The following is a 57,671-nucleotide window of genomic DNA, read 5'->3' on the forward strand; positions in this document are numbered from 1 at the left end:
CTGCCTTAATTTTGTTATATATTATGCTTTGATAAAACGTATTCCAATAAGGTTTTTCAGAACCATCAGGAAAAGGAACTTTTAATATTGGAAGTCCTGATTTTCTCATAAACAATTTATTGAGAAATTCTTCTTTTGGCACAATGATATCATCATCATTATACTTACCATTACCTTTCCAAAATTCGTTCCAGTTGATAAAAAAATCTTTAAATTTTGATTTCTCTCCGTTTTTTAAAAGATCTTTAAATTGAGGAGAAGCTACAGAAAGATGATTTAAAACAATGTCAAATTTTAAATCAATTTTCAATTCTTTTAATGCTTTTAAATCGTCTTTAGAGACTAACTCTTCGTTTATGTTATAATCAATAATAGAAAAACCTCTATCTAAATCGCTATTAAAGAAAGTAGGTAACACATAAAACAAAGAAAACACATCTTTAAAATCTTTTTTTTGAAGCATTTTAATAGTATCACTTAAATTTGTTCCAATACTATCTGGATATGCATTTAGCATAACACCATTAGAGATAGTAGTATTTTTTTCTGATGACATAAAAAAGGTGTTTTTAAGTAAAACTTATAAAAGTTTTGATAAAATATTGATATTGTTAGGTAATCTACCTACGTTTTGTAGTTTTAAAGCAGCTAATTTTAAAGCAATTTGCAAACACTCTTCAATAGATTTTTCTTTTATGTAGGCAAATAAAAAGCCAGACCAAAAAGCATCTCCAGCGCCTGTTGTATCCATTACCTTTTCTATTTTTATAGCGGGTAATTGAATAATGTCTTTCCCTTTTTGAGAAAGTTTTACCCCTTCACTTCCTAGTGTTAAGCAAACAGTTTCTACGCCTAAATTGTGAAAGAACTCAAAAATTTCTTTATGTGGAAGTTGTTTTTCGAAAAGACGCAACATATCATCTTCACTAATTTTTATTAATGGATTGAATTGACAATAATTTTTAATTACTTGTAAAGCTTGTTCTTTAGTTTCCCAGAGTTCTTTAGCGTAATTAACATCGATACTTAATTTGCATCCTTTTTTGTGAGCTTCTTCAGCTTTTTTAAGAATAGTTGTTTGTGCAGGATTTTTACTTAGCGCAAAACAAGTTGTATGAAAAATTTTTGTTTGAGATAACATTTCAGTAGTAATTTGATCTTCTGAAATGTGATAATCTGCATTTCTGTAAGGCATAAAATCTGGTGTGCCATTAGAACGAGATACAAAAATAACGCTCGTAGAATTATTTTCAGATTTCTTTAAGTGCTTTGTGTTTACTTTTACTTCATTTAGTCTTTTAAAAATGTATTCTCCAAAGCCGTCATTACCAACAGTGGAAACTAAAGTAGAGGATAAGCCCAATCTTTTGCAGTTCATAGCTACGTTTGCAGGCGAACCACCTAAATATCTGTGGTAGTCTCTAGTTTCGTTTATTAGCACATTGTTTTGGTGGCCTATAAAGTCTACTAAAACTTCTCCCACACATAAAATATCTATGTTTTTATTACTGTTTTTCAAAATTAATATCTTTATCTTTTTATCTATATTTTCTATAAATAGAATCTTAAGTTTATTCTGTAATTGATTTTGTTTCTTTAAGCCTTAGTGCTAAAAATGCGGCAATTATAAAAAAGACTCCTCCTAATAAAATAGCGTTTACTGCGCTGTTGTTTAAAAGGTTTTTTACAATCGGTCCAAAAGTTAATGTTTGAATTCCCATTGGAATTACAATCATCATATTTAAAATACCCATATACACACCACGTCTTTCTTGAGGTACAATTTTAGATACCATAGAATATGGAATACCCATCATTGCTGCCCAACCAATACCAAATAAAATCATTGGTAAAATAACCAAAGTTGGGTCTTGTATGTTTGGAATACTAAGCATAGCAATACCTGTTAAAAATAAACTAAGTACATATACTTTTTTTCCTCCCCATTTTAATGCAAAAGGAACTAGTGCCAGTGCAAAAACAATAGTAGAAACATTGTAGGTTGTATTCATTTTTGCAGCTTGACTTAATGCTTCTGACTTGTTAAAGCCCATACTCTCCTCAAACATTGGCGAAATAAATTGCCAATAAATAAATAGTGCATACCATTGAAAAAGATAGACTCCTGCTAACTTCCACATAAATTTTGGCATGTCTTTTATTGCACTTACAATTTCTTTAAAAGGAGTTTTTACTCTATCTTTAAAAGATAGTTTGTTGTGTTGTTCTATTTCTTTTAACTCTTCTTCTGATGGAGGTATTTCTGGAGTTTTTAAAACCGACCAAAGTATGGTTGCAACAGATAAAATTGCTCCTATAAAAAAGGAGTAATACAACCATTTTGGAATTGCCTTTACAGTTTCATCTACATTCTCTACACCACCAAATTGATCTTGAAAAATAAAAATAGATGCGTTTGCCAGTACAATACCAGCACCAACAAATAAACTTTGCATTTGATAGCCAAAACTTAATTGTTTGTTTGGTAATTTATCACCCACAAAAGCACGATAAGGCTCCATAGCCATATTGTTACCAACATCTAAAATCCAAAGTAAACCTACTGCAAACCATAAAGATGGACTGTAAGGAAAAGCGAATAAACACAAACTACCTATTAAAGCACCAATTAAAAAAATGGTTTTCTTCTTCCCCAACGTGGAGACCATGTTTTGTCTGAAATTGCTCCGATTATAGGTTGAATAATTAAACCTGTAACTGGACCAGCAAGATTTAATAAAGGTAAATCTTCATGACTTGCACCTAAAAAAGAGAAGATTGGGTTTACAGCTGTTTGTTGTAAGCCAAAACTGAATTGGATTCCTAAGAATCCTACATTCATATTAAATATTTGCCAGAAACTTAGCGTAGGTTTTTTAATTTTCATCTTTTTCTATTTTTTTAGCTAATACTTTTAGAAACTCTTGCAAGTTACCTTTGTTTAAAAAAACATCTCCTTTATTATCTACTACTGGTAAGCTTAAAGTATGAATAGAAATATTGTTTTTTTGAAGTTTTAATAACATTTCTTGTTCCTTTGCTTTATTTATATCAATATCGTAATACGTGAATTTAACCTTTTTTTCTTTCAAAAAAGCTTTTGTATCTAAACAACTATGGCAACTATCGCTACCATATACAATCATTTTTTGTTTTTTTGATTCTTTAATTTGATGAAATACTTCTTGTGCATTGCTTTGAAGTGATGTAAATAAAAGAACAATAATTATGAAATGTTTCATTTTAAAATAATTTTAGAATTTGATGATGATTGTTTTGTTTTTTAAAAGTAGAGCCAATAAATTTCTCATTGGCTCCACTTCTAATTCAAATCAAATAATAACAAACTACTCTTAAAAACTATATTGTAAAGTCATTGTTGTTGAACGTCCAGAAATTGTTCTTGCTGCAGCTAAACCACCTGCTAAATTTCCATTTCCTTCTACTTCTGTAACACCAATCGTATCGAATAAATTATTAGCATTAACACTTAAAGATAATCCTTTAGTTAAGCTAACTCTTGCCATTGCGTTTACATAAGCATAACCTGGCATTACAAGGTCATTGTCATCTTGTGCAAAAGATTTAGATGTACCTAATACTGTGATTCCGAAAAGATGTTGTTTTTCTGCTCCAAAAGAATATGTTGGTGCAAAATTGTAGACAAAGTCTGCTTGTCTTCTTGGTTTGTTTCCTTTGTTTGCTCCACCATCAATTTCTGCTTTTGTATAGGTAACAGAACCATTAATGCTAAAATCTCCAAATCTATACGCAGATTCTACTTCTAAACCTAAAGCTTTAAAAGGATTTCCTACAGTTCTGTTTAACTCGTTACTAATACCTTCATCTGTATTACTTATAAAACCTGTAACATTTAAAACACCATCAGTAAGTCTCTTTTTTAAACCGACTTCAAATTGAGAAATCTCATCAAACTGTACATCTCCAAGACCATCTGCACCATAGGTATTTCTATCTGCAGCTCTACCAGAAGCTCCTTTACTATATCTACCAAAAACAGCAGCTCCATCATTAATTTTATAGTTTAAACCAGCAGAATAAGAAACAAAATTATAATCGTCACTAATAGCTTGACCAGGATTACCAGCAATAGTTGGTATTGTAGCTTCAAAAGGACTAATTACACCATCGCTATTATAATCAAAACCAATTAAATCTCCATTTGCATCTAAATTACTTAATTGACCTGAGTTTATGGTTCCGTTAACATTTACGTTTTCAAAACGAATACTACCATCAAAATTTAATTTTTCAGAAATTTCTGCATCTACACCTACATAAGGAGAATTTACATTATGTACGGTGTTATATTTTCTTTGACAACAGTTACCCCAAACTGGCTGACCAAAAGAGTAAGCTCCTCCTTGAGAAAATCCATCAAAAATACCTAATCTAGCTTTTCCATCACCTGCAACTTCAGAAATTGCAGAACTCCATTGCCATCCTATTTTAGTGTTTTGTGTTGCAGAGAACATCCCAACAGTAAGCCCTATATTGTCATTAAGTGATTTTGTAACTTTTATATCACTAAAAAAGTTGCTTAAATCTTCAATAGTTACATCAAAATATCTAATATCTTGTGCTAATCCGTTAGCTGGGTTAAAAGGTGTACCATCTTGAAAAGTTAAAGCACCTGTTGCTCCAGAAGCTCCTCTAACTAAAGCTTCGATATCTGCTACAGTACCAACATTTGCAGTAAATGGAGCGTTCCATTGACCAGAATTGTTAGAGTATCTTGCTTTACCATTTACTTTCCAATCATCACCTAAGTCAAATGAAAACTCTGCACCAACTGAAGCACTTACAGGATTGTTACCACTTCTCATATCGTTTTGGGTAGGATTACCATCATAAACACTATATGTATTTTGGATATTTACAGAATGAGGAGTATCTGATGTAATATCAAAACCTGGTAAGTTGCCAAAGGTAGGATTTGAATTTGAACCAGTTAAACTTACTGGCATTGGCATATACATTACTGAATTGTCATTTAAATATTTAAAATAAGTACGTACATACCCATTTTTAAATTCTTTGGTAAGGTTTGCTTTTAACTGCCCTCCTTTATTACCTTGGTAACCTATTTTTCTTGGACCTTCGCCAACACGCATAAAACCACCAATGTGATAATATAATCCTTCACCAATTGGTGATCCATATTCAAAATCTAATCTACTAGTTTGAAAATCTAAACCATAAGTTGCTCCTATTGTACCACCTTCTGTTCTTCCTGTTTTACTAATCATATTAATAATACCTGCAGGACCATTAGATGTTTGCGTAGATGCAGAACCTCCTCTGATAGCTTCAACTCTTCCAATATTAGAATCTATACGTAAAAAGTTATCAGCGTTACCAAAAGAAGTATCTCCAAACAACATAATAGGTAAACCATCTTCTTGTAATTGTAAATATCTAGAACCACCAGAAGAGACAGGTACACCACGAACATTAAAGTTTGCATTACCTTCACCACCTGAAGATTCTGCACGGATACCTGGAATGCTCCTAAAAAGCTCACCTGAAGATCTTGGAGATGCTTGTTTTATTTGTTTGATACCTACAGTAGAAACAGATATACTAGATTCTATTTTAGATTTTGGATTTACAACCCCAGTTACTATAATTTCATCTAACGATTGAGCGTTTTCTTTAATGGTAATATCTAATTTTAGATTACCATTCACTGTTATTTCTTTCGTAAAATTATCATAACCAATATAAGAAGCTACTATTGTGTAGGTTCCATTAGTAACATTTGTAATTTCGTAATTTCCATCAAAATCTGAGTTAGTTCCGCTAGTAGTTCCTTTTAAAAGGATGTTTACACCAGGTACTAAATTACCACTGTTATCTTTAACAGTTCCAGAAATTGTTGACTGTGCAACAAAAGCTGTCGATGATAGCATAAGTACCATCAAAAGCAAATTTTTAAAGTTTAATTGTTTTTTCATTTTAATATGAATTTAATAAAAAAGTTAATTATTTTTTGTCAAATGTATTTTTATTGGTTTTTAAATTATTAAATAAATAAATCGAAAACGTTTTCGATTTTCCGAAAACGTTTTCGATTAAGATAATTTACTATATTTACAGGATAAAATAGCAAAGTTTAATTCTATAAAAGTATGATATTTTGGTTACACTAAAACAAATAGCAGAAGAATTGGGTATTTCTATAACTACAGTATCTAAAGCACTTAAAGAATACCCTGATGTTAGTAAAAAAACCAGAAAGTTGGTTAGGGAAACTGCAGCTATGTTAAATTATAAACCTAATTCTTTTGCTGTGAATTTAAGAACTAAAGAATCTAAAACTATTGGTTTAATAATACCTGAAATTGTACACCATTTTTTTTCAAGTGTTATTAAAGGTATTATTTCTCAAGCAGAAAAAAAAGGATATTTGGTAATTACACTACAATCTAATGAATCTTATGAGTTAGAAAAAAAGCAGATAGATTTATTAATAAGTAAAAGAGTTGATGGCATTTTAATTTCTTTAGCAAATGGTACTGCAGATTATAAACATATATCTGAAGTGTTAAATCAAGAAACACCTTTAGTGATGTTTGATAAAATTGCGAAAGCTATAAAATGTTCTAAAGTAACCATAGACGATAGAAAGGCAGCTTATAAAGCCACACAATATTTAATTGACATTGGATGTAAAAGAATTGCGCATTTTAGAGGGCCATTATTGCCTCAAAATTCAATTGATCGATTTTTAGGTTACAAGCAGGCTTTAACTGATAACAATATAATTTATGACCCAACTTTGGTATATCTCTTAAATAAAATGAGTTTTGATGAAGGAAAGTTTTATGCCAATCAACTTTTAAAAGATCATAATGATGTTGATGGAATATTTATTAATACAGATTTAGTGGCTATTGGTGCCATATCAGAATTTAATAATCAAGGGATAAAAGTACCAGAGCAAATAAATGTAATTGGTTTTAGTAACTGGTTTATGGCTTCAGTAATTTCTCCATCTTTAACTACTATAAATCAACCTGGATTTGAAATAGGTAAAAAAGCGTTTAAATTACTCTATAAAGAAATAAAAGACAGAAAAAAGAAGAAAATTATTAATTACAAAAATATTGTACTTGAGACAGATTTAATAGTTAGAGAATCTACTGTTTAATCTATTTTTTGAATTGGGTGATTATTTAGTTGAGTTTTATAAAGTTTTTCTTTCAGTGAAGCCATATCTTCACTAACTTTTCTATCGATTATTTTTGCATAATGCTGTGTTGTTTTCAAAGATTTATGCCCGAGCATTTTACTTACAGATTCAATAGGTACACCATTAGTTAAAGTTACTGTTGTTGCGAAAGTATGACGAGCTAAATGAAAGGTAAGATTTTTATTTATTTCGCATAAATCAGCAATTTCTTTCAAATAAGCATTCATTTTTTGATTACTTAAAATTGGTAATAAATTGTTTGAATTTAAGACATCAGAATCCTCTTCATATTTTTTTAAAATTATTTCTGCAGAAGCCAATAATGGAATATTACTTTTGGTTTTAGTCTTTTTTCTTGTTGTTTTTATCCAACGACCACCATCAATACCAATCACGATATTATCTTTATTTAAAGCTTTTACATCTGCATAAGCTAAACCAGTAAAGCAGCTAAACACAAAAATATCTTTCACTAAATTTAAACGATGTATAGAGAATTCTTTTTCAATTAATCTTTGTATTTCTTCTTCATCCAAAAATTCTCTTTCTACTGTCTTTAAAATTCCTTTCCAGTTAAAAAATGGATCCTTAACTATCCAATCATTGGCGTATGCAATTCTAACAATTTTCTTAAAATTAGTGATGTATTTTATTGTTGTATTGTGTGCACAATTTTTTTCTGTTTTCAAATAATATTCAAACCCTGTAATAAATTTATTGTCAATCTCGGTTACTGGTATATCTTCTATTTTATATTCGTGATTGATATAATTTTTTAAATGTTTTTTTGCTGTTTTATATCTTTCTGAAGTGCCTAAAGCGTAATCTTTACCAACTAACTTTTCCATTTCAATATTATGATTTTCAAATATTTCCAAAGTCATTTTTCTAACCTCATTTTTACCTTGGAAAATGTTTCTAATATTAATAGCAGTAATTAATTTATTTTCTTCTACTAATCTTTGGTGTATTTTATAAATTCGATTAGCAATACTATCAATATACTTATTAAGTTGTTGAGCCTCTCCAGAAGAACCTTTCATCTTACTAGCAGAGGAACTCCACTTTTGAACATCAACCTTTCTTGAAATACTTAATTCGGCTCTTTTACCATTTACAGTAATCCTTAAATAAATATTAGCTTTTCCATTTTTGTCTGCTTTACTACGTTTGATGTAGAAAATGAATGAGAATAAATGTTGCATAGGTGTCAGTTAACTATTATAGCATAAATATACGAAAATTAAATTAAAACAAATCACAACTAATTAAATATCAGTATGTTTAGTTTAATTCGGTGTCAGTTAAAAATTTAAAAAATAGACTCCTAATTAGCATCTTACACAACAATTTTTAATGATTTTAGTTGATGGATAATAAGCATAAAAAACCCTATAAACATAGTGTTTATAGGGTTTTGGTGTTATTTAGTATTTCTCTTGCAGAGAGGAAGGGATTCGAACCCTCGATACCGTTGCCAGTATACTACCTTTCCAGGGTAGCTCTTTCGACCACTCAGACACCTTTCTAAATATACAAAGCGATTAAACCTTCTGGCGCTTCAACTTGTATTATTTTATTTTCTCTATCTACTTTCTTTATAAAATCATCTACCATTGGAATGTAGATTTCTGTTCCATCTCTATCAATTTCAAAAAGCGGTTGTGCAGCTTTATCGTTTATGTAAACAATTGTACCTACGTCTCCAAAATTTACATCAACTACAGTAAAACCTATAACTTCATGATAATAAAATTTATCTCCTGTTAATTTAGGCAACATTGTATTAGGCAAATAAACACCACTTTTTAAAATAGAATCTGCTTCTTCCTCAGAATACACATCTTCAAATTGAACTCGTAATTGATTTCCTTTATGAAGAGAGCTTTTATCAATAAAAAATGGAACCAAATTAGTGCCGAATTCGACATAAACTGATTCCATTTCTGTGTACAACTCAGGTTCATCTGTATCTAATTTGATAACAACTTCCCCTTTAAAACTAAATTTTGTAACGATTTTGCCTAAATAAAAACAATCTTCTTTACGCATTTTCGTATAAATTTATAATTTATTCTGCTGCTTTTTCTGCTGCTTCATCAATAGTTTCAGTAGCTGCTTCTTCTGTAGCTTCAACCTCAGCAACTTCTTCAACAACTGGTTTAGCTGCTTCAATTCTTGCTTCGTTTACTGCTTTTTCTGCTGCAAATGCTGCTGCTTTAGCATCAGATTGAGCTTTAGATAATCCAGCTTCTTTGTCAGAAATTTTAGCCGCTTTAGCTTCTAACCAAGCTGCAAATTTTGCGTCTGCTTGTTCTTGAGTTAAAGCACCTTTTCTTACACCACCAGCTAAATGATTCTTTAACATTGCACCTTTATAAGATAAAATGTTTTTTGCAGTATCTGTTGGTTGAGCTCCATTTTGTAACCATTCTACAGCTTTATCAACATTTAAATCAATAATTGCAGGGTTAACGTTAGGATTGTAAGTACCAATTTTTTCTAGGTATCTACCATCTCTTTTTGCACGAGCATCAGCGGCAACGATCCAATAGAATGGTTTCCCTTTTTTACCGTGTCTTTGTAATCTAATCTTTACAGACATAATTTGTTAATTTTTTGAGGTTCTCGACCTCGATTATTAAAAATCTTACTATCTCGTAGTAAGTGGGCGCAAAAGTACAAAACCTTTTTAAACTAAAATGCTAATTATCAATATTTTTTACACCACTCATTCTAGTTTTTATTGCTCTTTTTTATGCTAAATTTATTTCAGTATTATATATCAGTTATAAAATCTAGAATACTTTACATAACTAAATATTAGGAATAAAATTCTAAAAAGTAATAAAGTCGTTTTAAAATCTATTCTTCTACCGCTTAAACTAACTAAAATCAATCCTAATTTCTAGCTACAAAATCCATCAAAAAAATGTAAATTTACAGTCCGTTTTAAACGAAAAAACTCATCCTTAAAAAAGCCAATTATGTACTTAATTTTTGATACAGAGACTACAGGTTTACCAAAAAATTGGAATGCTCCAATTACAGATACTGACAACTGGCCAAGATGTATACAAATTGCATGGCAACTACATGATGAGATGGGTAATGTGTTAGAGCATAACGATTTTCTAATACAACCTGAAGGTTTTAACATACCCTATGATGCAGAAAGAATTCACGGAATTTCTACCGAACTAGCAGAAGAGCAAGGTATTAATCTAAATAAAGGCTTAGAACTTTTTAATGAAGCTTTAGGCAAAACAAAATTTATTGTAGGACAAAATGTTGGGTTTGATATTAATATTATGGGATGTGAATTTCATAGACTTGGTATCGAAAATAATTTAACTACACTCCCTCTTTTAGATACTTGTACAGAGAAAACAGCTACAATGTGTCAAATTTCTGGAGGTCGTGGTGGAAAATTTAAACTACCAACATTAACAGAATTACACAATCATTTATTTGGTGTAGGTTTTGGTGAAGCACATAATGCAACTGCCGATGTTGAAGCTACAACGCGTTGTTTTTTAGAATTAATTCGTCTAAGAGAGTTTACCAAAGAGCAATTAGATGTTGATGTTGATTATTTTAAAAACTTCTCTGAAACAAATCCTAAACCTATTCAAGTAATTGGTTTAAAACACATCAATTTAAAAAAGGAGAGCGATAAAATTCGTAAACGTCTAGAACAATTAAAAGACGTTAAAGAAACTAAATCTACTTCTGAAGGTTTAGCTGAATTAAAAGATGTACAATTTGCACACTTACATAATCATACTCAGTTTTCTGTTTTACAATCTACCATGCAAATTGGAAATATTGTAAAAGCGGCAGCGAAAGACAACATGCCAGCAGTTGCAATGACAGATACCGCAAACATGATGGCTTCATTTCATTTTGTAAGCGCAGTTTTAAACCATAACAAGAAAGCAGAAACTCCAATGAAACCAATTATAGGTTGTGAGTTTAATGTATGTGAAGATCATAAAAATAAGTCTCAAAAAGACAATGGATATCAAGTTGTTTTGTTGGCAAAAAACAAGAATGGCTATCATAATTTAGCTAAGATGTCGTCTATAGCTTTTGTAGATGGTTTCTATTATGTACCAAGAATAGACAGAGAAATCATTAAACAATACAAAGAAGATGTAATTGTTTTAACTGGTAATTTATATGGCGAAGTACCTAGTAAAATTCTAAACCTTGGAGAAAAGCAAGCAGAAGAAGCATTGCTCTGGTGGAAAGAAGAGTTTAAAGATGATTTTTATATTGAATTGATGCGTCATAATCAACAGGATGAAACAATTGTAAATGAAACCTTATTAAAATTTTCTAAAAACCATAACATTAAAATTGTTGCTACCAACAATACATTCTATTTAGAGAAAAAAGATGCAAATGCACATGATATTTTATTGTGTGTAAAAGATGGTGAAAAACAAGCTACACCAAAAGGAAAAGGACGTGGTTACAGATATGGTTTACCTAACGATGAGTATTATTTCAAATCTTCTGATGAAATGAAAGTACTCTTTGCAGATTTACCCGAAGCAATTATCAACATTCAAGAAATTGTAGATAAAATTGAAATTTTTACACTAGCTCGAGATGTTTTATTACCTGCTTTTGACATTCCTGAAGAATTTAAAGATAAAAAAGACGAAGAAGATGCAGGCAAAAGAGGTGAAAATAATTTCTTAAAACACTTAACCTTTGAAGGAGCTAAAATTCGTTATGGAGAAATTACAGAATCTATAAAAGAGCGCTTAGATTTTGAATTAGAAGTAATTGAGAAAACGGGATATCCTGGATATTTCTTAATTGTTGAAGATTTTATTCGGGAAGCTAGGAAAATGGATGTTTCTGTTGGTCCGGGTCGTGGTTCTGCAGCTGGTTCTGTTGTTGCATATTGCTTATGGATTACTAATATAGATCCTATAAAATACGATTTACTTTTTGAGCGTTTCTTAAATCCAGAACGTGTATCGATGCCCGATATTGATATTGATTTTGATGATGAAGGTCGTGGTCGTGTTATGGATTATGTAATTGATAAATATGGTGCAAACCAAGTAGCACAAATTATTACATACGGAACAATGGCTGCAAAATCTTCTATTAGAGATACTGCCAGAGTTTTAGATTTACCTCTTTTTGAAGCCGATAGAATTGCAAAATTAATTCCTGGAATTAAATTAAAAAATATTTTTGGTGAAGACGCAAAAAGTAAAGGTAAAGTTGATGGTTTGCGCGCCGAAGAAAAACAATTAGTAGAAGAATTAAAAAACATGTCTTTTGGAACTGATTTAGTTTCAGAAACTATAAACAAAGCAACAATTTTAGAAGGTTCTGTTAGAAACACAGGAATTCATGCCTGCGGAGTAATTATTACACCAGGTGATATTACAAACTACGTTCCTGTAGCTCTAGCAAAAGATTCCGACATGTATGTTACTCAATTTGACAACTCGGTAGTAGAAAATGCTGGTTTGTTAAAAATGGATTTTTTAGGTTTAAAAACACTGACTTTAATTAAAGACACAGTTAAAATTGTTAAAGCTAAACATAATGTAGATTTAGATCCAGAGAATTTCCCTTTGGATGATATAAAAACATATGAGCTTTTTCAAAGAGGTGAAACTGTAGGTGTTTTTCAATACGAATCTCCAGGAATGCAAAAACACATGCGTTCTTTAAAACCAACTGTTTTTGCAGATTTAATTGCTATGAATGCATTGTATCGTCCAGGTCCAATGGAATACATTCCGTCTTTTATTAACAGAAAACACGGAACTGAAGATATTGAGTATGATTTACCTGCTATGGAAGAATATTTGGCAGAAACTTATGGAATTACGGTATATCAAGAGCAGGTAATGTTACTCTCTCAAAAACTTGCCGATTTCACCAAAGGTGAAGCCGATGTTTTACGTAAAGCCATGGGTAAAAAACAGATTGCAGTGCTAGATAAAATGAAGCCAAAATTTATTGAGCAAGCTGCAAAAAATGGGCATGATCCAGAAAAATTAGAAAAAATTTGGAAAGATTGGGAGGCTTTTGCAAGTTATGCCTTTAATAAATCTCACTCTACATGCTATGCATGGATAGCTTATCAAACAGCTTATTTAAAAGCACATTATCCTGCAGAATACATGGCTTCTGTTCTTTCTAATAATATGAATGATATTAAATCTGTATCATTTTTTATGGAAGAATGCAAGCGTATGGAATTACAAGTTTTTGGGCCTGACTTAAATGAATCTTATTTAAAATTTTCTGTAAATGATGAAGGAGCAGTTCGTTTTGGAATGGCTGCTGTAAAAGGTGTTGGCGCAGGAGCTGTAAGAGCAATTATTAAAGAAAGAAAAGAAAACGGGAATTATACATCTATTTTTGACTTGGCTAAACGCGTAGATTTAAGAGCGGCAAATAAAAAATCTTTTGATAGTTTAATTAAAGCTGGAGCTTTCGATTCTTTTACAGATACACACAGAGCACAATATTTTGCTACTGATGAAAAAGGTTTAACGTTCTTAGAACGTGCTATGAAATTTGGTAGTAAATTTCAAGAAAATGAAAATTCAGCACAAGTTTCTATGTTTGGCGAAGCTTCTACAGTGCAATTTCCAGAGCCAGATATTCCAGAATGTGAAACCTGGGGAACCATGGAGCTTTTATCACAAGAAAAAGAGGTTATCGGAATTTATATTTCTGCACATCCGCTTGATGATTTTAAGAACGAAATGAAATTCTGCAACGCTTCTTTAAAATACTTTAAAGCTGATCTAGCAAAATTTGTAAACATGAATTTAGCTTTTGCAGCAATTATAACAGATGTACAACATAGAGTTTCTAAAGCAGGAAAAGGTTGGGCAATGTTTACTATGGAAGATTATGGTGATAGTAATGAATTTAGGATTTTTGGAGAAGACTATTTAAGAATGAAACACTTTTTAGTCCCTAATTCTTTCTTATTTGTTCGTGCTACAATTCAACCAGGCTGGACAAATAAAGAAACGGGAATTGCTGGAGAACCAAGATTAAAGTTTACAGAAATGAAACTTTTGCACGACATTATGGATGAATTGTGCAAGAAAGTTACCATTCAAATACCATTAGAAGAAATTACAGCAAAAACAATTTTAAATTTAGAATCTATCTTAAAAAATAATCCAGGAAAGCAATCTTTAAACTTTACAATTTGGGATAAAAAAGAGAAATTAGAGGTGAGTTTACCGAGTAGAAATACAAAGGTTCATATTTCGAATGAGTTGTTGAGCTCTTTAGAGAGCCAGCAAATTAAATACAAATTAAATTAATTTTAACGTTGATTTATAAAAGGTAAATGAATAAAAACAAAAATGGTGTTTGGACAAGTTGGAATGACAATATTAGTTCCAATTACGAATCACTTTATAAAATTACATCAGAACAAGAATTACAAGAAATTGTAAAAAAATCTGAAAAAATTCGTGTTTTTGGAAACAAGCAATCTTCTGCAGATATTGCTTCTGGTGTGGCTACTTTGGTTGATATGAGAACTTACAATCAAGTTATTCATTTTAACGAATCTGCGAAAACCATTACAGTTCAATCTGGTATTATTTTAGGCGATTTATTAGAAATTATAGAGAGCAAAGACTGGTGCATTCCTTGTTTACCAGATATTAATACCATAACTATTGGTGGGGCTTTGGCAACAGGAACACATGGCACAAGTGGAAAATTATTATCAGAATATGTTATTAATTTTAGAATGGTTTTAGCTGATGGTGCTATAAAAACCATAACAGAAAAAGACAATTTGATAAATGCTGTAAGAGTTTCTTTAGGGGCTTTAGGGGTTTTGTCAGAAATCACTTTTCAATGCGAACCTCTTTATACTTTGCATATAAAAGAAGGCCCAGAAGATGATACTCTTTGGTTACCCAAAATTAAAGAAAGACTTCAGAATCACGATTTTTTAAGAATTCTATGGTTGCCTCACACAGATAAAGGGTATGTAATTATTGGTGATAAAATTGACTCAAATACAGCAATAAAAGAAGATTTAGGTCCATCTTATTTAAAACACAGAAGAACTGCCTCAAAAATATTATACAAATATTCGCACGTTTTCCCATGGATAACTGCAATTGCTAACAAACTTTTATACAAAGGTTTTTTTAGTACTATCAAAGAACACAAAGGTTCTTTATACCAATCCACTGTAACAAAATCTAGAGGTTCTACTTTAGAATTGGCAGAATGGACAATAGGTTTAGATTTATTTCCACAAGTTTTTGAAGAATTAAAAACAGAAATTAATAAATGGTCTAACAAATCATTTATTCATATTCCTATGGATATTCGTTTTGTATATAAAGACAAATCTTGGTTAAGTTATGCTTATCAAAAAGATATAGTTACAATGGGTTGTGTCTCAAGAAATGCAGCAACAGCAGATACTTACGAGGCTTTTAAAAGTATCGAAAAAATATTTTTAAAACACGGAGGAAAACCTCATTGGGCAAAACGTTTTAAGGCTAAAGACAAACAGCTTTCTTTAGTTTACGCCAAATGGGAAGACTTTAAACTTTTAAGAACTAAATTTGATCCAACAAATAAGTTTATGAACCCATATTTGGAAAAATTATTCAATATAAAAAGATAAAAAAATGTTGCCTAAAGGATTTTTATTTGATTTTGATGGAGTTGTTGTAGATAGTAAAGAAAGTCATTATTCGGCTTGGGCTTCTGCTTTTAGAGAGTTATTTAATACTGAAATAGCACCATTTCCTAAAGCTCATGCAGGAAAATCGCCAATGATAATTGCAGAATACTTCTGCAGTGTTATTGGTGAAGAAAAACGTGCTGAAGAACTATTTTTTTTAAAAGATTCTCATCTAGATAAGTATTTTAAAATACCCAAATTACTACCTGGAGTTAGAGAGTTTACAACCCTTTTATCCGAAGAAAAAATACCTTATGGAATTGCCAGTAATGCAACAAAACAGTTTTTAGAAAACAGTGTTCATCATTTAAACTTAAATTTTAAAACAGTTTTTGGTGTACAAGATTATATAAAACCAAAACCGGCTCCTGAAGCTTATATTTTATTAGCAGAAACTTTAGGTTTTACCACAGACGATTTTAAAGATATTTGGGTTTTTGAAGATAGTTTAACAGGTACAAAAGCTGCAAAATTAGCAGGAATGATTCCTATTGGTATTTTAACTGAGCATAATGAAAAAGAACTAAAGGGAGCAGGAAGTGTTTTAGTTTTTCCAACATTATTGGAAGCTTACGAGCATTTAACAAAGTAATTTAAAGCTACTTTAAATCAAGAAGTTAACTCCCTAAACAGCGTTTCTAAATTTTTATTTTGAGTATTTAAACCAAGAATTTTAAGTCCGTTTTCTTGTGCAAAATCAAAAATTTTGGGGCGCATATCTTCTTTAGATTCAAAGGTAATATGCCAAGTATAATCGTAATTGTTTTTATAAGAAACTATATTTGGTAATCTTTTTATAAACTGTTCTTCTATCTTATAATCGAAAGTAACTTCTATTACTTGTTCATTATCTACCTTAAGGTCAGATAGTTGTTTATCAACCAAAACCTCTCCTTTTTTAATGATGATTACTCGATCGCAAACTGCTTCTACTTCTTGCATAATATGTGTAGAAAAAAGAACTGTTTTATCTTTTCCTAACTCCTTAATTAATGCTCTAATTTCAACTAACTGATTAGGATCTAAACCAGTAGTTGGTTCATCTAAAATTAACACTTTCGGATTGTGTAAAATTGCAGCTGCTAATCCTACTCTTTGCTGATATCCTTTAGATAATTGATGTATTTTTTTATGGGCTTCTTCTGTTAAACCTACTTTTTTAATACAAAGTTCTATTTCGCTTTTATCAACATTAAAAATAGTTGCCCGAAATTGCAAATATTCACGCACGTACATATCTGTATATAAAGGATTGTGCTCTGGTAAATAGCCAATATTTTTCTGTGCTTCTATCTGGTTTTGTAAAACGTCTATTTCATCAACTAAAACAATACCTTCATTTGGTTTAATAAAACCTGTTAAGATTTTCATCATCGTAGATTTCCCTGCTCCATTTGGACCTAAAAAACCTATTATCTGGCCTCTATCCGCAGAAAAAGAAACATCATTTAATACTTTCTGGTTTTTATAAATTTTTGAAACTGATGTTACTTGTATCGACATTTTTACAACGATAGTTTTATTTTATTAAACAACTAAATTATCTCTTTTTTAGTTTATAATATTTGAAGTTTTCAATTTAATTTTTCGAATATTTTTCATCCTATACCAAGTTAATTTATGTCTTTGTTTATATACCCATAGACAACCTAAATCTAATAGAAAATAAAAGAGACTTATTCCACTTGGTGGATTATGACTTGGTAAAAAAGAAAATGTATTAAAAGCTAATTCTGGCCATTTCCAGCACAAAAAACTTGTGCCAACAATTTCTAAATAAGCTACAGAAACATACATTGTTAGATAAAAAAGACGTTCTCGTGGTTTATTTCTTAAAATAAACAGTGTTGCTATTGTCATTACAAAACCAAATACATCTCCTCTAAAAACTAAAAAAACGGAAGCATATATAAAAATAAAAACACTTAAAAAGCTTTCAATTATTTTTCTCTTTTTAAGTATAGCACTAGCTTTAGAAAAATATAAAACACCCGCATAAACTAAAGCATGCCCAAATGGGATATAATGAGGTACGTTTTCTAATCTATACGTATACATGCCTAAAACTACAGAAAATAAATATTCGCCAAAAAAACCAATTAAAACACCAGCAATTAAATGCTCTTTAGTTCTTTTATTCACTTTCCAATATACTATTGGAAACACAAATAACATACTTAAATTTGCATATAGTTGTGCATTATCTATTATATTATAAATGTAAAAACCATCTAAAAATAAACCGTAAGCGATAAATAACCAAAGTAAACCTAAACTTTTAAAAGCTGCATAAAAAGATGATTTTGATGCCAATAAACTCATGTTGTAAAAGTAGGAAAGTAATTTTGTAATTTCTATTTTGATTTAAAAAAAATGACTCAAATTTCTTTGAGTCATTTAATTATTTTTTAATTGTTTTTACAATTGATAAATAATTCTAAAAGTTAAGAATCTCGGCTGTATATAATAATCTACCGTATTTACAGAAAAACTACCTGCATTAGCACTACTTTGAGATCTTGTATCTAATAAGTTTGTTGCCTTTACTTGATATTCCCACTTACTATCATTATTGGCTCTGTAAATTAAAGAAGCATCCCAAAAATCGAAACTATTTAAGGTAGATGTTTCATCTGATAGCGCAGAATAACTATACTTGGTTCTAAAAGTTAACTTCTCCCAAATATAAGCATCAAACTCTATTGATGGAGCATTGGTTGTTCTCTTAGTGCTTCTATCTCCTTGGTCATTATCTTGTAATGTATATCCATAATTTAGAGTTACATTTGGAGCTTTTCTAAAATTTGTACCAAAACTAGCTACATATCTTTGTGTAAAACTTTCATTATTAGAAACTCTATCATTTATCTCTTGAGCATATTTACTGTAAGACAAACTTGTGTTAAGAGATGCTCTGTATTTTCTAAATGTTTTTTGAAAACGACCGCTAAAACTTAAACTTTCATTTGCAAATTCAGAATTTTCTGGACTTCTAACACTTACTACACTTCCTGGGTCAAATTGTGCATTTGAAGTAACTTGATCTATTCTTTTGTTATAATTTAATGATGCAAAAATATTTGTATAATTAAACATATTAAAACTAAAATATCTTAAACTAGCATTATGTGATAAAGCATTTTCTAAAATAGGATTTCCTGAAAAAATTGAGTTATAATTATTTAAAACTAGACCTCTTGCAAATTGATTAACATCTGTAAACTGAGTTTGCATTCTATAATTTAAAGAAATATTTTCGCTTTGTTTTAAGCTAATTCTCATATTAAAGTCTGGTAAAATTCTCACAAAATTATCTTTATAATTTGTTGAAAACTGATTATTTTCAACGTTATATAAATGCGCAGTAAAACCTGGTGTAATTGTAAATTTACCTGTTTTAAATTGATAATGAATACCAAAATAAACATCTGTAAAAGTATAGTCTATATTATTGGTATCTAAACCATTATTAATAGTAGATGTTCCATCAAACTCAGTACCATTATCTAGTCTTTGAAAAATATCTGAATCAAATTTTTGATTGCTATAAATAGTCCCAAAGGTTAGATTAATATTACTTTTAGTATTTAAAACATTCCAATAATCTAACTTTGCATCTATTTGATTTGTTTTAACCCTTTTTTCTTGGTTAATATCATATCCTGCTTGCATGTCATCTAATCCTAAAGCATCACCTGTATTTGAATATGAAGCTTTATCTTCTAGAATAGCGTTGTATAAAGGGTCTTCATCTTGAATTAAAGATTGTGCAGATAACGCAAAAATATTTCTCTCATTAGCTGTATAATAATAATTAAAATTTTGATTTATACTAAATGGAGTTGCTTTTTCTATTTGATCTAAATTACCTAAGTTAGAAGAATAGAAATCTTGATTTTGAGATTCTTTAGACATTCTTCCATAAATATCATAATCCAATTGATTATTAGTATTTGGCTTGTAATTTAAACTAAATTTTAATAAACCAGAATTGGTATCTTGTAAAGTATTACTTTCTGTAGATTCGTCTGGAATACCTAAACTAGGATCTGTATAAAGAATAGAAGTGTTCTGTACAGTTTGCACTTTACTATTGCTAAAAATTGCAAAACCACTTACATCTAAAGTAGACTTTGGTGAATAGCTAAAATTAGCTGCGGCTAATTTAGATTCTATAGAATTTGCTCTATTATTTTGTAAAGTTAATAATCCTATATTATTGCTTCCTAAGCTTATACTGGTTCCGCTATTATTACTAGGCGCTCTAAAACCGCCCCCAAAGTTTCTTGCGTCTTTACCACTAAAAGCTACTTCACCAATGTTATTTAAATCTCCAATAAAGTTTATACTATACTTTGGGTTGTAGTAAAATAATTTAGGTTGTACTACATATAAAGAGTTGTCTTCTGCTGTTCCTCCTCCTGCTGTAACGTCTCCAAACCAAAAGTTCTTTTTCCCTTCTTTTAATTTAATATTAATAGCAATATTGTCTTCATTATTTTGCACACCTCTTAACTGACTTACCTCACCAAAGTTTTTTAAAACCTCTACTTTATCAACAGCATTTGCAGGTATGTTTTTTGTTGCTAGTTTAGTATCTCCATCAAAGAAATCTTTACCATCTACCATTACTTTACCAACTTTCTTACCTTCAATTTCTATTTCGCCTTCATCATTTACCTCCATACCAGGTATTTTCTTTAAAACATCTTCTAATTTTCTTTCGGAACCGTTTTTAAATGAATCGGCATTATATACAATTGTATCACCCTTTATAGTTACAGGCATTTTAGACACTATATTTATACCCTCTAAAGAATCATCATAGTCTAAAATAATATTTTTTTCTATATCTGCAGACTTAGTTTCTACTGTAAAATCTACAGATTTCATACCCACATAACTAATCTTAATATTAAAAGTTCCGTTACGGTCTAAATCTAATTTATATTTTCCTTTAGCATCTGTAAAACCATAAGAAGCCATTTTTTTGGTAACCTTATTTATAGCAAGAACATTTGCCATTTCTAATGGATCTCCAATACTGTCTTTTACAATACCAGTAAGTTTAACTTGGGCATTAGTAAACAATGTAACCATGAAAATGGCTAGTAGTAGTAATTTTTTCATTTGTGTAATTTGATTTTTTTAATGTAGATTAAAAACGACCTTTTCCTCCTCCATTTCTTCCTCTTCTTTGAAACATCTCTCTCATTTCCTCCATCTTCTTTGTAACTGTTTCTGTATACTTTTTTCTAGTAATTTTCTTTCCTTTATCTGGAGCTTCAATTGCTTCTTTTTCTGAAGGATTCATTACTATTTCTGTACATAAAATTGTAGTTCTCCCAGAATTAATTTCTAAAATTAAACCAGGTAAACCCCAGAATTCTCCAGGCCCATTACTAACAGGTATTTGAGGTGTGTACCAAGCTGTAATTAATGTTTGTTTTGGCATTTCTATATCGTCAGAAATTTTTACAGTGTTAGTAGAATCTTTTTTAGAAGTATCCTCCTTTTTTTATCATCTTTTTTTCTACGTCTCATTTTAGACCAATCTAAAGGATTTACATCTTGAAGCAAGGTAGCTTTAAAACATGTATAATTACCAATTTGTTTTGTTTCTGAACCTAATTCCCATTTTGGTTGTTCCATTTCGTCTGAAATTAAGAACTTTTTACCAAAAAACTCAGTAGATTCTAATGCAACTTTATCTTTTGTATTTTTATATTTAATACCATTACCTCCCATCATACCTCCAAAACGAGATCTTCCACCTGCTGTAGGCGCTGCTAATTTTGCATCTTCTTTATAAAGAGACGAACTTTTATCGAAAGTTAGAATAAACGTTTTTTCTAACATAGACTTCATTCTTTCTGCAATTTGTTTTTTTCTTGCTTCAGACATTTGTCCGTTTCTAGACCATCTACTCATATCCATTGTAGTTTTAGACATGTAGGTTGCTTTTCCTTGAAAATCTTTTTGAGCAAACGTAGTTATAGTAACAAAAGCAAAAAAGAAAGTAAATAATGATTTCATAATATCTTGTTTAATTTTATGTGCATGGTCTTATTAACCACCTCTTAGACTAAAAAAACACAAAGGTTTAAAACTAGTTTAAAAAAAATTAACCTCCAATTTTAATTTCAATACTATTACCTTTTCCTCTTCTGTTTCTAAACCGCTCCATCATTTCTTTTGATTTTTCTTTCGTAATTTTTTCAAATTTCTTATTATTTACTACTTTTCCTTTTTTTGGTTCTTCAATTTTAACTTCATCTTTAGGATTTAAAATAATCTCAGTACATACTATTGTTGTTTTACCATCATTAATTTCTAAAATTAAACCTGGTAATCCATAATAATCTCCAGGTCCGTTACTAACTGGTACTTGTAGGGTATACCAAGCTGTAGTGGTAATTGTCTTTTTATTAGCTTCTTCTTTAGGTTTCCCATCTTCTAATGTTAATTTCATTTCTTCTACTTCTCTAGAAAAAGTTGCCTTATAGCATGTATAATTTCCTATGTTTTTAGTTTCAGATGATAATTGCCAATCAAATTCTTGCAAATTATCTTTAACCAAAAAAGCCTTACCCATTATTTCTGTTTTATTAGAAAAACGTTTTTCTTTTAAATTTTTATAGTAAATATCTGAACCTCCAGAACCAAAAGACATTACTTTAATTCCACCTCCTAATTGTTGAGAAGGAGCACTTAAAGCTACATCTTCTTTATAAATAGATGAGAATTTATCGAATTGTAAAATAAAAGTTTTTTGATTCATTTTCTTAAGTCGAGCCTCTAAATCTTTTTTCATTTTATCAGAAATATTAGCATTGTTTTTACCGCCAATTTTAAAACTAGATTTTCTACTAGTTTTATAAATAGCTTTACCAGAAAATTCTTGTGCTTGAAAAGAAAGCATAAAAAATAAGACAATAGTTGTTGTTATTAATTTCATATAGATACATTTTATTTGAACATTACAAAGATGCATATCATTTATATGCATTTGCGTTAACAAGTGTTAACGAGTGTTAACCTAAGCTTTTTATCGTTATTACTAACTATCTTTGAAATATGAATACCAAAAAACATCAATGGATTTTTTACTTAATCACAGCAACAATTATTACTACAATTGGTGTTCAGCTTTATTGGAACTACAAAAATTATGAAGAAAATAAAATTAGAATTGCTAATGAAATTCAGTTAAGCTTAGACAATGCTGTAGAAGAATATTATGCAACTCTTGCAAAAAAAGAAATAACAACTATTATTAATTACAATAGCGAAAAATCTGATACAAATTTTTTTCGAAGCATAAAATTTGATTCTATTTTTAAACAATCTAATAAATTACAAAAACTAAAATCGTTAACTAAAAAAGACTCTTTATCTAAACCTCAGTTTGAAATTACAAGTATTTCTATTTCTACAGATGGTAAAAATAACGAAGAAAAAACAGATTCAATATTTAACAATATTGCTAAAGAAATTACACTTAGGCAGAAAAACATAAATAAAGAATTAAAACATAAAAATCTTACAGAGATTAAATATTTTTCTGGAGATAAAATTGCAGATAGTTTAAAGCTAATTAAAAATTTAAAGCCAATTTTTTTATCTGTCACCTCTAATTACATAAATTATAATCAATTAGATTCATTAATAAAAAATCAATTAAAAAGTAAAAAATTAGAAATAGATTTTAAATTTAATCACTTAAAAAAAGATACTATTTTTCACTCTTCAAATGATACATTAATCTCAAAAAAGTTAATGTATCATGTTTCATCTAAATCTACCTATTTAAAAAAAGATGAAGAATTTAAACTACATTATAACAACCCAAGTTTAGAAGCATTAAAAAGGAGCACATTAGGTATTATTCTATCTTTACTTTTATCTCTTTTAATAATTTCATGCTTGTTTTATTTGCTAAAAATTATCAATCAACAAAAAGAATTGGCCACCATAAAAAACGATTTAATTAGCAATATTACTCACGAATTTAAAACACCAATTGCAACAGTTTCTACAGCTATTGAAGCATTAGAAAACTTTAATGTTTTAGATGATAAAGAAAGGACACAAAAATATTTAAAAATGTCTTCTATTCAACTAAAAAAATTGCATCAAATGGTTGAAAAACTACTAGAAACAGCCACTTTAGATAGCGAGCAACTTTTATTAAAAAAAGAAACTATAAATATTGTAGATTTAGTTGATAAATTGGTTAATAAACACAAACTACTTACCAAAACTAAAGAGTTAAATTTCTCTACAAATACACAACCAATTTATTTAAATATTGATGTTTTTCATTTTGAAAATGTAATTTCTAATTTAATTGATAACGCTATAAAATACGGTGGAAATACGATTGAAATTAATATAAATTCCATATTAAAATCAACAGAAATAACAGTTGCTGATGATGGAAATGGTATTGAAAAAAATCAACAAGAAAAGATTTTTGATAAATTTTATAGAGTTCCTAAAGGAAATACACACGATGTAAAAGGGTTTGGAATTGGTTTATATTACAGTAAAAAAATCATAGAAAAACATCAGGGAAACATTTTAATTCTATCAGATAAAAATAGAACTATATTTAAAATTACAATGCCTAATGAATAAAGTAAAAGTACTTTTAGCAGAAGATGAAGCAAGTTTAGGTATGATTGTAAAAGAGAGTTTAGAATCTAGAAATTTTATGGTTTCTCATGCATTAAATGGAGAAGAAGCATTAGATATTTATCAAACAGAAAAACCAAATATTTTGGTTTTAGATGTTATGATGCCTAAAAAAGATGGGTTTACTTTAGCTAAAGAAATTCGCTCAGAAAATAAAAATATTCCTATTATTTTTCTCACAGCAAAATCGCAAACTTCAGATGTTTTAGAAGGTTTTAATCATGGTGGAAATGATTATTTAAAAAAACCTTTTTCTATGGAAGAATTAATTGTGAGAATAAAATCGCTCTTAAACAGGATTGAACTTAAAACCAATGTTGATACTATAAAAATAGGAAGCTACATTTTTAATTATACAAAACAAACTTTAGAATACTTTAAAACCACAGAAACACTAACCCATAGAGAAGCTCAATTACTTTTTTATCTTTTTGAAAATAAAAACGAAGTATTAGACAGAACCTTTATTTTAAATAAATTATGGGGAAATGACGATTTTTTTAACGCAAGAAGTATGGACGTTTTTATAAGTAAACTTAGAAAAAAATTAAAAAAAGATCCAAATATTCAAATTTTAAATGTTCGAGGTTTTGGATATAAATTAATTTGTTAGCCTTTTACTAACTATAATTTTTACTACCTTTATGGTTACTTTTTAATTTTTAGAATTTTTAAAATATGCACGTTGCAATTGCAGGAAATATTGGTGCTGGTAAAACCACACTTACAAAACTTTTAGCCAAACATTACAAATGGAAACCTCACTTTGAATCTGTAGATGAAAATCCTTATTTAGATGATTTTTATGCAGAAATGGAACGTTGGTCTTTTAACTTACAAGTTTACTTTTTAAACAGTCGTTTTCGTCAAATATTAGAATTAAGAGAATCTGGAAAAAACATCATTCAAGATAGAACTATTTATGAAGATGCTCATATTTTCGCTCCTAATTTACATGCTATGGGTTTAATGACAAACAGAGATTACAGTAATTATAGTTCTCTTTTTGAATTAATGGAAAACCTAGTATCTCCTCCAGATTTATTAATTTACTTACGAGCAGATATATCTACTTTAGTAGGACAAATTCATAAAAGAGGTAGAGACTATGAAAACTCTATTAGTATTGATTATTTAAGCAGATTAAATGAACGTTATGAAGCTTGGATATCTACTTATAAAAAAGGAAAACTATTAGTTATAGATGTAGACAATTTAGACTTTGTATCAAACCAAGAAGATTTAGGCTATATCATTGACCGAATTGATTCGCAAATTAATGGTTTATTTTAAAGCATAAACAAAATACTATAAAAAGTAAAGAGACCGTTAAAAACGGTCTCTTTTTTTGTGATAAATCACTCATGATAGATAGTCCCCCAACTTTCTATCAGATCTTTATTGAGAATTAACTCAACACTTCTATTTTATTATCTACAATTTCCTTAATAGGAATTATAATTTTTTTATTTTCTGATACTAATACTACAGAAATATCATCTATAGATTCTATAACACCTTCAAAGCTATCTGTTTTAATCTTATTACCTACTTGTAGGTTTTTTCTAGAATAATAACCAAATAGTAACCTTTTAATTACATCTCTTGAACCTAATCCAAAAGCAATTGTAAACGCTGCTAATATTGATGCGAATATAATAGATAAATTGTTAGTAATCAAATCTGTATTTACACCTGCTTGGTTAAGCGCTGTAACGCTTACTATGATTGCGATTAGATAGAATATTATATTACCTACAAGGTTGCCTCCAGTCAATTCTAAAGACGAAAACATGGTCGAAATCGCTTTCTTTGCCATATTTGCAACATAAATTCCAACGGCAAAAATAACTAATGCACTTATTAATTTAGGTAAATATGCTATTAAATTACTCAATTGCTCAGATACCATTCTTAAGCCTAATAATTCTGAAGCTACAATAATAAAAATGAAAATTAAGATCCATTTTATAGAAGTAATTATAATTTTTGTTGGTTGTATTTTAATTGAAGTATTTCCAAAAATTTCATCAACATTTAATTTTTCTGGTAAACTGTCTATATTTGTAAGTCCTAGTGCTTTTTTTATGATGTAAAGTACTAGTTTGATAAAAAGCCATCCAACTATTAAAAAAGCTAATCCTTTTAATAATTGAGGTAAAAAAGCAACAATGCTATTCCAAAGACTTTGTAAAAAACTAAAATCGAAATCTGTTTTTAAAGGTAATAGTAGCGCGTTCATTTTATATAGTAGATTTGGTTATTTTTTTCTTTGACGTTTTACTATCTCCAGAAAAAAAGTCCCAATAGTATTTGGGTATTTTACTAGAAATAAATCTGCAACATCAATTGTAAGTTTTATCATATTTACATCATTAAGCACCTTCTTTTTTAAAACTTCTGGTACTTCATAATGATGTAATATTTTTTTAAAGGGATTGTTCATAATTATAATTCTTCGTAAGCAATTACAACTTTTTGTTTTGCTCTTTTAATACGCATCTTTACTGCGCTTTCGCCAATATCTAATACTTCAGAAATCTCTTTAATACTCATATCATCTTGATACTTCATTAAAAGAATCATTTTTTCTTTAATATCTATTAAAGACAATGCCTTAACCAATTTTTCAGACTTCAATTCAAATAATTGTGCGTCTTCAATGTCTTGAGAGTCATCGTCTTCTTTAATTTGATCTGTAACTACTGTAACTTTCTCCTTTTTTTATGTGTATTTCTTTGCACATAATTTACACAAAAATTATACGTAAAAGAATACAACCAAGTAGAAAACTTAGAGTTACCTTTAAATGTTTTTAATTTTACAAACAAACGAATAAAAACATCATGTGTTAAATCTTCTGCTTCTTCTTTATTCTTAGAAAAACCATAACACTTATTATAAACAACTTTAGAGAATCTATCATATAAAATAGCAAACAATTGCGAGTTGTTTGTTTCTACTATTTTAAAGACCAATTCTTCGTCTGTTAAGCTATTTACACTACTAATTTTCAATATCTGTTAGTTTTATGACACAAAAGAAAGTAATAAGTCACAACTATTTTTAAAAAAAGTTAGAGTGTAATATTAAATCGATCGAACGTATTCAATGTTCTTTTAAGAAAATTTAAAAAAATAAAAATTTTGTAACATTTTTACAAAGCCTTACGTATAAATAGGTGTAACATGAATATGAATCCTTAAAAAAGTCATAGAAAATTAGATGAGACAACTTAAAATTACCAAGCAGGTTACTAATAGAGAAACCGCTTCCTTAGATAAATATTTACAAGAAATTGGAAAAGTAGACTTAATTACTGCTGATGAAGAAGTTGAATTAGCACAGTTAATTAAAGCTGGTGACCAACGTGCATTAGAGAAATTAACAAAAGCTAATTTACGTTTTGTTGTATCTGTTGCAAAACAATATCAAAATCAAGGATTAACTTTACCAGATTTAATTAATGAAGGTAACTTAGGTTTAATTAAAGCAGCTAAACGTTTTGATGAAACTCGTGGTTTTAAATTTATATCTTATGCTGTTTGGTGGATTCGTCAATCTATCTTACAAGCATTAGCAGAACAATCTCGTATTGTGCGTTTACCGTTAAATAAAATTGGTTCTATCAATAAAATTAACAAAATGTATGCTTTCTTAGAGCAAGAAAACGAAAGACCTCCGAGTCCAGAAGAAATTGCTAAGAAATTAGACATGACAGTTAATGACGTAAAAGAATCTATGAAAAATTCTGGGCGTCACGTATCTATGGATGCTCCATTAATTGAAGGTGAAGATTCTAACTTATATGATGTTTTAAATTCTGGCGAATCTCCAAATCCTGATCGTGTTTTATTACATGAATCTTTAAGAATTGAGATTAATAGAGCTTTAGAAACTTTAACTCCTAGAGAAGCAGATGTTGTAAAATTATACTTCGGTTTAGGCGAGCACCAACCAATGACTTTAGAAGAAATTGGAGAAACTTTCGATTTAACTCGTGAGCGTGTACGTCAAATTAAAGAAAAAGCAATTAGAAGATTAAAACATACTTCTAGATCTAAAATATTAATGACATACTTAGGCTAGCAATCGCAGATTACATTAAGTAGCACTCATACTTCTAAAAAGTGTAAAACATATTTTAAAAAACTCTCAAATATATTTTTGGGAGTTTTTTTTGAAGCAATTTCCTGCTTTCCGCTATATCTTTTTATGCTGTCATTGCGAAGTTTACTTTTTTGTAAACTGTGGCAATCTCATAATTAAAAAGAAGATTGCTTCGTTCCTAACAATGGTGCTTATTAATTTTTAGCATAAAAAGGATGCCGCTTCAATCAGGGCTAAGCATATTTATTAATTTTATTACTTCCCTTACATTCTTCCTATACTAATTAATTATCTTTGCAACATAAAATAACAACACAACAATAAACTAATGAGTAATTTAATTGCACCATCAATTTTAGCAGCAGATTTTGCTAATTTACAAAGAGACATCGAAATGGTAAACAATAGTGAAGCAGATTGGTTTCACATTGATATTATGGATGGCGTTTTTGTACCTAACATTTCTTTTGGAATGCCAGTTCTAAAGGCAATTGCAAAACATGCTACAAAAACAATTGATGTACATTTAATGATCGTAAATCCAGATCAGTACATACAAACTTTTGCAGATTTAGGTGCAAATGTTTTAACGGTACATTATGAAGCTTGCACACATTTACATAGAACAATACAAGCCATAAAAGCTACAGGTATGAAAGCAGGAGTTGCTTTAAATCCGCACACACCAATAGCCGTTTTAGAGGATGTTATTGCAGATTTAGACATGGTTTGTATTATGAGTGTTAACCCAGGTTTTGGCGGACAGTCATTTATAGAAAACACCTATAAGAAAGTAGCCCAACTAAAACATTTAATAGAATTTACAGAATCTTCTTGTCAAATAGAAATTGATGGCGGAGTTACAAACTTAAACGCTAACAAATTAATTGAAGCTGGAGCAAATATTTTAGTTGCTGGTAGTTATGTTTTTGGAGCAGAAAATCCTACAGAAACTATTTCAGATTTAAAAAACATTATTGCATAATTGCTTTACACAGTAGTAGACATAGAAACAACAGGAAATGGGTATAAAGGTTCTAAAATAACCGAAATATCCATTTTTGTTTTTAATGGAACAACTATAATTGATGAATTTACATCACTAGTAAATCCTGAGCAAAATATACCTCCATTTATTACTAATCTTACCGGTATTACCAATGCGATGGTTAGAAACGCACCTAAATTTTTCGAAATTGCTAAAAAGGTGTCAGAAATAACTAAAGGCACTATTTTTGTAGCGCATAATGTAAACTTCGATTATAACATAATTCAGGAAGAATTTAAAAGTTTAGGATTCGATTTTAAACGAAAAAAATTGTGTACTGTTCGATTGTCAAGAAAAATAATTCCGGGGTTAAGTTCATACAGTTTAGGTAATATTTGCACACATGAAAACATTTCTATTAATGGAAGGCATAGAGCAAAAGGAGATGCAGAAGCAACAACAGAATTGTTTAGAAGATTAATAGAAAGAGATCATAATTTTACAATCAATTCTTTTTTAAATCCAAAATCTAGACAAGCAACTTTACCACCACTCTTAGATAAAAAAGTTGTAGATAATTTGCCCGAAACTTTTGGAGTTTACTATTTTAAAAACTTAGCAAAAGAAGTAATTTATGTTGGTAAAGCTAATAATATAAAACAACGCGTTATTAGTCATTTTTATGACAAAAAGAAGAAAGAGCAAACCATGTGTATGGAAACTGCTGATATTTCTTTTGTAAAAACCGGCAGCGAATTATTAGCATTATTATACGAATCTGCAGAAATAAAACATATTTATCCTAAATTTAATAGAGCACAAAAAAGAGCTTCTGAAGCCATTGGTTTATTTTCTTATGAAGATCAAAAAGGAATAATACATTTGGCTTACAATCGCTTAAAAATAGCTCCAAACCCTATAAATAAATATTATTCTGTAACAGAATGTAGAAAACATTTAGAACTTTTATGCAAGGAATTTGAATTATGCCCAAAATATTGCCATCTACAAACAAACGTCTCTAGCTGTTTTCATTTTCAACTAAAAGAATGCAAAGGTATATGTTGTAATAAAGAAAGTGTAGAAGATTACAATATACGAGTAAGAAAAGCTATAAAATCCGTTGGAATTAGCGCAGAAAATTTAGTTATTAAAGAAACTGGTAGATCAGAAAATGAAATTGGTTTTGCATTAATTTTAGATGGAATTTACCAAGGATTTGGATACATAGACACTCATCAATCTCAACAATTAAAAAACCCAGAAGATTATCAGTTTTTTGTTCAGCCAAAAAAAGATAATAGAGATGTTCAAAGAATCATTTCGGCATATTTAAAAAAGTAATAGGTCTATGTTAAAACTTATAATTTAATCCTAATTGTAATACCCTATTAAAATTGTTGTGTTTGTATTCACCATCATTAAATTCTCTATTTAAAACATCAGACAAACCAAAAAGGTACTTTAATTCAATATTTATTTTTTTGCAATCTTATATTCAACCATACTTAGTACGCCTAAATCTAAATCATATTCAGCAAGATTATTTCCATATAAACTCCCTTTAACTTCAAGAATGTAACCTGCATACCCTCCAATACCAAAATATAAATTATTAAAAACTTCGTGCTTTAAAGTTATTGGTAAATTTAATTGATTCAATTCTATAACATCTGTTTCATAAGTACCTTCAAAAGTATATCCTTGTTGAGAATATACTAATTCGAAGCTTAAAATTAAATCTAATTTATTAAGAGTAATAGGTAATTGAACATTACCACCCAAGTAAAAAGAAATTCTATTATCGTAATAATCTCTATTAGAAATTTCACCATTATGATTTACAGTAATATCAGAATTCGATATATTTAAGCCTCCTAAAATTCCATAGGATATGTTTTGACTAAAACATGTAGTTGCAAAACAACATATAATAAAATAAGAAAATAATACTTTCACTAATTTTGTTATTTGTGACTCTAGCAGGATTCGAACCTGCAACCGTCAGAGCCGAAATCTGATATTCTATCCAGTTGAACTATAGAGCCTTGTTAAATAGTAAATGATTACATTAAACTTTTTTTAACCAAATTAGAAATCGTTTTTCCATCTGCTCTTCCAGAAAGTTCTTTAGACACAATTTCCATTACTTTCCCCATATCTTTCATACCTTTAGCTCCTACTTTTTCTATTGTAGCTATCACAACAGCCGCAATTTCATCTTCAGATAAGGCTTCAGGTAAAAATTGTTCTAAAACAGCAATTTCTGCTAATTCTGGCTCTGCTAAATCTTGTCTGCCTTGTTTTATAAAAATGGCAGCACTATCTTTTCTTTGTTTTACTTGTTTTTGAATTATTTTTAACTCTTGTTCTTCTGTTAGGTCAGCTTGAACACCTGTTTCAGTTTTTGCTAATAAAAAAGCAGATTTAACTGCTCTTAAAGCTTGTAAAGCAACTGTATTTTTTGCTTTCATAGCTTCCTTCATCTTGTCCATTACTTGTTTTTGCAAACTCATTCTTCTTATTTTTAATTAATTATTTCTTTGTATTTTTTAAATATAAAAGATTTTTATTATAATCTATAAATGCTTTTCCTTTAAGTAAAATATCTGCACCAATAATACCATGTACTTCTTTAGCATTGTGTTGGATTAAAGCCGTATTTACATGTGATAAATTAAAAAGTACTAAATGGCATTTTTTTGTTTTCCAATCTCCAATTTTAAGCTCATTATTTTCTGATTGCTGGGTTTCCATATCTGTTGCTCCTGCTCCAGCAGCTTTGGTTTCACTTTCTTTAGCATCTAAATTAAAATAAGTTATCATATCCAATCCAACACACGAATTAGAAGCACCAGTATCTAGAATAAAACGCCCAGAAATACCATTAATTTTTGCTTTTAATTCTAAGTGATTGGTAGCAATTTTCTTTAATTTTATTTTGATGTACTTTTTTTCTTTAATATTTTTTGGATGCTTTTCATTCTAAAACCTTAATTGAAATCAAAAATACAATATAAAAGATTTACAAAAAAACCGATTCAAAATTGAATCGGTTTTTTAAGTAATATAATTTTATTTGAAGTCTATCCTCCAAAATCGTCAAAACGAATATTTTCGTCTGCAAGACCAAAATCTTCACCCATTTTTTGAACTGCATTGTTCATTAACGGTGGTCCACAGAAATATAATTCTAAATCTTCTGGAGAATCATGATGATTTAAATAGTTTTCAATTACACAATTGTGTATAAAACCTACAAATCCATCTCCAGCTTCATCATTAATATCTGCTTTCTTTGTCCAGTTATCCGCTTCTGTTGGATCTGATAAAGCAATGTAGAATTTAAAGTTTGGAAAATCTTTTTCCAATGCTCTAAAATGTTCGATATAGAATAATTCTGCTTTAGAACGTCCACCATACCAATAAGTAACTTTTCTACCAGTCTTTAAAGTTCTGAATAAATGATATAAGTGAGATCTCATTGGTGCCATACCTGCTCCACCACCTACATACAACATTTCTGCATCAGATTCATTAATAAAGAATTCTCCATAAGGACCAGAAATCACACATTTATCACCTTTCTTTAAGTTAAAAATATAAGATGATGCAACACCAGGATTTACATCCATCCAGCCACCTTTTGCTCTATCAAAAGGAGGAGTTGCAATACGTACATTTAACATAATTTCTCTTCCTTCTGCAGGATAAGAAGCCATAGAATATGCTCTTTCTACAGTTTCGGTATTTTTCATAACTAATGGTCTTAAGTTAAACTTATCCCATTCAGCTTCAAATTTATCAGGAGTATCATGTTCTTCTGGGTGTGCTGTAATATCCATATCAGCATAGTTTACTTCACAAGCAGGAATTTCAATTTGAATATATCCGCCTGCTTTATACCCCATATCTTCTGGAATTTCCACAACAAACTCTTTAATAAAAGTTGCTACATTATAATTTCTTACAACAACAGCATCCCATTTCTTAATTCCAAAAATTTCTTCTGGAATAGAGATATCCATGTCTTGTTTTACTTTTACTTGACAAGATAAACGCACACCGTGTGCTAATTCTTTACGTGTAAAGTGAGGTGTTTCTGTTGGTAAAGCTTCACCACCACCTTCGTTAACATGACATTCACATTGTATACATGTTCCACCACCACCACAAGCTGATGGTAAAAATATTTTCTCGTTTCCTAAAGTAGTTAATAAAGAACCACCAGAAGCAACTTCTATTGTTCTTTCTCCATTAATAGTAATTTTTACAGGACCAGATGGAGATAGTTTCTGTTTTACAAATAATAACAATGCAACTAATAACAAAGTTATTACTAAGAATGCAGCTACTGTAGCTACAATTGTTCCTAATGTACTTGCTGCTAATATCATTATTCTATAATTTCTTTAGTGTTATTTGCTAATTCTTTTTTCTTCATTTCTTTAGCTTTTACCTCTTCTTTAACTTCAATAACAGCTTCATTTTTAGGAGCCTCTTTAGTTTCTTCATCTCCACCTGTTAACATTCCTCCAAAGCTCATAAAACCAATAGCCATTAAACCAGTTACAATAAATGTAATACCTAATCCTCTTAATGGCGCTGGAATGTTAGAGTATCTAATTTTTTCACGAATAGCAGCAATAGCTAAAATTGCTAAAAACCAACCAATTCCTGAACCAATACCATATGTTGTAGCTAAACCTAAAGTTGCTATTTCACGAGATTGCATAAATAAAGACCCTCCTAAAATTGCACAGTTTACTGCAATTAATGGTAAGAAGATACCTAATGAATTGTATAAAGATGGTGAAAACTTCTCAACAATAATCTCTACTAATTGTACCATAGTTGCAATGGTTGCAATGAATAAAATAAATGATAAGAAACTTAAATCATAATCTGCATACTCAGCACCTAACCAAGATAATGCTCCTGGTTGTAATATGTATTGATCTAACAACCAGTTTAAAGGTACTGTTACAGCTAATACGAAAATTACTGCTGCTCCTAAACCTACTGCTGTAGTTACTTTTTTTGATACTGCAAGGTAAGAACACATTCCTAAGAAGGTTGCAAATACCATGTTATCTATAAAAATTGACTTGAAAAATAATTCTAAATGTTCCATATCTTTTTAGTTATCTTCAATTAATGCTTCGTTTCTACTACGTTGAATCCAAATGATAATTCCAACAACTATTAATGCCATAGGTGCTAACAACATAAATCCGTTATTTTCATATCCTATAGAATACAATCCTGTTTTCTCAATTGGGTCTCCCAAAACTTTAAATCCTAATAAAGTACCAGAACCTAATAACTCTCTAAAAAATCCTACTAAAATTAAGATTACACCATAACCTACTGCATTTCCTATTCCATCTAAGAAAGAACGCCAAGGTCCGTTTGCCAAAGCAAAAGCTTCAAAACGTCCCATAATAATACAGTTTGTAATAATTAAACCAATAAAAGCTCCTAATGTTTTACTTAATTCATAAGCATAAGCTTTTAATACTTGATCTACAATAATTACTAATGTTGCTACAACAATAAGTTGTGCAATAATTCTAATTTTTGAAGGAATAATATTTCTCATTAAAGAGATTACAACATTTCCTACTCCCATCACAAACAATACAGATACTGCCATTACAATTGAAGCTTTTAACTCTGCTGTAATTGCTAATGCAGAACAAATACCTAATACTTGAATTGTAATTGGATTGTTATCTGCAAATGGATCTGTGATTAATGCTGCGTCTTTTTTTGATAAAAGTCCCATATTAATTTGTTTTTAAAGTGTTAAAGAATGATACATATTTTTTCAACTCAGACTTAATCATTGCTGAAACTCCATCACCAGTAATTGTTGCACCAGCAATTGCATCTACTTCATTATCTGTTTTATCTTCGTTCTTAGGATCGTTATTAGATTTAGAAATTGCAATTCCTTTAAAACTACCATCTTTCATCAAATGCTCTCCAATAAAATCATCCATAAAATAACGTTGTTTAATGTTTGCACCTAAACCAGCTGTTTCTCCTTTATGATCGAAATATGCTCCTTGTACAACCATGTTTGCATCCATAGCAACATAACCCCAAACTGCATCCCAAAGACCTTTACCTCTAATTGGTGCTATATAAAATGTTTTACCATCTTTTTCGCCGACAAACAAAGGCAATCTTCTTACTTTACCTTCTTTTGCTAAAGTTTGTTCTTTTTTAAGATCTATTAAATAAGCCTTAGCATCTTTAGTAACATCTGTTCCTTTAATTACTAATTGTTTTTTAATATATTTAGAAAATTCGGCAGCTACTTTATCTTTAGATACAAAGATTGCGCTGGTTTCATCATTTTCATTTACGCCCATTGCGTATAATATATTTTGTTGCTTTTCTATACGTTTATTCTCATCTATTGTTGGTTTTAACGATGATGCGAAAAACGCTAGTATTGCTCCTACTACTATCACCATACCTGTGGCGAATAATAATGTATATGAATTACTATCTGTGTTTTTAGACATAACTAGGCAGTTTTGGCTTTTAAACGTTTCTTTCTTCTTTTTACATTTCCTTGAACCACATAATGGTCTATTGTAGGTGCAAAAACGTTCATTAATAAAATTGCTAACATTACTCCTTCTGGATATGCAGGATTAAATACACGTATCATAATTGATATAAACCCAATTAAGAAACCGTAAATCCATTTTCCTTTATTAGTTTGTGATGCTGTTACAGGATCTGTAGCCATAAATACTGCTCCGAATGCAAAACCACCAATTAATAAGTGATGCCAAAAAGGAGTGTTCATTAAACTATAAAACTTACTGCTTTCTGCAATAATACCTGCATCTGCAATTTGGTTAAAAATGATTCCCATTGCTAATGCTCCTAATGAAGCACTTAACATAATTCTCCAGCTTCCTATTTTAGAAAAAATTAAGAAAAGACCTCCTAATACAATTAATAAAGTAGAAGTTTCTCCAACAGAACCAGGTATAAAACCTAAAAACATATCCCAAGTAGAATACACTATCTCTTTACCTTGTGCTAAGCTACCTAAAACAGTTTCTCCAGAAATTGCATCTGCTGTTCCTGTTCTTTCTACAGCTCCAGTAACCCAAACTTTATCTCCAGACATCCAAGTTGGATATGCAAAAAATAAAAATGCTCTAATTGTTAAAGCAGGATTTAAGATGTTCATTCCTGTACCTCCAAAAACTTCTTTTCCGATAACAACACCAAAAATTACAGCCACAGATAACATCCATAATGGAGTATCTACAGGTACAATTAAAGGAACTAACATACCAGTTACTAAATATCCTTCCTCTACTTCATGTCCTTTAATTACTGCAAAAATGAATTCTACAATTAATCCAACTCCATAAGAAACAAGTACTAAAGGTAATATTTTAGCTGCTCCAATAAATAAGTTATCTAAGTTCCAGAATTCTCCCGAAAAGAAAGACATTCCAGATGTAAAGTTTCCGTTTACAGCTACATTATGCTGAAAACCTGCATTAAACATACCGAAAATTAAACATGGCACCATTGCCATAATTACAATATTCATTGTACGTTTTAGATCGTCTGCCGCTTTTATATGAGTTCCTCCATGAGTCGTCTCATTTGGCAAATATAAAAAGGTATGGATTGCATTAAATGCAGGTGCCATTTTAGTCCCTTTATATTTCTCTTTTAAATTATGTAAATTTTGTTTTAAGCCCATAATCTTATCCTAATTCTTCTCTCATTAAATCTAACCCTTCACGAATGATTTTCTGATGTGGTTGTTTTGATACACAAATAAATTCTGTTAGAGCAAAATCTTCCGGTGCAATTTCATAAGCTCCTAAAGCTTCCATTTCATCTAAATCTTTATACATACATGCTTTTAATAATTGCATTGGATAAATATCTAAAGGAAAAACATCTTCATAAGAACCAGTAACAACAAATGCTCTGTGCTCACCGTTTGTATTTGTATTTAAATCATATTTTTTCTTTGGTGTTAACCAAGAAAAAGTAAATGCTCTAGAAGTTGAAACCTTATTAAAAACTGGCTTATTCCATCCAAATAACTCATAATCATCCCCTTCAGGAATTGCAGTTATTTGATTATCATAATACCCTAAAAATTCATCTTCACTTACTTGCTTTCCAGAAAGTACGTTTCCACTAATTATTCTTGTATTATCATTCTCTAAATTATTTGCAGTAACATCTGCAACAGTTGCTCCAGCAATAGCTGTTACGTATTGCGGGTTACTAAATTTAGAACCCGTTAAAGCAATTGTTCTTGTTGCATTAAACTTACCTGTTAATAGCAATTCACCAATAACAACTAAATCTTCTGGAGTTAATACCCAAACGACTTCACCTTTATTAATTGGATCTATGTTTGCAATTTGTGTACTTACATTTCCTGAAGGATGCGGCCCTGAAACTTTATGAGTTTCTACACCAGATAAACTTGCCAATGGAGAATTAGAGTTTACACTAACAGAAATATGAACTTTACCTTCTGTTAATTTAGAAACAGCATTTATAGCTGCTTGCAACTCTGCTTCTTTACCAGCCAAAGTATAATCTAAATCTGCAGCTAAAGGTGCACTTGCATAACCAGAAACAAAAATTGCTTTTGGCGCTTGGTTAGGGTTGGCTACAACATCATAAGGACGCTGTTTTACAAATGGCCAACAACCTGAACTTAACAAGTGGTTTTTAACTTCTTCTGCAGACATTTTTAATGCATCTTTTGCACCAAAATCTGTATGAACTTGTTTTGCATCTGCAGCAATTTTAACTGCTAATACTTTTCTTCTTGCTCCACGAATTACTTCTACAACTTTACCAGATACAGGGCTTGGAAATAAAATGCGTTCATCACTTTTTGAATAAAAAAGTGTATCTCCTGCTTTTACTTCTGCTCCCTCTTTGGCAACAAGTTTTGGTGTAATTCCATGAAAATCTTCTGGTTTAACTGCATAAACACTACTTAAAGAAATATTAGTAGTCTTTTTTTCTGCAGCACCAACAAGCTTAATATCTAAGCCTTTTTTAATACGAATGTCTTTTGACATAGTAAATTTGGAATTTTAATTATCTAAAAAAATCATGCAAATTTACGTTTTTTAAGGATTATTTCTAATATTTTTAGAACGTTATATTTACTTTAAATTATTATTTATATTCGTTCTAAACAATTTTAAGTCTGAAAAAAATATATTATAAGTTTTGGCTTAAATTTTGATTAATAAACTAAATGAATACTATTTTTGTTAAATGCTAAAAAAACTCACGTTTTTATTCCTATTTACTATTTGTCTAAATTCTTTTAGTCAAACAATAAAATCAGTTCAATTAAGGCCAAAACAAGAAAATAATTTTTCTTCAATTGTTCCTCTAGGAACAATTTTAGAATTATCTTTTGATGATTTAGGCGCAGATAGCAAAGATTACCAATACAAAATTGAGCACATGACTCATGATTGGCAAAGAAGCAGATTACTTTCTAGTCAATTTATAGACGGGTTCGATCAAAGCACTATTTTAGAAGTAACAAATTCTTTTAATACTTTTCAAAATTACACACATTATAAGGTTGAAATCCCGAATATAAATACTGTAATTACTAAAAGTGGAAATTATCTTTTATCAATCTTAAATGAAGATGATGAAGTTGTTTTTACAAGAAAGTTTGTACTATATGAAAAAGCTGCTACAATTGGAGTAACAGTATCTAGAAGTAGAAACGCAAAAACCATTAACACACAACAAACTATTGAATTTACAGTAAATCACCCAAACTTAAGAATTAACAATCCATCACAAGAAGTAAATGTTGTTGTATTAAAAAATGAAAATTGGAACGAAAAAATAAACAACATACAACCTACCTTTTTTAAACAAAATCAGTTAAAATACACTTACAGAAACAAAACAAACTTTTGGGGAGGAAATGAATACTTAAATTTTGACAGTAAATTTATTAGAAACAAAAGTGTTAATGTTGTAAAAATAGAAATGAAAGACATCTCTCATCAATATTTATATCCAGAAACCTACAATCCAAACAAACAATATAAATACAACCCAGACATTAATGGACAATTTGTGATTAGAACTCTAGATGCTAATATTGCTACAACAGAGGCAGATTACGCGATGATGCATTTTACCCTATATGCAGATGAACCTTTTATTGAGGAAGAAGTATTTGTGTATGGCGCTTATAATAACTTTAAAATTGAGGAAGAAAACAAACTTTATTACAATTTTGAAGATAAAAGCTATCAAGGAAAAATTTTACTTAAACAAGGTTTTTACAATTACACTTTTGCCACTGTTGATAAATATAAGACCATAAATTCTAATAAAATTAATGGAACATTTTACCAAACAGAAAATCAATACACAGTAATTGTTTACTTTAAACCTTTCGGTGGACTTTATGACCGAGTAATTGGTATTGGCTCTGGTTTTTTTAATCAAAACAATTAGAAAAAATTGATTTGTCGTTTTTAAACAAAAAAACTACATTTACTGTAATGATTCAACAAGTAACTAAAGGGATTAAAATTTCTGTTAAAACTAAATTTAATGGCACAAGCTTTAGAAATAATAGATTGTACTATGTATTTGCTTATTTCATTACCATTGAGAATAAATCTTCTGAAACAGTAAAATTGACACATAGAATGTGGGAAATTTTCGACTCTTTAAACAACACTGAAATTGTTAACGGAGAAGGAGTTATTGGACAAACACCAATATTAAAACCTAATGACAATTACTCATACAGTTCTGGATGCTTTTTAGAGTCCAATATTGGTGCTATGAGAGGTTATTACTCTATGGAAAATTTAGAAACTTTTCAAAAATTCAAAGTAATTATACCTACTTTTCAACTTTCAACTCTAGTATTATCAAACTAACCAAAAAGAAAAATAAAGTCATTAAAAGAAAGGATTCAGAATGTTTAAATTGTGGACATCCTTTTAGTGGACAAGAAAAATTTTGTCCAGATTGTGGTCAAGCAAATAAGGGTAATAGAATTACATTTAGAAATTTTATTCATGAAGTTTTTAACGGCCTTTTTAATTTCGACGCTAAATTTTGGAACACTATTATACCTTTATTAATAAACCCTGGTAAAGTTTCTAGAGATTATATTGATGGAAAAAGGCAACGCTACACAAATCCATTTCGATTTTATTTAACAGTTTCTATTATCTTTTTTTACTTGTAGGACTCTCTACAACTATTAGTAAATATGAAGAACTTACAAACGAAAGTAAAGACGACATCGTAGATGTTATTAAAAACGAAGCTACCAAAACAAAAGCTACTTTAACAGAAGAAAAAATTGATTCTATAAAGCAGAACTTAGATAAAGAAATGAAAAATTTTGTTATTCCTGTACCAGAAAGTACAAGAAAACAAATTTTAGAGGAGGTCGAAAAAGAAGCCAAAGACACTACAAAAACAAATAATGACGATTTAAATTTAAATTTTGGAGGAATTACTAGGTTAGATAAATTTATCAAATTTCAAAAAAAACACCCAGACTCTAAGATTGATGTAGCTTTAGATTCTTTAAATTATGATAAGAATTTTACCAATAGATTCTTATACACAAGAGCAAAAACAGCAAACTCATTTACTAAAAACAAAGACAATAGAGAACAGTTTTATAGCCAAATTTTATCGTATGCATCCGTTTCTCTTTTTATTCTTCTACCTTTCTTTACTTTGTTTTTAAAGTTTTTTTATATCAGAAGTAGATTTACTTATGTAGATCACTTGATTTTTGTTTTTCACATTCAAACAGTTTTCTTTATGCTATTTTCTATATTTTATATTTTAGAAATATGTAATCTAAACCCACAACTATGGATTTTTACTTTACTCTTTTTATTATATCTAATAATAGCTATGAAAAAATTCTATAAACAAGGTTATTTTAAAACCTTTATTAAATTTTTGTTACTAAACTTAAGCTATTCTATAGTAGCAACTATTGGTGTAATTTTTGTTTTTCTAATTTCATTTGCAATGTATTAGTCTCACCTTCTAATACATTAGTATATAGAATATCAATTTTAGAGTTTTCTTTTTTAATTGATGTAATACTTACAGTTTCAACATACGACCGTTTCATTTTAATAGAAACGCCTGCATCTCCTAAAGTTTCATTTTTATGAAATTTCAAAATCTCCTCTTGACTAAAGTCATTGTTTTTAAGTAACCAATCTGAAAACCAATTTTTACGACATTGCTTCATTTCTTCTGTATACAAAGAGGAAGAAGACCATATTTTAGGCTCTTTATTTAGTTTTGTAAAATACTTTTGTTCGCCATCCCAAACTAACTCATAAGCATATAATTCATTAGAGTAATCTAATAAAACTAATGTAAATGGTTCAATCTCATCAAAGTTAAAATCATTAATATAATCTATTGCATTTTCAGAAGAAAGTATATTTTTCACTATAATACCTCTACTTAATTTATAATAAGTATTTCTAACATGATTTTTAAAACCCCCGTTTAACAAACAAACAAGTCTATTTTTTTCACTTGCTCCAATCCAAGTTCCGCCAGCTAATTCATCCTTTGGATAGGTTAACTCAACACCATTTTCAACATAAGATTTTGGAGGCTTCGTTTTCCTCATTGGACTTTCATCTCTACTAGAAGTTAAAATAAAATTATTATTTTCCAAAGGAAGATAGGTTAGTGTACACATATTTACTTCTACTTAATTAAGATATTTTTTATATTTTACTGCTATTTTAAAGCTTTTAGCAATTAATGAGCTCAAATATGCAATAAATTTATTGAAACAAAAATTGTAACTTTGCAGCTTTAAAAATTAGTCGATTAAAAACTTAAAATTATACAATATGGCAAGAGGATTTTTTAATGTTCCAAAAGCAGTAAATGAGCCTGTTAAAGGGTATGCTCCTGGTTCTCCAGAAAGAGAAGAATTATTAGCTACCTACAAAACAATGTTTAACAGCAATATTGATGTGCCTATGCACATTAATGGCGAAGAAGTTAGAACAGGAAACACTAAAAACATAACTCCACCACACGACCACAAACATGTTGTAGGACAATATCACACAGCAGATAAATCTCATGTAGACACTGCAATTTCGACTGCTTTGGCTGCAAGAGAAGCTTGGTCTTCTGTTTCTTGGATGGAAAGAGCTTCAATTTTCTTAAAAGCTGCAGAATTATTAGCAGGACCTTATAGAGCAAAAATGAATGCTGCAACAATGATTGCACAATCTAAAAACGTACACCAAGCAGAAATTGATGCTGCTTGTGAAATGATAGATTTCTTCCGTTTTAATGTACAATACATGACGGATATTTTTAAAGATCAACCAGCATCTGCACCAGGAATTTGGAACAGAGTTGAGTACAGACCATTAGAAGGATTTGTATATGCAATTTCTCCATTTAACTTTACATCTATTGCCGCAAATTTACCTGCATCAGCAGCATTAATGGGTAATGTTGTTGTTTGGAAACCGTCTGATCATCAAGCATATTCTGCACAAGTAATTGTAGATTTATTTAAAGAAGCAGGTTTACCAGACGGTGTAATAAACGTTGTTTATGGAGATCCAGTTATGATTTCTGACACTGTTTTATCACATGCAGATTTCTCTGGATTACACTTTACAGGTTCTACATTTGTATTTAAAGAATTATGGAAACAAATTGGTAACAACATTCACACATACAAAACGTACCCAAGAATTGTAGGAGAAACTGGTGGAAAAGATTTTATCTGGGCACACAACTCTGCAAATCCTTTACAAATTGCAACCGCAATTACAAGAGGTGCATTTGAATATCAAGGTCAAAAATGTTCTGCAGCTTCACGCGCTTACATTCCTACTTCAATTTGGGAAGACGTAAAGAAACACCTAGTTACACAAACAAATGAATTAAAAATGGGTTCTCCAGAAGATCCTTCTAATTTTGTTAATGCAGTAATACACGAAGGTTCTTTCGATAAAATTGCAAAATATATTGATCTTGCAAAAGCAGACAAAGATGCCGAAGTTATTATTGGCGGTAATTACGATAAATCTGTAGGTTACTTTATTGAACCAACAGTAATTTTAGCAAAATCGCCAACATTTGCAACCATGACAACTGAGTTATTTGGACCTGTTATGACTATCTATTTATACGAAGATTCAGAATGGGAAGCTTCTTTAAAACTAGTGGATGAATCTACAGAATATGCATTAACCGGAGCCGTTTTATCTACAGACAGATACATTGTAGAAAAAGCATCTAAAGCACTAGAAAACGCTGCAGGTAACTTTTATGTTAACGACAAACCAACTGGTGCCGTTGTAGGTCAGCAACCATTTGGAGGAGCAAGAGCATCTGGAACAAATGACAAAGCTGGTTCTGCTCAAAACTTATTAAGATGGACATCTGTTCGTTTAATAAAAGAAACATTTGTAACACCAACAGACTATAAGTATCCTTTTTTAGGTTAAAATATAAGAACTAAAAAAAGCCTCATCAATAAAATTGATGAGGCTTTTTTTAGTTTTTAAACGGCTATGCAAGTTTTTATTTTATAATCAGTTTTCTAGTTGTCTGTTTATTTCCATTAATTATTTTAACCAGATATAAACCCGCAACGGTATTCTCGAAAAGCACTTTTTTAGAGAAATTAGTAACCATATTTGTATATTCTTTTTCACCAATCATTCTTCCTCTAATATCAAATAACTGAACAGTTAATTTATCTGTATTAACCAATTCTAAATTTAATGTAAATGCTCCTTTAGTTGGATTTGGGTATATATTAAATCCACTAAATGCTATATCTTTTAAAGAAGCCGTATTATCTACCACAATAGTATAATCTTCAGTTTCACCAAATTCAGATGCGTGATCACTATCACAAGCTCCTACTCCATGTGGTGATGAAGTTCCAGTATATTCTACAACAACTCTCATTCTTGTTTCCCCTATTTTAGCATCATTTGGCACAAAAACATCAAATGTTAATGTACTTAAATCATCTAATCCTGTTCCTAAATCATACATTTCTGTAGCTGTATCAAAAACATAATCATTGTTCCAATCTATAAATACAGTACAATTATCTTGATAACCATCTGTATCAAAAGTAACACTTACTTGATGTGTTTCTCCTCTTTTTACAATCGTACTCATAGCTGTATAATCTTCATAACCATCTACCATATCGTTACCAGAATCGTTATTAATTGTATTAAAAGTAACGTTTGTAATATGATCTGCTTCACTAGTAAAATTAGAAGCACAATAAGAAGGTTTTAACGTAGTAAAACTATATACAGAAGAATAAACTCCTTCTCCACAACTATTTTTTGGTTTTATCCTCCAATAATAAATTGTTTCACCAGCTAAATTAGTAGATACATATGAATTTGTCATTACATTTCCACTAGAAACAATAGTAGAAAACCCACTATCTGAAGCTATTTGAACATCGTAAGATGATGCATTTGAATCTGCATCCCACATTAAAACCTCTGTTAACCCAACATCTGTAGCGTCATGTGCTGGGGAAGTTAAAGTAGAAGCCACAAAAGTTTGTGTAGTAACATTTAAGTTTACAGCAATATTTTGATTCACACTTGAACTTCCGGCAACATTAATCGTATATAATTGTGGTGTTGCACCATCAAAATTAGAGATTGTCATAGTAACATTACCATCTGCATTAATAGTTGCAGGGCTAAATGATACTGAAGAGCCTGCTGGTTGCCCAGTTGAAGATAGAGTAACAGATTCAGAAAAACCATTTACAAAATCAAAATTTAAATCATAATCAACTGAAGAACTTCCTGTATTACATGCAGACATTGTTTGATTAGATGTACTAATAATATAAGTTGGTGTTGTAGAGTTAATCGTGAAATTTACTGCATTTACATTATAAAAAATATTATCTACAGCTTCAACCATAATTCTAGCAGATGTTGTACCATTATCTGGTATAACAATATCTTCAGAACCATCATTTGCAGTATTTTCTTTTACCATAATCGGATAAGTTAAACCACCATCTAAAGATAATTTAATATTTACCAATGTACAGTTTATTGGTGCAGCATCAGTTGTTCCTTTTTCCCAAGTAATGGTTTGAGTAGAACCCGTATCCCATGTAACAGCAGTACTAGGTGATGACACTGTAAATGCTTCTGCATTTGTAACTGTAATTTTCATATCATCTCTAGCAGTACTTCCTCCTCCTGCATGGTTATCTCTTACTAATAATGAAAAATTCATAGATCTTGCTGTAGATGGTAAAACTTCCCATTCTGTAGCTGTATTACCAGCAAGAACAGTAGCAATAGCTGGCATATACCTATTTGGAGAAACTGAAGATGGCAAAGACCTAAACGCAGGCCCTCTAAAACTTGTTGAAGCTGGAGGCATAGTAGCATTCTCAGGATCTATTTGTTCCCAGTTATATGTTAAACTTTCTTTACCGTCTACGTCTGTTCCATTACCTTTTAAAACAAAAGGAGTCGATTTTGGAATTATATAATCAGCACCAGCTATTGCAACTGGAGCAGTATTATTAGTATCTGTTTCAACTCCACAGTTTGCAGAAGATTCTATAGTAGACAGCATTTGCGAAATATTTACTGCATGAAAATAATCGTCACTATTACCAGTAGAAGGTCCAACCCCTAAAACATTAGGGCTACAAATACCTGCATATCCCATTATTGTAGAACCACTTCCAGGTTCTACAGCAGTTGAAGCCGTTCTATTACAATCATTATTTTGCGTATGAGTAGCTCCAAATTGATGCCCCATTTCATGCGCAACATAATCAATATCATATGGGTCTCCAACTGGTGAAGCAATACCCGTTACACCTCTTGCTTTTGAACCATCTATACAAACAACCCCTAAACCAGCTAAACCATCACCACCAATACTAAATATATGTCCAATATCATAATTATCATTTCCTATTTTATCATCACAGATAGTTTGAACTTGATTAATCATTGTTTGAGCATTTCCATCAGATATATTATCAAAAAATGCATTAAAGAAAATTACTTTATCGTTGTCATTAACTATTTCCATTTTAACAGCTAAATCTCTTTCAAATACACCGTTAATTCTAGTCATTGAAGTATTCATTGCAGATAAAACTGCTGTTTTCTTTACTTCATCAGATGCAGCATCATCTACGTTTTGTCTAGTTAAATGAAACTGGGCATATTCTGCACTACAAACTAAAGCTAATCTAAAAGTTCTTAACTTTCCGTCATTAGTTTTCTTTGCGCTACTACTCAATTGAAGCTCTTTAGATGAAGCTTCTTCTAATAAACATTCAAATTCTCTATCTTCTTTGCTTAAACTTGTTCTATTATAAACTATATATTCTTGTTTCCTTTTAGAATATGGGTCTATATATAAGGTAGATTCTTTACCTGAAAAAACAACCGCATGAAAACCATCTGTTCCTATACTAATTTTTGCAACAGCAGTTGGGTCATCTATACCTTGTGCTGTATAAGATTTTATTGATGGAAACATTGCTGCTAATTTTGGTGCTAGATTTGATGATTCTTTTAAATTAAATTTTGAAAGTTTACCCTCTGCATTTGGGAGTTCAATTATTTTTTCTTGTCCTTTAGCTCTTAGCACTAAACTTTCCTTAAATTCAGTAAGTTCTAAAGACATTAATTCATAATTAGAAGGGAAGTTTTTCTTCTTATAAATATCATTTTCCTTAAGTAAAGTCTTAGTTTTATCTAACTTTCTCCATTTTTCTTGAGCTGTTGAGTCTTTTACACTTAGAAATAGTGCAGTAAAAACCAATAAAAAAGTAAATTTTATTTTCATAATCGAATATTTAAATAATAATTGTAATCCTCAAATATAATGAAATAATTACCTTTGTTATTATAGATTATGAATAGAAAAATACATTTAACAGATTTATCTGTAAAAGATTACAAAAAAACTTGGGATTATCAATCTGAATTATTACAGCAAATTGTTGATATTAAAATTGACAATAGAAGAAACAACAATAACAATAGTACTCCTAATCACTTCTTGTTTGTAGAACATCCTCACGTGTATACGCTTGGTAAAAGTGGCGATATGAGTAATTTACTATTAAATGAAAATCAATTAAAAGAAAAAGGAGCTACATTTTATAAAATAAATAGAGGTGGTGATATTACGTATCATGGTCCTGGGCAAATTGTAGGTTACCCAATTCTAGATTTAGAGAATTTTTTTACTGATATTCATAAATATTTACGATTCTTAGAAGAAGCTATAATTTTAACGATTGCCGAATATGGCTTAAAAGGTACCAGAAGCGAAGGAGAAACTGGGGTTTGGCTAGATGTTGGAACACCCTTTGCTCGTAAAATATGTGCTATGGGAATTCGTTCTTCTCGCTGGGTAACTATGCATGGCTTTGCTTTAAATGCAAATGTTAACCTTGGCTATTTCGATAATATTATACCTTGTGGAATTAGAGGAAAAGCAGTTACCTCCATGGAAGTTGAACTTGGTAAAAAAGTAGAAATCGAAGGCGTCAAAGCAAAAATACTAAAGCACATTAAAACTCTTTTCGAGGTAGAAGAATTTATTATTTCATGAAAAAATCCTGCTAAAACAGGATTTTTTTATGCTTTTAAAAAGTTATTTTTCTTCGTTAAAATATACTTTATAGTATTTCATTTTCTTCTCTTCATCATAACCTCTTTCTAAATATTCTGAGGCCGCTTCAGGAGCATCAACATCTAATTTAATACTAATATTTGTATCTAATTTAATTTCAGTTTTAAGCTTGTTTTTTTCTTTCTTTAAAACTACACCAGAAACATCAAAATTATTTCTTACTAAAACATCATTTAGGTTTTCGAAATGTTTTTTATATTCATCAAATTGCTCTTTATGCTTATCTTCTTCAAAAACCTCATCTTTAAAAGTAGCATAATCTACAGACTCATTTTCTTTAAAATAATCTACTGTGTTAGCTAGAAAATTACCTTGTTCGTGCATTCCTAACTCAGGTTTAATAATTTCTTCAGAAAACTCCTTACACATTTCCAAATAGTTTTGTGTATGAGAATTATAATCATCTGCTAATTTAACAGACAAGAAGTTTTTAACCCAATATTGTGCATCATAATTATTATTATCTACAGAAAAAACAACGGTTCCTTCTTCATCAGAGGTATTTAAAACCAAACAACCTTTGTCTATCCTTTTAGTAGAAATTCCTTTTTGAACTACAATATCAAAACTCTCATTATCATCTAAATAAGTTTGAAAAAAATCTACTTTATTCTCTATTTTAAAGATTCCAATAGCTTCTGTTAAAACATCTTTATATTCTAATCCTTCTATAAAAACAACCAGTACATCTCCTGTTTTTATTTGAGCTGAATTAGATTGTTCAAATAAATGATTTACTATGCTTTTAGAATATTCTACAAAACTTTCTTCATCTTTAAAAACTTCTTTTGCAAACTTATTTAACTCATTTAAACGAACATCTTCATGATTAGTAAAGCGATAACTTTGCGTTAAAGATCCAAACGGTTTTAATAAAAATCCTTTCATTAAATCGTAACTTTCTTGGTCGAAACGAATTAAATCTTCAGAAAAAACATTGCTACCACTGTTAAATTTATTGGCTACTTTATGAAGTATACATTTAGTAATTTCTGCTCTAGTTTTTTTATCATCACTTATAATTTTGGAGCGTAAAAATAGTTGAATTTTTAACTTATTTGATATTATTCTTGAAAGTTTATAAACAAGTTTAACCTTAATTAACTCTGCTCTTATATTTTTTTTGAATCGTTGAATGCTACGCATTTAAAATGACATCCTTTTTTCTTTTTTAGAAAAAAACATAATGAAAAGCGGGTAATAGCTTATAAAAAACAATTTACAACTTTAGCTTTGTCTGTTCTGGCAATAATTTAAATGTTTTTCTATGGTATTTAGTTGCTCCAAATTCTCTAATAGCATTCCTATGTTCTTTAGTAGGATATCCTTTGTTTTTAGCCCAATTATACATGGGAAATTCAAGATGAATTTTTGCCATATACTCGTCTCTATACGTTTTTGCTAATACAGATGCGGCGGCAATACTTAAATATTTAGCATCTCCTTTTACAATTGTTTCATACGGAATCTCATTATATTTTCTAAATTTATTTCCGTCTATGATTATAAATTTTGGTGTAATTTTTAAAGCATCTATTGCTCTATGCATTCCAGTTATTGAAGCTTGTAAAACATTAATTTTATCCACTTCTTCTTGCCAAACAAAAGAAACTCCAAAAGCAATAGCATTCTCCTCTATAAATGGTCTTAACTCTTCTCTTTTTTTTCTGATAATTGCTTGGAATCATTTAAAAAAGGGTGTGTAAAATTTTTAGGTAAAATTACTGCTGCGGCAACTACAGGACCAGATAAACAACCTCTTCCTGCCTCATCTGTACCAGCTTCAAAAGAAAACCCACTAAAGTTTGATTTCAACATTTTACAAATTAACAGATTTCATCATAATTATTAACAAATATTTTCGTTTTATTATTTTACATTTGCTACTGTAGAACTTATGATGAATAAACGACATTTTTTCCTCTTATTATTTATTTTAACTTGGCTTAATAATACTTATTCGCAAATAAGAGAAATTAAAACTGAGTTTAAGAGTACTAAAAACCAATCTAATACATTTAACCTTTCTCCAAACGATTCTATTATTTCTGGTGAAACAAAAGTGTTACTTTCTGGAAAAACTAAATATACAGACTATAAAGTTTTTTCACATAAAAGAGATACTACTTATATAGACACTACTTTAACAATTCAGAAAGAGTATAAATTTAATTATTTAAGAAGAGACAATTTCGAACTTCTTGCATTTCATAATCAAGGGCAGACTTTTAATAATTTAGGTTATAATTTTAACAATATTAAACAATTTCCAGATATTGGTTTTACTAGTAAACAATTTAGTTATTTAGATATTGAAGATATAAAATATTATGAAGTTCCTACTCCTACTTCCGAAATACTATATAGAACAGGCTTACAACAAGGGCAGGTTTTAGATGCTTTGTTTACCTTAAATTTTTCAAAAAGGCTTAATGTTTCGTTATCTTATAAAGGCTTAAGATCTTTAGGTGCATATAGGCAATCTATAGCTAGTAATGGTAATTTTAGAGGTACATTTCATTATAGAACCCAAGAAAATCAATATGAAGTAAGAGCCCATATTACAAGTCAAGATTTTTTTAATGAAGAAAGTGGTGGATTAACTGCAGGAGCTTTAGAAAATTTTGTTTCTGAAGCGCCAGACTTTGAGAACAGAGCAAGATTAGACGTTAATTTAACTGATGCAGAAAACCAATTTGATGGTAGTAGAGTTTATTTCGACCACAGTTTTAAATTAATTTCCAATAAAGACTCAATACACAACAAAGACTTTAGCAACTTAAAAATTGGTCATATTTTTACAAACGAAAGCAAAAGTTATAGTTTTACTCAAGCTACTGCTACAACAGCAATATTTGGAAATATTAACTCAACAAATGCAAAAAATACAGAAGCCACAAGCAAAATAACAAATAACGAGTTCAACTTAGAATTTAATTCTAAATACGTTTTAGGAAAATTTAAAGCAAAAGTAAATTACACAAATTATTCTTATGGATATGATACTATTTTAAATAGTAACAGCACAATAAAAAAGCTAAAACTAGAAGGTAATGCATTTTCTATTGGAGCAGATTGGAAAGCTAGAATTAAAAACTTTTATTTAAATGCTGATGCTTCAATTACTCCAGGATCTGGTAGGTTGGCTGGAAACTACTTAAAAGGTGAAGCTGCTTATAAAAAAGACAGTCTTTTTACATTTAAAGGAAGCTTATTAATTAGCTCTAAATCATCTAATTTTAACACATTATTACATCAAAGCTCATACGATGATTACAATTGGGATAATAATTTTAGTAATGTAAACACTAGAGATTTAGGTTTTATTTTTAACTCTAAATGGATTAATGCTGGTCTTAACTTTACCAATATAGATAATTACACGTATTTTGATGAGAACAATGCTCCGCAACAGTTTACAAATCAAATTACTTATTTAAAAGTAAAAGCTAATAGGGAGTTTAAATACAAAAAATTTGGATTAGATAACACTGTTATGTATCAAAACGTTAGTAGTGGAAGTTCTGTTTTTAGAGTACCAGAAATTGTAACTAGAAATACACTTTATTATACAGATTATTGGTTTAAAGGAAAACCTATGTTAGTAAATATTGGTGCTACTTTTAAATATTTCACAAAATACAAAGCAAATGCTTATAATCCTTTATTAGCTGAATTCACACTTCAAAATGATGAAGAAATTGGTTTTCCTACTGTAGATGTGTTTTTTAACGCCCAAGTTCGTAGAACACGCTTATATTTAAAGGTAGATAACGTAACATCGAGCTTTACTAAAAAAATTATTTTTCTGCTCCTAACTACCCTTATAGAGACTTTACAGTCCGTTTTGGTTTAGTTTGGAATTGGTTTATATAAGTCTAAAAAAACTTATTATAAACTATGTTTTAAGTTAATTTAAAAAAACAATCTTAATTTTAAAATGAAAAATCAACTTAAAAACAACTGGAAACTTTTTTTAATTGCTAGTTTAACTCTAGGTTTAGCTCCTTTTAATCCTCCTCATATTTTTGGAAAAATAAAGTGGATTATTGGAGGAAATGCTTTTTCAACTGAAAACGGAATGAATTCTGGAGACTGTTTTGATGTATTATTACACGGTTCTCCTTGGTTTTTATTATTGATTTCTATACTGATAAATCTTTTTGCATTATTGGTAAAAAACGACCAGCAATAGAACTTTCTTTTTTATCAATAATTTCAAATCCTTTAGAGCCATAAAAAGTAACTGCATTAGGATCTGCTAATAATGTTATTTTATTACATCCTAAATCTTTCGCTTTTTGAAAAGCATGTTGTATTAGTTGATTTCCAATTCCTTTACCTATAAAAACTGGTAATACAAATAAAAATTCTAATTCAACAACTCTTAATTCTGGTTGATTTAAAATATAAAAGCCTATTATTTTATCATCAGAAATAAACTTATAAACAATCATTTCTTCAATAATACGTTCAGAAACTGTTAAGTCTTCTACCCAACTTTCTAAAATATCATTTGTATAACCCCAAAATGATTTCGATTTTAAAGCTATTTTAGTAAGTCTTTTTGCGTCAGAAATTTCAGCAATCTTTATCATATTATTTTGTAGCTAATTCTTTAATTTTAATTTTAAAAGCTGCAAAAATTAAGGTCATAAAAGGACTTAACCAATTAAAGATTGCATAGAGAGCATAATCAAAAACAGAAACTCCTAAAACTCCAGAATGGTAAGCTCCACAAGTATTCCAAGGTATTAACACAGAAGTTACTGTACCCGAATCTTCTAAAGTTCTACTTAAATTTTCTGGCGCCAAACCTTTATCTTTAAAAGCTTTTGCATACATTTTACCTGGAACTACAATTGCCAAATATTGATCTGAAGCCGTAAAGTTTAAACCTATACATGTAAAAACAGTGCTTGCGAATAAACCAAAAACAGAATCGAATAAACTTAACATAAAAGAACTAATTCTAGCTAAAGCTCCAATTGCATCCATTATACCTCCAAAAACCATGGCACATAAAATTAACCAAATTGTACCTAACATTTTAGACATTCCGCCTGCTGTAAATAAATCTGCTAATGCTTCATTTTCTGTAGCAACAGAAGTTTCTACTGTTATGGCTTGTAAAATACCTTTATAACCAGAAGAAAAATCTAAACTATCTACTCCAGCTACTTGAGCAACAACTTCTGGCTGAAAAATTAAAGCGAAAATTGCTCCTAAAATAGTACCTGCCAATAAAGCTGCTAAAGGTGGAGTTTTTTTAACTATTAAAACGATTACAACAACAGGAACTATAAATAACCATGGGGTTATATTAAACGCTTTATTTATATCTATAAGTAAAACATTAGTATCTGCTTCACCAGAAGTATTAATTGTAAAACCTAAAATTAAAAAAATAATTAAAGTAATTACTACTGTTGGTATGGTTGTAAATGCCATATATTTTATGTGGGTAAATAAATCTGTACCCGCCATTGCAGGTGCTAAATTTGTAGTGTCTGACATTGGCGACATTTTATCTCCAAAATATGCACCAGATAAAACTGCACCTGCTGTCATACCTAAAGAAATACCTAATGCCTCTCCAATACCTATTAATGCAATACCTACAGTAGCTGAAGTAGTCCAAGAACTACCTGTAGCTATAGAAATTACAGCACAAATTATTAAACATGCTGCTAAAAATATTGTAGGATTTAGTACCTGCAAACCATAATAAATCATTGAGGGTATAATACCACTAATTAACCAAGTACCAGCTAAAGCACCTACCATTAATAAAATTAAAATTGCGCCAGCTGTAGACTTTATGTTTTCTGCTACTTCCTCAATCATCGTTTTGTAAGAAACTTTATTTCTAAATCCTACAATTGCTGCAACTGCACCACCTAACAGTAACACAAACTGATTACTTCCACTTAAAGCATCATCTCCAAAAACAAAAACATTATATGCCAACATTGCTACTAAAGCTAAAACAGGAAACATTGCCTCCCAAATATTCAACTCTTTATTTTCAATGATTTTTTGATCTTCAATGTTAATTTCTGATAGATTTTTATCGTCTTGCATTCTATAAATTTTGGTTCTGTAATGTTACGATTTTACATAATGTTATGCAAATCAAATTGGTTGGCTTATTTTTGCTTTATGGACTCATTAACTCAAATTGTTTTAGGTGCTGCTTGCGGAGAAGCTATTCTTGGAAAAAAGATAGGAAACAAAGCTCTTTTATTTGGTGCAATTGGAGGAACAATTCCTGATTTAGATGTTTTTATAGGAAAAATGCTATACAATAATGAAATACAAGCTATGGCTTTTCATAGAGGTTTTATGCATTCTATTTTATTTGCAGTTTTAAGTTGTTTTGTATTTGGATGGATTACTTTTAAACTTTATAACGCTGGAAAAAGAAAACACACAACCACTTTAAAAAGTTGGATTACGTTATTCTTTTGGTCCATTTTTACCCACCCGATTTTAGATTGCTTTACACCATACGGAACACAATTATTTGCACCTTTTTCTAATTACAGGGTTGCTTTTAATAACATTTCTGTTGCAGACCCAATGTATACCATTCCTTTTTTAATTTGCATAATCATTTTAATGTTTTTTAATAGAAAAAGGGCTCGAAGATCTTGGTGGTTAAAAGTTGGCATTTACATTAGTTCTATTTATATGCTTTTTACTATCATTAATAAATTTTATATTGACTCCATTTTTAAAAAATCATTTAAAAAAGCAGGTATTAATTATCAAAGGTTTTCTGCTCAACCCACAATTTTAAATAATATATTATGGTATTCTGTTGCAGAAACGGACAAAAATTACCATTTAACTTTTTATTCTTTACTTGATAAAAGTTCTGTTGCAGAAAAAATTTTGACAATCGAAAAAAAGCATGATTTAATCGATATGACAGACACAAACTTAGAAACTTTAACTTGGTTTAGTAATAACTATTACAATCTCTCAAAAAAAGAAAAAGTGGGTACTTATAAATATGTAGATTTAAGATACCCAATGCTAAATCCAGAAGATGTAAAAACTTCTGTTTTTAATTTCACAATTTTTAATAAAAACCAAGTGTGGGATATTTTACCTTTTGATGGTTCGCCTCCAAATAAAGATGATTTTTCTAAATTTATTGAGCGTTTAAAAGGTATTTAATTAATATTACTTAATATATCTAAAACAATTGGTTTTAAACCGCTAAAAAAACTCAACAGCAATAACCATTACAATTAAACCCATTAAACGCATCATAACATTTATACCTGTCTGACCTAATAACTTTATGATTTTAGATGAACTATAAAGAATTAAGTATGTTAATAAAATGACCACAAACGCGGCAAAAATTAAGATCGCCTTTTTTTCTAACGAATCAGCATCTTCCATCATTACAATAGCATTTGTTAGAGCTCCAGGTCCACAAATCATTGGAATTGCTAATGGAGTAACAGAAATATCATTTACATAGGTTTTTATTTCTGATTCTTTTAATTTTACCTTACCCAATCTAGCTTGTAACATATCCATTCCCATTAAAAAGAATATAACACCACCAACAACTCTAAAACTATTAACAGAAATTCCAAAGAAATTAAACAATACTTGTCCAGAAAAAGCGAAAATTATTATTGTAAAAAAACTTACTATTGATGCTTTTTGAGCCGTTCTAGTTCTATGAATATTATCTAATTCAGATGTCATAGTCATAAAAATTGGCATTGTACCAAAAGGGTTTATCAACGTAAAAAAAGACGTAAATGATAATATACCAAATGCAATTACTTCGTTCATAAAAGCTATTTATAAGACTCCAACTTCTTTCATACAAGATTTCATAATCTCATAAGTTCTCGCAATATCATTATCTAAACCAATAGAAAAACGAATTAAACCATTAGATAACCCCATTTCTTTTTGCTCTTCTTCTGGTATTTCTGAAGATGTAGAACTTCCTGGAGCAGAAAATAATGTTTTATAAAAACCTAAACTTACTGCTAAATAACCTAAGTTCTTTTCTTGCATTAACTCCATTAAAGCATTTGCTTTCTCTAAAGAACCTGTATCGATTGTTAACATGCCACCGAAACCATATTCGGTATTCATCATACTTTTAAAAAGTTGATGAGAAGGATGAGATTCCAAACCAGGATACACTGTTTTTAGTCCATCTGCTTCAAATTTATCAGCTAAAAAAGCAGCATTAAAACTGTGCTGTTTCATTCTAAGATGCAATGTTCTCATGTTTTTTAGAACAGATGAAGCCCTTAAAGAATCCATTGTAGATCCTAACAACATACTTGCTCCACTATTTACATTTCTTAAATCATTTATAAATTCTTGAGTACCACAAACAACACCTCCAACAGTATCTGAAGACCCATTAATAAATTTAGTTAAACTATGAATAACAACATCTGCGCCTAATTTTATAGGAGATATTGACAAAGGAGAAAACGTATTATCAACCACTAATTTTAAATTATACTTTTTCGCTAAATCGGATAAACCAGCAATATCTGCCACTTCTAAAAGCGGATTACTCACAGATTCACAATAAATAACTTTGGTGTTTTCTGTAATTGAAGCTTCTACAACATCTAATCTGGTAATATCTACGAATGTAGTTTCTATACCCAACCTTGGTGTAAAATTCTTTAAAAAAGCATAAGTTCCACCATAAATTGTTCTACTAGAAACAATGTGCTCTCCTGCTCCTACCAACTGTAATAAAACAGGTGTAATAGCGCCCATTCCAGAAGCAGAAACATTTGCTGTTTCTGTACCTTCCATTGCTGCTAAAGCTTCTCCTAAATACAAATTACTAGGTGTTGTATGACGTGAATATAAATGACACCCATCTGTATTACCTTCAAAAGTATCTGCCATTGTTTTTGCTGAAATAAAGGTATATGTTGATGAATCTGAAATTGATGGATTTACACCTCCAAATTCTCCGAAATATTGTAAATCTTGAATTTTATTCGCTGGTTTGAATTTCATAATTGGTTCTGGTTTATCAAACAAAATTAATTCAACATAGAAAATTTACCAACCAAAATAGATAAATATAGATTTTTTATCTAAATTTGATTAAAAATGTAATTTTAAAATCTAATTAACCGTTACTTTAA

51 protein-coding genes, 2 tRNA genes and 3 pseudogenes (1 of these 56 cut by a window edge) are annotated in these 57,671 nt (G+C 29.7%); 19 read left to right on the plus strand and 37 right to left on the minus strand.

The annotated features are described in order from the left end of the window. The 5 genes and pseudogenes from N5A56_RS10990 to N5A56_RS11010 form a co-directional block, all read right to left on the minus strand. Positions 1-556 carry the 5' end (the start) of an alpha-amylase family protein gene (locus N5A56_RS10990; protein WP_265725500.1) on the minus strand. The gene continues 1,184 nt to the left of window position 1, outside the view, so only the first 556 of its 1,740 coding nucleotides appear in the window; the start codon lies at positions 554-556; the stop codon falls past the left edge of the window. A gap of 24 nt (positions 557-580) precedes the next feature. Then, positions 581-1,519: a carbohydrate kinase family protein gene (locus N5A56_RS10995; RefSeq protein WP_265725501.1), complete on the minus strand. Its 939-nt coding sequence runs from the start codon at positions 1,517-1,519 to the stop codon at positions 581-583. 52 nt (positions 1,520-1,571) lie between these two features. Further along, positions 1,572-2,887, minus strand: a pseudogene (locus tag N5A56_RS11000) (MFS transporter). Next, complete coding sequence (locus N5A56_RS11005; RefSeq protein ID WP_265725502.1) at positions 2,877-3,242, minus strand: glutaredoxin family protein; 366 nt, start codon at positions 3,240-3,242, stop codon at positions 2,877-2,879. The pseudogene N5A56_RS11000 and the gene N5A56_RS11005 overlap by 11 nt, the downstream one beginning before the upstream one ends. Before the next feature lie 111 nt (positions 3,243-3,353). Next, positions 3,354-5,942, minus strand: coding sequence for a TonB-dependent siderophore receptor (locus N5A56_RS11010; protein WP_265725503.1), 2,589 nt, complete (start codon positions 5,940-5,942; stop codon positions 3,354-3,356). Positions 5,943-6,157: 215 nt separating this feature from the next. Between N5A56_RS11010 and N5A56_RS11015 the strand changes: the two genes are divergently transcribed. Then, positions 6,158-7,174, plus strand: coding sequence for a LacI family DNA-binding transcriptional regulator (locus N5A56_RS11015; protein ID WP_265726135.1), 1,017 nt, complete (start codon positions 6,158-6,160; stop codon positions 7,172-7,174). Here N5A56_RS11015 and N5A56_RS11020 read toward each other — a convergent pair. From N5A56_RS11020 to N5A56_RS11035, 4 genes are all read right to left on the minus strand, one after another. Continuing rightward, on the minus strand, positions 7,171-8,421 hold the full coding sequence (locus N5A56_RS11020; RefSeq protein WP_265725504.1) for a site-specific integrase: 1,251 nt from the start codon (positions 8,419-8,421) through the stop codon (positions 7,171-7,173). The two genes, N5A56_RS11015 and N5A56_RS11020, sit on opposite strands and share 4 nt — an antisense overlap. 237 nt (positions 8,422-8,658) lie before the next feature. Beyond that, positions 8,659-8,745 (minus strand) — tRNA-Ser (locus tag N5A56_RS11025). Then, a complete protein-coding gene (gene rimM / locus N5A56_RS11030; protein ID WP_265725505.1) occupies positions 8,744-9,268 on the minus strand; it encodes a ribosome maturation factor RimM in 525 nt (174 codons plus the stop codon). The genes N5A56_RS11025 and rimM overlap by 2 nt, the downstream gene beginning before the upstream one ends. Positions 9,269-9,287: 19 nt before the next feature. After that, positions 9,288-9,821: a 30S ribosomal protein S16 gene (locus N5A56_RS11035; RefSeq protein ID WP_265725506.1), complete on the minus strand. Its 534-nt coding sequence runs from the start codon at positions 9,819-9,821 to the stop codon at positions 9,288-9,290. Positions 9,822-10,203: 382 nt separating this feature from the next. On the opposite strand from N5A56_RS11035, the gene dnaE reads away from it, so the two are divergent. From dnaE to N5A56_RS11050, 3 genes are read left to right on the plus strand one after another with little or no spacing between them, the layout of a single operon-like run. Further along, the gene (dnaE, locus tag N5A56_RS11040) at positions 10,204-14,544 is read left to right on the plus strand and encodes a DNA polymerase III subunit alpha (protein ID WP_265725507.1); all 4,341 of its coding nucleotides are present in this window, start codon (positions 10,204-10,206) and stop codon (positions 14,542-14,544) included. Positions 14,545-14,570: 26 nt separating this feature from the next. Beyond that, a complete protein-coding gene (locus tag N5A56_RS11045) occupies positions 14,571-15,878 on the plus strand; it encodes a D-arabinono-1,4-lactone oxidase (protein WP_274270402.1) in 1,308 nt (435 codons plus the stop codon). A gap of 4 nt (positions 15,879-15,882) precedes the next feature. After that, on the plus strand, positions 15,883-16,530 hold the full coding sequence (locus N5A56_RS11050; protein WP_265725509.1) for an HAD family hydrolase: 648 nt from the start codon (positions 15,883-15,885) through the stop codon (positions 16,528-16,530). A 17-nt stretch (positions 16,531-16,547) separates the two neighbouring features. Here the strand turns inward: N5A56_RS11050 and gldA are convergent, their stop codons facing one another. The 6 genes from gldA to N5A56_RS11075 form a co-directional block, all read right to left on the minus strand. After that, positions 16,548-17,441, minus strand: coding sequence for a gliding motility-associated ABC transporter ATP-binding subunit GldA (gene gldA / locus N5A56_RS11055; RefSeq protein WP_265725510.1), 894 nt, complete (start codon positions 17,439-17,441; stop codon positions 16,548-16,550). A gap of 48 nt (positions 17,442-17,489) precedes the next feature. Further along, positions 17,490-18,260: a hypothetical protein gene (locus N5A56_RS11060; protein ID WP_265725511.1), complete on the minus strand. Its 771-nt coding sequence runs from the start codon at positions 18,258-18,260 to the stop codon at positions 17,490-17,492. A 96-nt stretch (positions 18,261-18,356) separates the two neighbouring features. Beyond that, positions 18,357-21,068, minus strand: coding sequence for a TonB-dependent receptor (locus N5A56_RS11065; protein WP_274270403.1), 2,712 nt, complete (start codon positions 21,066-21,068; stop codon positions 18,357-18,359). Between the two features lie 28 nt (positions 21,069-21,096). Further along, on the minus strand, positions 21,097-21,393 hold the full coding sequence (locus tag N5A56_RS17455) for a GLPGLI family protein (protein WP_337994794.1): 297 nt from the start codon (positions 21,391-21,393) through the stop codon (positions 21,097-21,099). 20 nt (positions 21,394-21,413) lie between these two features. Continuing rightward, positions 21,414-21,974 carry a GLPGLI family protein gene (locus N5A56_RS17460; RefSeq protein WP_337994795.1) on the minus strand — a complete coding sequence of 187 codons (561 nt, stop codon included), beginning with the start codon at positions 21,972-21,974 and terminating at the stop codon, positions 21,414-21,416. Between the two features lie 88 nt (positions 21,975-22,062). After that, a complete protein-coding gene (locus N5A56_RS11075) occupies positions 22,063-22,896 on the minus strand; it encodes a GLPGLI family protein (protein WP_265725513.1) in 834 nt (277 codons plus the stop codon). 119 nt (positions 22,897-23,015) lie between these two features. On the opposite strand from N5A56_RS11075, the gene N5A56_RS11080 reads away from it, so the two are divergent. The 3 genes from N5A56_RS11080 to N5A56_RS11090 all read left to right on the plus strand — a co-directional run bounded on the left by N5A56_RS11080 (position 23,016) and on the right by N5A56_RS11090 (position 25,928). Then, the gene (locus N5A56_RS11080; protein ID WP_265725514.1) at positions 23,016-24,578 is read left to right on the plus strand and encodes a sensor histidine kinase; all 1,563 of its coding nucleotides are present in this window, start codon (positions 23,016-23,018) and stop codon (positions 24,576-24,578) included. Beyond that, positions 24,571-25,248: a response regulator transcription factor gene (locus tag N5A56_RS11085; RefSeq protein WP_265725515.1), complete on the plus strand. Its 678-nt coding sequence runs from the start codon at positions 24,571-24,573 to the stop codon at positions 25,246-25,248. The genes N5A56_RS11080 and N5A56_RS11085 overlap by 8 nt, the downstream gene beginning before the upstream one ends. 65 nt (positions 25,249-25,313) lie before the next feature. Beyond that, positions 25,314-25,928, plus strand: a complete 615-nt coding sequence (locus tag N5A56_RS11090) for a deoxynucleoside kinase (protein ID WP_265725516.1) — start codon at positions 25,314-25,316, stop codon at positions 25,926-25,928. Between the two features lie 115 nt (positions 25,929-26,043). Here N5A56_RS11090 and N5A56_RS11095 read toward each other — a convergent pair whose 3' ends face one another. The 4 genes from N5A56_RS11095 to N5A56_RS17470 form a co-directional block, all read right to left on the minus strand. Beyond that, positions 26,044-26,877, minus strand: a complete 834-nt coding sequence (locus N5A56_RS11095) for a mechanosensitive ion channel family protein (protein ID WP_265725517.1) — start codon at positions 26,875-26,877, stop codon at positions 26,044-26,046. 18 nt (positions 26,878-26,895) lie between these two features. Next, positions 26,896-27,081 carry a hypothetical protein gene (locus N5A56_RS11100; RefSeq protein ID WP_274270404.1) on the minus strand — a complete coding sequence of 62 codons (186 nt, stop codon included), beginning with the start codon at positions 27,079-27,081 and terminating at the stop codon, positions 26,896-26,898. Positions 27,082-27,083: 2 nt separating this feature from the next. After that, positions 27,084-27,275: an RNA polymerase sigma factor gene (locus N5A56_RS17465; RefSeq protein ID WP_337994796.1), complete on the minus strand. Its 192-nt coding sequence runs from the start codon at positions 27,273-27,275 to the stop codon at positions 27,084-27,086. Positions 27,276-27,337: 62 nt separating this feature from the next. Then, positions 27,338-27,652: an RNA polymerase sigma factor gene (locus N5A56_RS17470; protein WP_337994797.1), complete on the minus strand. Its 315-nt coding sequence runs from the start codon at positions 27,650-27,652 to the stop codon at positions 27,338-27,340. A 208-nt stretch (positions 27,653-27,860) separates the two neighbouring features. Between N5A56_RS17470 and N5A56_RS11110 the strand changes: the two genes are divergently transcribed. The 3 genes from N5A56_RS11110 (at position 27,861) to N5A56_RS11120 (ending at position 31,077) form a co-directional block, all read left to right on the plus strand. Continuing rightward, on the plus strand, positions 27,861-28,724 hold the full coding sequence (locus tag N5A56_RS11110; protein ID WP_015482077.1) for a sigma-70 family RNA polymerase sigma factor: 864 nt from the start codon (positions 27,861-27,863) through the stop codon (positions 28,722-28,724). Between the two features lie 349 nt (positions 28,725-29,073). Further along, entirely contained in the window at positions 29,074-29,730 is a 657-nt protein-coding gene (rpe, locus tag N5A56_RS11115; RefSeq protein WP_265725519.1) for a ribulose-phosphate 3-epimerase, read from the plus strand. Continuing rightward, positions 29,731-31,077, plus strand: coding sequence for an exonuclease domain-containing protein (locus N5A56_RS11120; RefSeq protein ID WP_265725520.1), 1,347 nt, complete (start codon positions 29,731-29,733; stop codon positions 31,075-31,077). It abuts the gene before it with no gap. Positions 31,078-31,209: 132 nt separating this feature from the next. Here the strand turns inward: N5A56_RS11120 and N5A56_RS11125 are convergent, their stop codons facing one another. The 10 genes from N5A56_RS11125 to N5A56_RS11170 form a co-directional block, all read right to left on the minus strand. Further along, positions 31,210-31,692, minus strand: a complete 483-nt coding sequence (locus tag N5A56_RS11125; RefSeq protein ID WP_274270405.1) for an outer membrane beta-barrel protein — start codon at positions 31,690-31,692, stop codon at positions 31,210-31,212. 15 nt (positions 31,693-31,707) lie between these two features. Then, positions 31,708-31,781, minus strand: a tRNA-Arg gene (locus N5A56_RS11130). A gap of 18 nt (positions 31,782-31,799) precedes the next feature. Continuing rightward, positions 31,800-32,249 (minus strand): GatB/YqeY domain-containing protein, encoded by a 450-nt coding sequence (locus N5A56_RS11135; RefSeq protein WP_265725522.1) that lies wholly within the window; start codon positions 32,247-32,249, stop codon positions 31,800-31,802. Positions 32,250-32,268: 19 nt separating this feature from the next. Continuing rightward, the gene (locus N5A56_RS11140; protein WP_265726136.1) at positions 32,269-32,697 is read right to left on the minus strand and encodes a retropepsin-like aspartic protease; all 429 of its coding nucleotides are present in this window, start codon (positions 32,695-32,697) and stop codon (positions 32,269-32,271) included. 122 nt (positions 32,698-32,819) lie between these two features. Continuing rightward, the gene (gene nqrF, locus N5A56_RS11145) at positions 32,820-34,130 is read right to left on the minus strand and encodes an NADH:ubiquinone reductase (Na(+)-transporting) subunit F (RefSeq protein ID WP_265725523.1); all 1,311 of its coding nucleotides are present in this window, start codon (positions 34,128-34,130) and stop codon (positions 32,820-32,822) included. Further along, positions 34,130-34,867 carry an NADH:ubiquinone reductase (Na(+)-transporting) subunit E gene (gene nqrE / locus N5A56_RS11150; RefSeq protein WP_265725524.1) on the minus strand — a complete coding sequence of 246 codons (738 nt, stop codon included), beginning with the start codon at positions 34,865-34,867 and terminating at the stop codon, positions 34,130-34,132. The genes nqrF and nqrE overlap by 1 nt, the downstream gene beginning before the upstream one ends. 6 nt (positions 34,868-34,873) lie before the next feature. Next, positions 34,874-35,521 (minus strand): NADH:ubiquinone reductase (Na(+)-transporting) subunit D, encoded by a 648-nt coding sequence (locus N5A56_RS11155; RefSeq protein WP_265725525.1) that lies wholly within the window; start codon positions 35,519-35,521, stop codon positions 34,874-34,876. Position 35,522: 1 nt separating this feature from the next. After that, positions 35,523-36,269 (minus strand): Na(+)-translocating NADH-quinone reductase subunit C, encoded by a 747-nt coding sequence (locus N5A56_RS11160; RefSeq protein WP_265725526.1) that lies wholly within the window; start codon positions 36,267-36,269, stop codon positions 35,523-35,525. A 2-nt stretch (positions 36,270-36,271) separates the two neighbouring features. Continuing rightward, a complete protein-coding gene (locus tag N5A56_RS11165; protein ID WP_274270406.1) occupies positions 36,272-37,480 on the minus strand; it encodes an NADH:ubiquinone reductase (Na(+)-transporting) subunit B in 1,209 nt (402 codons plus the stop codon). Between the two features lie 4 nt (positions 37,481-37,484). Next, on the minus strand, positions 37,485-38,834 hold the full coding sequence (locus tag N5A56_RS11170; protein ID WP_265725527.1) for a Na(+)-translocating NADH-quinone reductase subunit A: 1,350 nt from the start codon (positions 38,832-38,834) through the stop codon (positions 37,485-37,487). 202 nt (positions 38,835-39,036) lie between these two features. On the opposite strand from N5A56_RS11170, the gene N5A56_RS11175 reads away from it, so the two are divergent. From N5A56_RS11175 to N5A56_RS11185, 4 genes are all read left to right on the plus strand, one after another. Continuing rightward, entirely contained in the window at positions 39,037-40,254 is a 1,218-nt protein-coding gene (locus tag N5A56_RS11175) for a type IX secretion system plug protein (RefSeq protein ID WP_265725528.1), read from the plus strand. A 47-nt stretch (positions 40,255-40,301) separates the two neighbouring features. Beyond that, a complete protein-coding gene (apaG, locus tag N5A56_RS11180; RefSeq protein WP_265725529.1) occupies positions 40,302-40,688 on the plus strand; it encodes a Co2+/Mg2+ efflux protein ApaG in 387 nt (128 codons plus the stop codon). A gap of 137 nt (positions 40,689-40,825) precedes the next feature. Next, on the plus strand, positions 40,826-41,002 hold the full coding sequence (locus N5A56_RS17725; RefSeq protein WP_420793206.1) for a DUF3667 domain-containing protein: 177 nt from the start codon (positions 40,826-40,828) through the stop codon (positions 41,000-41,002). Positions 41,003-41,151: 149 nt separating this feature from the next. After that, entirely contained in the window at positions 41,152-41,817 is a 666-nt protein-coding gene (locus N5A56_RS11185) for a hypothetical protein (protein ID WP_274270407.1), read from the plus strand. Here N5A56_RS11185 and N5A56_RS11190 read toward each other — a convergent pair. After that, a complete protein-coding gene (locus tag N5A56_RS11190; RefSeq protein ID WP_265725530.1) occupies positions 41,771-42,502 on the minus strand; it encodes an NRDE family protein in 732 nt (243 codons plus the stop codon). The genes N5A56_RS11185 and N5A56_RS11190 overlap by 47 nt on opposite strands. Positions 42,503-42,659: 157 nt before the next feature. Here N5A56_RS11190 and pruA point away from each other — a divergent pair, with 157 nt between their 5' ends. Continuing rightward, positions 42,660-44,285, plus strand: a complete 1,626-nt coding sequence (pruA, locus tag N5A56_RS11195) for an L-glutamate gamma-semialdehyde dehydrogenase (RefSeq protein ID WP_265725531.1) — start codon at positions 42,660-42,662, stop codon at positions 44,283-44,285. 76 nt (positions 44,286-44,361) lie between these two features. Here pruA and N5A56_RS11200 read toward each other — a convergent pair whose 3' ends face one another. Then, positions 44,362-47,655, minus strand: coding sequence for a reprolysin-like metallopeptidase (locus tag N5A56_RS11200; protein ID WP_265725532.1), 3,294 nt, complete (start codon positions 47,653-47,655; stop codon positions 44,362-44,364). Positions 47,656-47,724: 69 nt separating this feature from the next. Here N5A56_RS11200 and lipB point away from each other — a divergent pair, with 69 nt between their 5' ends. Next, positions 47,725-48,429: a lipoyl(octanoyl) transferase LipB gene (lipB, locus tag N5A56_RS11205; RefSeq protein WP_265725533.1), complete on the plus strand. Its 705-nt coding sequence runs from the start codon at positions 47,725-47,727 to the stop codon at positions 48,427-48,429. 42 nt (positions 48,430-48,471) lie between these two features. On the opposite strand, the gene N5A56_RS11210 is transcribed toward lipB, so the two are convergent. Further along, positions 48,472-49,656, minus strand: coding sequence for a nucleoid-associated protein (locus tag N5A56_RS11210; protein WP_265725534.1), 1,185 nt, complete (start codon positions 49,654-49,656; stop codon positions 48,472-48,474). 73 nt (positions 49,657-49,729) lie between these two features. Then, positions 49,730-50,328, minus strand: a pseudogene (locus tag N5A56_RS11215) (ribonuclease HII). Positions 50,329-50,410: 82 nt separating this feature from the next. Here N5A56_RS11215 and N5A56_RS11220 point away from each other — a divergent pair. Together N5A56_RS11220 and N5A56_RS11225 are read left to right on the plus strand one after the other, a co-directional pair. Further along, positions 50,411-52,386, plus strand: a pseudogene (locus N5A56_RS11220) (putative porin). A gap of 64 nt (positions 52,387-52,450) precedes the next feature. Continuing rightward, positions 52,451-52,705, plus strand: coding sequence for a hypothetical protein (locus tag N5A56_RS11225; protein WP_265725536.1), 255 nt, complete (start codon positions 52,451-52,453; stop codon positions 52,703-52,705). On the opposite strand, the gene N5A56_RS11230 is transcribed toward N5A56_RS11225, so the two are convergent. Together N5A56_RS11230 and nhaC are read right to left on the minus strand one after the other, a co-directional pair. Beyond that, positions 52,656-53,108, minus strand: coding sequence for a GNAT family N-acetyltransferase (locus tag N5A56_RS11230; protein ID WP_265725537.1), 453 nt, complete (start codon positions 53,106-53,108; stop codon positions 52,656-52,658). The two genes, N5A56_RS11225 and N5A56_RS11230, sit on opposite strands and share 50 nt — an antisense overlap. Before the next feature lies 1 nt (position 53,109). Then, complete coding sequence (gene nhaC, locus N5A56_RS11235) at positions 53,110-54,594, minus strand: Na+/H+ antiporter NhaC (protein WP_265725538.1); 1,485 nt, start codon at positions 54,592-54,594, stop codon at positions 53,110-53,112. 78 nt (positions 54,595-54,672) lie between these two features. Here nhaC and N5A56_RS11240 point away from each other — a divergent pair, with 78 nt between their 5' ends. Further along, a complete protein-coding gene (locus N5A56_RS11240; RefSeq protein ID WP_274270408.1) occupies positions 54,673-55,695 on the plus strand; it encodes a metal-dependent hydrolase in 1,023 nt (340 codons plus the stop codon). Positions 55,696-55,737: 42 nt separating this feature from the next. Here N5A56_RS11240 and N5A56_RS11245 read toward each other — a convergent pair whose 3' ends face one another. Both N5A56_RS11245 and N5A56_RS11250 read right to left on the minus strand, forming a co-directional pair. Further along, the gene (locus N5A56_RS11245) at positions 55,738-56,331 is read right to left on the minus strand and encodes a MarC family protein (RefSeq protein ID WP_274270409.1); all 594 of its coding nucleotides are present in this window, start codon (positions 56,329-56,331) and stop codon (positions 55,738-55,740) included. Between the two features lie 9 nt (positions 56,332-56,340). Continuing rightward, positions 56,341-57,540, minus strand: a complete 1,200-nt coding sequence (locus N5A56_RS11250; protein ID WP_265725541.1) for an aminotransferase class I/II-fold pyridoxal phosphate-dependent enzyme — start codon at positions 57,538-57,540, stop codon at positions 56,341-56,343. Positions 57,541-57,671 lie beyond the last annotated feature (131 nt).

The organism is Polaribacter ponticola, from assembly GCF_026191475.2.
GTDB classification, from domain to species: Bacteria; Bacteroidota; Bacteroidia; order Flavobacteriales; family Flavobacteriaceae; genus Polaribacter; species Polaribacter ponticola.

Bases quoted from the DNA above. Each gene is read 5' to 3' on its own strand.
- N5A56_RS11005 (WP_265725502.1), bottom strand. From the start codon at position 3,242: ATGAAACATTTCATAATTATTGTTCTTTTATTTACATCACTTCAAAGC.
- N5A56_RS11010 (WP_265725503.1), bottom strand. From the start codon at position 5,942: ATGGTACTTATGCTATCATCGACAGCTTTTGTTGCACAGTCAACAATT.
- N5A56_RS11020 (WP_265725504.1), bottom strand. From the start codon at position 8,421: ATGCAACATTTATTCTCATTCATTTTCTACATCAAACGTAGTAAAGCA.
- rimM (WP_265725505.1), bottom strand. From the start codon at position 9,268: ATGCGTAAAGAAGATTGTTTTTATTTAGGCAAAATCGTTACAAAATTT.
- N5A56_RS11035 (WP_265725506.1), bottom strand. From the start codon at position 9,821: ATGTCTGTAAAGATTAGATTACAAAGACACGGTAAAAAAGGGAAACCA.
- dnaE (WP_265725507.1), top strand. From the start codon at position 10,204: ATGTACTTAATTTTTGATACAGAGACTACAGGTTTACCAAAAAATTGG.
- N5A56_RS11045 (WP_274270402.1), top strand. From the start codon at position 14,571: ATGAATAAAAACAAAAATGGTGTTTGGACAAGTTGGAATGACAATATT.
- N5A56_RS11050 (WP_265725509.1), top strand. From the start codon at position 15,883: ATGTTGCCTAAAGGATTTTTATTTGATTTTGATGGAGTTGTTGTAGAT.
- gldA (WP_265725510.1), bottom strand. From the start codon at position 17,441: ATGTCGATACAAGTAACATCAGTTTCAAAAATTTATAAAAACCAGAAA.
- N5A56_RS11060 (WP_265725511.1), bottom strand. From the start codon at position 18,260: ATGAGTTTATTGGCATCAAAATCATCTTTTTATGCAGCTTTTAAAAGT.
- N5A56_RS11065 (WP_274270403.1), bottom strand. From the start codon at position 21,068: ATGAAAAAATTACTACTACTAGCCATTTTCATGGTTACATTGTTTACT.
- N5A56_RS17455 (WP_337994794.1), bottom strand. From the start codon at position 21,393: ATGCCAAAACAAACATTAATTACAGCTTGGTACACACCTCAAATACCT.
- N5A56_RS17460 (WP_337994795.1), bottom strand. From the start codon at position 21,974: ATGAAATCATTATTTACTTTCTTTTTTGCTTTTGTTACTATAACTACG.
- N5A56_RS11075 (WP_265725513.1), bottom strand. From the start codon at position 22,896: ATGAAATTAATAACAACAACTATTGTCTTATTTTTTATGCTTTCTTTT.
- N5A56_RS11080 (WP_265725514.1), top strand. From the start codon at position 23,016: ATGAATACCAAAAAACATCAATGGATTTTTTACTTAATCACAGCAACA.
- N5A56_RS11085 (WP_265725515.1), top strand. From the start codon at position 24,571: ATGAATAAAGTAAAAGTACTTTTAGCAGAAGATGAAGCAAGTTTAGGT.
- N5A56_RS11090 (WP_265725516.1), top strand. From the start codon at position 25,314: ATGCACGTTGCAATTGCAGGAAATATTGGTGCTGGTAAAACCACACTT.
- N5A56_RS11095 (WP_265725517.1), bottom strand. From the start codon at position 26,877: ATGAACGCGCTACTATTACCTTTAAAAACAGATTTCGATTTTAGTTTT.
- N5A56_RS11100 (WP_274270404.1), bottom strand. From the start codon at position 27,081: ATGAACAATCCCTTTAAAAAAATATTACATCATTATGAAGTACCAGAA.
- N5A56_RS11110 (WP_015482077.1), top strand. From the start codon at position 27,861: ATGAGACAACTTAAAATTACCAAGCAGGTTACTAATAGAGAAACCGCT.
- rpe (WP_265725519.1), top strand. From the start codon at position 29,074: ATGAGTAATTTAATTGCACCATCAATTTTAGCAGCAGATTTTGCTAAT.
- N5A56_RS11135 (WP_265725522.1), bottom strand. From the start codon at position 32,249: ATGAGTTTGCAAAAACAAGTAATGGACAAGATGAAGGAAGCTATGAAA.
- nqrF (WP_265725523.1), bottom strand. From the start codon at position 34,130: ATGATATTAGCAGCAAGTACATTAGGAACAATTGTAGCTACAGTAGCT.
- nqrE (WP_265725524.1), bottom strand. From the start codon at position 34,867: ATGGAACATTTAGAATTATTTTTCAAGTCAATTTTTATAGATAACATG.
- N5A56_RS11155 (WP_265725525.1), bottom strand. From the start codon at position 35,521: ATGGGACTTTTATCAAAAAAAGACGCAGCATTAATCACAGATCCATTT.
- N5A56_RS11160 (WP_265725526.1), bottom strand. From the start codon at position 36,269: ATGTCTAAAAACACAGATAGTAATTCATATACATTATTATTCGCCACA.
- N5A56_RS11165 (WP_274270406.1), bottom strand. From the start codon at position 37,480: ATGGGCTTAAAACAAAATTTACATAATTTAAAAGAGAAATATAAAGGG.
- N5A56_RS11170 (WP_265725527.1), bottom strand. From the start codon at position 38,834: ATGTCAAAAGACATTCGTATTAAAAAAGGCTTAGATATTAAGCTTGTT.
- N5A56_RS11175 (WP_265725528.1), top strand. From the start codon at position 39,037: ATGCTAAAAAAACTCACGTTTTTATTCCTATTTACTATTTGTCTAAAT.
- apaG (WP_265725529.1), top strand. From the start codon at position 40,302: ATGATTCAACAAGTAACTAAAGGGATTAAAATTTCTGTTAAAACTAAA.
- N5A56_RS11185 (WP_274270407.1), top strand. From the start codon at position 41,152: ATGAAAAATTTTGTTATTCCTGTACCAGAAAGTACAAGAAAACAAATT.
- N5A56_RS11190 (WP_265725530.1), bottom strand. From the start codon at position 42,502: ATGTGTACACTAACCTATCTTCCTTTGGAAAATAATAATTTTATTTTA.
- pruA (WP_265725531.1), top strand. From the start codon at position 42,660: ATGGCAAGAGGATTTTTTAATGTTCCAAAAGCAGTAAATGAGCCTGTT.
- N5A56_RS11200 (WP_265725532.1), bottom strand. From the start codon at position 47,655: ATGAAAATAAAATTTACTTTTTTATTGGTTTTTACTGCACTATTTCTA.
- lipB (WP_265725533.1), top strand. From the start codon at position 47,725: ATGAATAGAAAAATACATTTAACAGATTTATCTGTAAAAGATTACAAA.
- N5A56_RS11210 (WP_265725534.1), bottom strand. From the start codon at position 49,656: ATGCGTAGCATTCAACGATTCAAAAAAAATATAAGAGCAGAGTTAATT.
- N5A56_RS11225 (WP_265725536.1), top strand. From the start codon at position 52,451: ATGAAAAATCAACTTAAAAACAACTGGAAACTTTTTTTAATTGCTAGT.
- N5A56_RS11230 (WP_265725537.1), bottom strand. From the start codon at position 53,108: ATGATAAAGATTGCTGAAATTTCTGACGCAAAAAGACTTACTAAAATA.
- nhaC (WP_265725538.1), bottom strand. From the start codon at position 54,594: ATGCAAGACGATAAAAATCTATCAGAAATTAACATTGAAGATCAAAAA.
- N5A56_RS11240 (WP_274270408.1), top strand. From the start codon at position 54,673: ATGGACTCATTAACTCAAATTGTTTTAGGTGCTGCTTGCGGAGAAGCT.
- N5A56_RS11245 (WP_274270409.1), bottom strand. From the start codon at position 56,331: ATGAACGAAGTAATTGCATTTGGTATATTATCATTTACGTCTTTTTTT.
- N5A56_RS11250 (WP_265725541.1), bottom strand. From the start codon at position 57,540: ATGAAATTCAAACCAGCGAATAAAATTCAAGATTTACAATATTTCGGA.